The following is a 57,671-nucleotide window of genomic DNA, read 5'->3' on the forward strand; positions in this document are numbered from 1 at the left end:
TGCGCGTTGTTTTTAGTCGCGGGTGTGGTTATACATCAGATGCAGCATATCAAAGAAGATAACAACCTGGATATCGACCCGCAAAACATCTTATACATGGGTGGCCTGCGTAAAAAGCTCCCGGTAACTTTTTGGGTTGCTGTTGTGGCTGCTTTAGCGCTTATAGGTATACCATTTACCTCTGGCTTTTTATCAAAAGACGGTATATTGATACAGGCGGTAGATTGGTCGGATAATAAAAACGCGATCTTCAGGCTAATCCCCATCGGGGCCATACTTACCACCTTGCTTACCGGGTTTTACGTTACAAGATTAATAGCCAAAGTATTTTTCGGCGATTTCAGACTGGAACAATTTCATCCGCATATTAAATACCATTGCAGCGATAATGGCTGGCAGTACCGGTTACCGTTAGTAATGCTGGCTGTGGCTTCGCTGTTCCCATTGTTCTCTCTTAACCCGTTTATTTATGAGCATGCGTGGGTATTTACCGGCTTTAGTACTATTCATTTAGATAGGGTAAATATTTATCATACCATAGTACCCGCCGGCGTAAATATTTTAAGCCTCTACGTTATGTATTGGGCATGGGCTGTTTATACCGGACGCAAAATATTAGTGTTCCCGCAAACAGGCTTTTTGTTCCACCTGTCATACCGCGAGTGGTATATTGACAGGTTTTATAACCGGGTAATTGTTGGCGCGGTAATGCGCTTAAGTAAGGCGCTGTCGTGGGTCGACCGCAAAGTTATTGATGGCTTTATTAACGAATTATCAAACCTAACCGTAACGGTGGCAAAAATCGCTGCCTGGTTTGATTATTATATTATCGATGGAATATCGCGCCTGTTAACTTTTATTGTGCAAATAACCGGTAATTTTGTGCGCCGGTTCCAGGGCGGTAAAGTGCAATATTATTTGTTTAGCATGCTTGCCATTGTGCTTGCCCTTATTATTTATTTATCTGTTTAGATATGAGATTTGAGATATTAGATTTTAGAAATAGGTGTGTAATTGCTACAATGACGGGAGAATCTGACCACTCACAACTCACTACCCACAACTCACAACTCACAAAATGAATAGTTTAACCATACTCATATTTATACCGCTGCTGTTTGGGCTCGTCATTGCATTAATGCCATCAAGCCTGCGCGGTAGTTTTAAATACATTACACTGGCCGCTACGTTGGTGCAGTTATGTATGAGTGTGAGCCTGTATCTTAATTTTAAAAACGGAACAGATTTTGGCGGTATTGCTACGGAGAGCCAATTCCAGTTTGTACAAAAGATCCCCTGGATAAACCTTGACCTGGGCAGCATGGGCCGTATGCAGATGGATTATTTTGTGGGGATTGATGGCATATCTATCACACTGTTGTTAATGACATCGCTGGTATTGGTTATTGCAGCCCTTGCGTCATGGGAGATCAAGAGCAACCTTAAAGGCTTCTTTGTATTATTCCTGATATTGGATATGGCGGTATTAGGTGTATTCTGTTCGCTTGATTTCTTCCTGTTCTACATTTTCTACGAATTGATGTTGCTGCCTTTATACTTCCTGATAGGAATGTGGGGCGGTGTAAGGCGCGAGTACGCAGCTATAAAGTTCTTCCTATATACTTTAGCCGGCTCAGTATTTATGTTGCTGGTGATGATAGGCCTGTACCTGTCGGTAACCGACCCGGCAACCGGCAACCATACATTTAACATGGTACAAATGATGAATCCGGCTAACTACGGGCAGGGTTCTATATTTGCTGCCGCAAGTAATTATACAGTGTTCGGCATTCATGCACGCACGCTTGGCTTTATCATCTTATTTATCGCTTTCGCGATAAAAGTTCCGATTGTTCCATTGCACACCTGGCTACCCGATGCACACGTAGAGGCACCAACGCCGGTGTCAATTATATTAGCGGCTATCTTATTAAAAATAGGCGGGTATGGTATCATACGGATCTGCCTGGGGATATTTCCTGATATAGCGGCTTCCGGTGCGTTCTGGCTTGGGTTAATAGGCGTTATCTCTATACTTTATGGCGCGCTAAATGCGTTGGCCCAGCGCGATCTGAAGAGGGTTATAGCCTATTCATCCGTGTCGCAAATGGGTTTTGTGTTATTAGGCATCGCCTCACAAACTGCCGAAGGTTTAAGCGGCGCAATAATACAAATGGTTAGCCACGGATTTTTATCAACCATGTTGTTCTTCCTGGTGGGCGTAGTTTATAACCGCGTGCATGACAGGGATATCTATCACTTCCGCGGCTTGGGTACTTTAATGCCAAAATATACCGTGTTTATCATGATCGCATTCTTTGCATCGTTAGGTCTGCCGGGCTTTTCGGCATTTATTGCCGAGGCATTCTCATTGGCTGGCGCCTTTAAATCGCCAACGGCAAATGGCTTGCTGCCTTACTGGATGGCCGTATGCGGCGCGGTGGGCATACTGCTTAGCGCCTGCTATTTTTTATGGACATTGCAGCGTGTGTTTTTTGGTTCGGTAAATTTAAAAGGCGGCGAAGTTTGGAAAACAGCTTTAACTGATCTAAATACCCGCGAAATAATCACCCTATTGCCATTAGCGATATTGGTATTTGTATTGGGCATTATGCCATCGTTGGTATTTAGCAAGATCAATGATTCGGTATTGGCGCTGGTGCAGTTTTTACAGCTAACCAAATAACAATGCACGAGCTACTACCATATATCAATCAGCAACTCACCGGTATTTTAGGCGATATAAAATATTTTATCCCCGAAATCTACCTGTCGTTGTTATTTATAGTGGTGCTGGTAACCGACCTGCTGTTTGGGCGTACTTCTGAAAAACTATGCCGGATAGTGGCCTGCGCGGGTATTTTATTAGTAATTACAAAAGATGTTACGCAACTGCCTTTAATAGGCGATACGTTACAATTGTTATTCAGTGGCATGCTGCTGCAATCGCATACTTCTATAATATTCAGGCTGATTATTGATGCTTCGGCATTTTTGCTGTTGCTGTATTTTGCCTGGGACGAGCCGCTTAAATCGCACCGTAAAAAACTCTCCGATCTTTATGCTATAACCATAGCCGCAGTATTCGGCCTGCATTTAATGACGATGGCAGCCAACCTACTGTCGGTTTACCTGGCTATCGAGTTTGTATCTATCGCGTCCTACTTATTGGTTGCTTATCGGTCTGAAAATGCTTTTAGTACCGAAGCCGGATTAAAATATGTGCTATTTGGCGCGGCAGCATCGGCCATTATGCTGTATGGTATTTCGTTGTTATATGGTTTTACGGGTACATTAAACTTGTTTGATCCTAATTTCATTACGGGGCTAATCCATGTTAACGCGGCAGGCTCAACATTTGCGCTGGTATTAGTGCTGGTTGGTATTGGCTTTAAACTATCTTTTGTACCCATCCACTTTTGGGTGCCCGATGTTTACGAAGGCGCGCCAACTCCGGTCACCGCTTTTTTATCAACCATACCCAAAGTTGCCGCTTTTGTATTGCTGATAAATTTTTTAACACCTTTTATTATATCCCCGCAATGGAAAGCCTTTGATTTTGGTTTGTATTTATCGGTAATTGGCATTATTACCATGATAGCCGGCAACTTTGCCGCCGTGATGCAGAACAATGCTAAACGGATGCTGGCCTATTCGAGCATTGGGCATACCGGCTTTGCTTTAATGGCTATGATTACTTTTAACGGGCAAGGCATAAAGGCATTGGAGTATTACCTGGCCGTATATGTTATAGCTAACATTGGTGCGCTGATGCTGGTAACCTATTTCGAAACGATAACCGGATCGGCAGATGTTAATACTTATAAGGGCTTAGGGCTAAAATACCCTGCTGCTTCAATCAGTTTTGTGATTATATTAATATCATTAACCGGTTTACCGGTAACCGCGGGTTTTACAGGTAAGGTATTTGTGTTTTCGGCAGTTTATAGTGTTTATCAGGCCAATCATAATGTGTGGCTGCTGCTGTTAACTATAACCGGTGCTGTTACTACAATAGTATCGTTGTTTTATTACATCAAGATCCCGCTTAACCTGTTTGTGAAACGAACAGATTCTATTTCCGAGCCAATAGCACAACCTAATTATATATTGATCACCTCGATAATTATATCGATTGTGTTGGTATTGCTCGGAATTTTCCCCAATTGGCTTACGCAGTTTTTATAGAAACGGCTAAATCGTCAGTTTTTTTAATAAAAATTTAACATTTATTTCATTTATTTATGATATTAATCATAAATTCAGCCGTTTTTTAAAATTATTCGTTAATATTTCTATGAAGCGTTACTTTCCGTTTGCTCTAATCGTTTTTATTTTAGCATTAACATTTCTTTTCCCGTCGGTCGAATTTAAAAATACCGGCACCTCGCATTTTAATACGGGCGATATAGCCTGGATGTTAATGTCAACCGCGTTAGTTTTGATTATGACCCCCGGGCTGGCCTTTTTTTATGGCGGGATGGTCAATAAAAAAAATGTGATCTCTACCATGTTGCAAAGTGTTATCTGTATGGTCATCATCACAGTGATGTGGGGCATATTTGGTTTCAGCCTGGCCTTTGGCGATAGCTTTCACGGCATAATTGGAAACCCATCAACGTACTTTATGATGAAGGGCATGCTGGGCGATTCAAGCTGGAAACTGGCACCTACCATACCTTTATTGCTGTTTGCCATGTATCAGCTAAAGTTTGCCATTATAACTCCTGCGCTAATTACCGGTGCCTTTGCAGAACGGATCCGTTTTAACTCTTATATAATTTTCCTTTGCCTGTTTAGCATATTTATATTCTCGCCGTTGGCGCATGCCACCTGGCACCCGGACGGTTTGCTATTTAAACTGGGCGTGCTTGACTTTGCCGGCGGAACAGTTGTACATATGTCTGCAGGTTGGGCGGCATTGGCATCGGCTTTGTATTTAAAAAAGAGAAATGAACCAAGCCACGCGCCGGCACGTATTACTTATGTGTTAATTGGTACAGGGTTGCTATGGTTCGGTTGGTTTGGTTTTAACGCCGGATCGGCCATGGGCGCAAATCATTTAGCGGTTACCGCTTTGGCCACAAGCACCACTGCATCAGCGGCTGCAGGCTTAACCTGGATATTTTTTGATATGCTGCGTGGCCGTAAACCATCAGCAATGGGTACCTGTATTGGTGCAGTTGTTGGGCTGGTAGCTATAACACCTGCCGCAGGGTTTGTATCAATCCCACACTCGCTGGCTATAGGTATCATATCATCGGTTATTAGTAACCTGGTGGTAGAATGGCGCACGGGTACATCTATTGATGATACGTTAGATGTTTTCCCTTGTCACGGTGTTGGTGGTATGGTAGGTATGTTGCTTACCGGTGTATTTGCCAACAAAGCTGTTAACCCGGGTAATACTACCGGCAATGGCTTGTTTTTTGGCGAGTCGCACCTGTTCCTGATACAATTGTTTGCCCTGGTGCTGGTATCTATCTTCGCATTTTTCGGATCGTTATTATTGTTAAAGATCACCGATATGATCTCGCCATTACGTGTGTCGACAGAAGACGAAGTTATAGGATTGGATATCAGTCAACATGGCGAACGCTTATAATTTGAAACCTTAATCAAAACTATAAACCAAAGTTAGAAGGCCCCGATTAGTCGGGGCTTTTTTTGCAATCGCCTTAGTAACATTATGTTTAAACTTTGTTAATATTTAATACGTTTTAATGACAATTGATTTAACATAGTTCAGCATAAAATTATAACTTTGCGGCTCATCATCAATCATGAGCGATCAGATTAAACATGAATGCGGTGTGGCATTTATCCGTCTCCTAAAGCCACTGTCTTTTTATCAGAAAAAATACGGCACTGCGCTGTACGGCTTAAACAAGCTCTATCTTTTAATGGAAAAACAACACAACCGGGGCCAGGATGGCGCAGGCGTTGCGACTATTAAATTAGATGTTGCCCCCGGTAAGCGATACATAAGCAGGCATCGATCGATGGCGTCAAACGCTGTTGCTGATATATTTGAATATATCCAGAAGAAATTCGCAGATATCCAGAAGGAATCGCCCGAGAAAATGGCTGATACCGAATGGCTCAAAGAGCACGTAAGCTTTACCGGCGAAGTGTTATTGGGCCATTTGCGTTATGGTACACATGGCAAAAACAGTATTGAAAGCTGCCACCCCTTCCTTCGTCAAAATAACTGGATGACCCGTAACCTGGTTATTGCCGGTAACTTTAACATGACCAATGTTGATGAGTTATTACAACAGTTATATGACCTGGGCCAGCACCCTAAAGAAAAAGCCGACACCGTTACCGTTTTAGAGAAGATGGGCCACTTTATTGATACCGAAGTACAAGGCTTGTTTGATCAATATAAACGCGAGGGATTAGATGATAATGCCGAGATAAGCAAGCTGATAGCCAATGATATGGATGTGGCTAAGATCCTGCGTAAATCGGCCCGTAACTGGGATGGTGGTTATACCATTGCCGGTATGCTTGGCCACGGCGATGCATTTATAATGCGCGACCCGGTTGGAATCCGCCCGGCTTATTATTATTATAATGATGAGATAGTTGTGGCCGCGTCAGAGCGCCCTGCTATACAAACTGCCTTTAACATTCCTATTGACGAGATCAGGGAGATAAAACCGGGTCATGCACTTATTGTAAAGAAAAACGGCAAGGTAACCGAAGATATGTTTAGCGAACCTGTTGAAAAGAAAGCCTGCTCTTTCGAGCGGATCTATTTTTCGAGAGGGAGCGACGCGTCAATTTATCGCGAACGTAAACAATTGGGCAGATTGCTTTGCCCGCAGATTTTGGACGCGGTGAACAACGATGTTAAAAATACCGTATTCTCTTATATCCCTAACACTGCCGAAGTTGCCTTTTATGGCATGGTAGAAGGGATACATAAATACATTAAAAAATACCAGCGCGACAAGCTGCTTAACCGCGAGGATAAAATTAGTGAGGAAGAATTGACCGAAGTGCTATGTATGGCACCTCGTGTCGAGAAGATTGCTATTAAAGATGTTAAGCTGCGTACGTTTATTACCCAGGATGCCGACCGCAGCGAAATGGTGGCGCATGTGTATGATACTACTTATGGCCTGATAAAAAACGGAACCGATACGTTGGTTGTGCTGGATGATTCAATAGTTCGTGGTACTACTCTTAAACAAAGTATTCTAAAAATACTGGACCGTTTGGGCCCTAAAAAAATTGTGGTGGTATCATCAGCACCGCAAATACGTTACCCGGATTGCTATGGTATTGATATGTCACGGATGGGTGAGTTTGTTGCTTTTGAAGCTGCCATCAGTTTATTAAAAGAGCAGGGTAAAGAAAGCATTATTACCGATGTTTATAAAAAATGTAAGGATAGTGCATCATTGCCAAAAGAAGATGTGGTGAATTACGTAAAAGCTATTTACGAACCTTTTACCGATCAGGAAGTATCAGACCGCATTGCAAAGATCATCACCCCAACCGAAATTAAATGCGAGGTACAGGTGATATATCAAACATTGGATAACCTGCACAAAGCCTGCCCGGACCATACCGGCGATTGGTACTTCTCCGGCGATTACCCAACCCCAGGCGGCAACAAAGTAGTTAACCGCGCTTTTGTAAACTGGATGGAAGGTAAGAACCAACGGGCTTATATGTAGTCTGTAAGAAAATAAAGAATATCGAATAAAGAATGTTGAATATTGAAGTGTTTAGCTTAGATATTCGACATTTTTATTTTGAAGGGGAGGGTTTGCTTTTTTGTTGTTTAATATAAAGAGTAGTGCCGGTTAATGCCACTATAAAAACAATAATCTGTAATAATAATCCTATATGCTCAGCTCTATTCATCATTGCTTTGGTGGTACCCGGTAGATAATCTAATTTAAAAATGCCACGGTTATCTCCTTTAAAGCCAAAGGCATTCTGTAAAACATTTAAGGCGAAATGTATGCCCGTAGGCACAGCTATTCCACCATACTTTAATGCTGCTAATCCAAATACAAACGCCCAAACAAACGGGCCGGTAAATGACGCATAAACACTCCATCCGTTTAATACGTGATACGCGCCGAAAAAAACAGCTATAACAAACTGACTGGTCCAAACCCCATAGGCATTGTTTAGTTTGATCTGTGGGTATGACCGGAATCCTATTTCTTCCATTAACGCCAATGGAAGGATGGGGAGATATATAAAGGAAGTAGATAACGTAAAGAACAAGGGTTTATAGGTTAACATGAGCGGACTAAAGCTTAGCAGAACCACCATGATCAATACAAAGATTAGCAAGCCTATAAGTATTCCAAGTAAGAATCTGGATATCGTTTGTTTTTCCCACACCATACCTATGGATGAAAAGGTCTGCCGTTCTATTCGCATCGCTGTCCAAACAGATAAATAGCCCGCGCCTGTACCCAACAACCCGTATACAAGCATATTATAAGCAGGTGGAAAATATGAACGGATCAGCCCGCTTCCAATCAGCAATAAAATAAAAAGGGCAATAAATAATATGCTTTTAACCAAAGGGGCCATTTTATTATTTGCGTATTTTTGAACTGTGTTTACCATGTAACAAATGTAGTGGGTCCAAATCTAAAAGCTGTGCGACATTGACGAATGGCGTATAAATGGCATAAAGTGTCGGATACTAAAATGTAGTAATGAACCAGAAAAATGTTACGGAGATTGCCCGTTTAATAAAAGAAAACCGGCTTTTAAAAAACTATACGCAGCAAGAGCTGGCTGATATGACCGGCATTAGCCTGCGCTCTATCCAGCGGATAGAAAATGCCGAAGTATCGCCGCGTTTATACACTTTAAAAACTTTAGCCGGACGCCTTGATTTTGCATTAGAACCACAAGAGCAAATAAATACATTAGTTAAAGCGCCGATCAATCAACGTCAAAAAATTATACTATCTGTAGGAAGTGCGGTTTTGCTGTTTTTGTTAGCCATGGCCTATGTTTTTCAGTCGCCAACTTTTCCTGAAGATGCCTTTGAACTGTTTTTGTACATAGCCGCTTTTGTTGGGGTTTACACGGTGATGATGTTTAGGATCTGGAAATAATCAGGCTCCAACAACAAATAACTATGCCGACGGAGCGGAAAAAACAAAATGTGTAACCAGTTTATCCAGCAAAACTACCGAGGCAATAATTAAAGCTATACCGGCAACCTCATTTAAGCGGTGCACCAGTTTTTCTGAGATCTTATCGCGTAGTTTATTGGCGTAAAAAGCTTTGGTAGTATCTAATCCAAACTGTACTACCAATATGGTAATAAACATTATGGCAATTTTAAAAACCCGGTGGTGCACACCATTATGATAAATAGTACTTGCGGTACCAATAACAGTTATCCAATGAAACAGTATGGCCGGGTTAAAAATGCACATCAAAAACCCTTTCAAAAAATAGCCGGTGCGTTTAAGGCCGGTAGGGGCTACATTATCATAATTTACTTTGGCTTTTTTGAAGATATAGCGGATACCTACGATAAATAATATGATACTGCCAATAACACCTGCCCAGGTTTTGGTTTCGGCTGATACCTCGAACAATTGAGAACCAAACAGGATAGCACCCACAAAAACCACGTCGCTGCAAACTACGCCTGCGGCAAGGTAAACACCTGCTACAAAGCCACGTTCGATACTGGTTTTAATTAGGGCGAAAAACACCGGGCCTGTCAGAAATGTCAGCACTATCCCAATCCCTATTCCCGAAATAACAGCTTCTATCATTAATCTGTAACCTTTGGTCAGTTTAAAGTATGCGAAGATGCAACTTTTATCTCTTAAATAAAGAAACTTAATGTGTCGTGTTTATTAATTTAAGATAATAGAATTATAAAAAATGGTTATGTTAGTAGTTTAAAACCAATTTTACTACAACACATATAAAATGGAACAAAACAACACCAAAAGTTATGGGTCGGCATTGTACACGCTGGTTACTGTATTCTTCTTCTGGGGCTTTTTAGCAGCCTCGAACGGTATATTTATACCTTTTTGTAAAGCGCATTTTCACTTAACCCAGTTTGAGTCGCAATTAATCGACTTCACTTTTTATGGTGGTTATTTTATCGGTTCGCTTATTTTATATTTTGCTTCGCAGATAAGCAAGGTTGATATATTGAACAAGCTGGGTTATAAAAATGGTATTGTGTGGGGGTTGGTATTATCGGCCGCGGGCGCATTGGTTATGATACCAGCGGTAGGTTCTGGATCGTTTGCGTTTATTTTGAGCTCATTTTTTATAATAGCATTGGGTTTTTCTTTGCAGCAAACTGCTGCTAATCCGTTTGTTATCGCGCTGGGGTCGCCGGAGACGGGTGCCAACCGTTTAAATTTTGCCGGCGCTGTTAATAATATTGGCGGTATAACCGGGCCCATTGCTGTAAGCATAATTTTGTTCGGATCGGCAAAAGGTGCGGCTGCATCAAGCAGTGTTGATCTTTCAACTATTAACAATTTATATTACATATTGGCCGGGTTATTTTTAGCAGTTGCGTTATTCTTATATGTTTCAAAGCTGCCTGTTGTTACTACAGACGAAAAGGTAGAAGCCAGCAAAAAGCCAACCTTGCCATTAATAATTATGTTCCTGGCTTTTTGTTTAATACTGGTTGCCGACCAATTAGCTTTATTTATTAGCGGACATGGTATTTTTAATATACGTACACCCGGAACAACAAAGGCCGTTATTATTTATATATCATTGGCCATTATAGTATTGACCTTAATAGGCTCGCTATTTTCAGCTCAAAAAAGCAAAGAAGGCTGGGGCGCCATGCAATATCCGCAGTTAATTTTGGGTATGATAGCTATTTTTACTTACGTAGGTACCGAAGTAACTATCCAAAGTAACTTAGGTGCATTACTTAAACTACCTGATTTTGGTGGGTTTACAGAATCGCAAATGTCGCCGTATATATCGTTGTATTGGGGTAGTTTAATGATTGGCCGCTGGACTGGCGCCATTGGCGCGTTTAACTTATCTAAATCAACCAAGAATATACTTACGTTGGTTGTACCATTTGCCGCTTTTGGTATAGTATTACTGGTAAACAGGGCAACTGGCGTAGATGTTAGCCATCTATATATATACGCAGTTAGTATCGCGGTAATGATAGCCGCATTTTACATTGGCCAGCAAAAACCTGTGCGTACCTTAGTATCTTTAGGGGTGTTGGGTATGGTATTTATGCTTATCGGTTTGTTCTCAACCGGTACTCTCGCGCTGTTTGCATTCATCAGCGGTGGGTTATGCTGCTCAATTATGTGGCCTTCAATTTTCTCGTTAGCTATTACCGGCTTGGGTAAATATACCGGCCAGGGTTCCGCATTTTTAATTATGATGATCCTGGGTGGTGCAATCATTCCACCAGTACAGGGCTTAATGGCTGATACCATGGGAATCCACCAGTCATACATTGTTCCGGTTATTGGTTTTGCCTACATCGTTTTCTTCGCCTGGAAAGTACGCCAGGAGCTGATCAAACAAGGTATCAATATCGATCACGTATCCGTTGAAAAAAGCGGGGGACACTAATTCTTATAGTCATTAGTCACTGGTCATTAGTTATTGGTAAATTTATAATTTGCTATTACTAATGACCAATGACACAATGACCAATGACTATTCAAATGAAACCATCTTTCGATACCATATTCATGAAACTGGCTACCGACCTGGCCCTGCGTTCGCATTGCGTTAAGGCACATGTTGGGGCGGTTTTAGTGCGCGATACGCGTATTATATCCATTGGCTATAACGGTCCGCCTGCCGGCACGCATAACTGCGACGAGGAATGGCCCGACAGCGGTTGCCCGCGCGACTCGAAAGGCAGTTGCTCGCTTGCATTACATGCCGAAGAGAATGCCATTTTATACGCTGTTAAAAGCGGTGCTAAATTAGAGGGGGCGACACTTTATACCACATTATCACCCTGCATAGCCTGTGCCAGGCTGATATTTTCGGCAGGGATCAAACAGGTTTACTTTGATAAATCATATGCCAAATACAAAGGTATAGCAAGCGACGAGGGGGTTGATTTCCTGAATAAGTTTGGGGTGCCTACGGTGCAGTTGGTGGAAGATGCAGTTTAAACAATCAACGGCTTAACCAGGTCCAGCGCAAAATCCAACTGTTCTTCCGGTGTCAGGTCCGTATTATCCAATATTATCGCGTCTTCGGTACGCGTTAGCGGGCTTTCCTTACGGGTAGTATCGGCATAATCACGGTGTGCAAGGTTCTCAAACACTTCTTCAAGTGTCATATTAGGATTAGTTGGTAAAAGCTCTTTATAGCGTCGTTCTGCACGTATTTTAGGGTCGGCGGTCATGAATAGCTTTACCTGCGCGTTCGGGAAAACAACAGTGCCAATATCACGGCCGTCCATCACTATATTTTTTGATTTACCCATGCGTTGTTGCTGGCGCACCATTTCAACACGTACATCATGGATAGCGGCTACAGCGCTTACCTTATCGGCTACGTGCATCTGGCGGATCTCGTCAGAAACATCTTCGTCATTCAAAGTAATATGTGTCTGGTAATCGCGCGAGTGAAAATTAAGATGGATATTATCCAGGGCTTTAGCCACTTGTTTTGGGTCCTGCAGATCAACATTGTTGCGGATAAAATATAGCGCCACCGCGCGGTACATTGCCCCGCTATCGGCATAAATAAAATGAAGCTTCTTTGCCAGGGCCTTTGCTAAGGTGCTTTTTCCGCACGAAGAATAGCCATCAATAGCTACTACAATATTGCTGCTCATGTGCCGTAAAGTTATGAAAAAATGTGAGTGGTTGAATAAGTGAATAGTTGATTATGTTAGCATAGCTTGATAATAACCACTCACCTAATCCAACTTAATCAACCATTCACTACCTTTAAACCATGAATATCAATAAAGCCGAACTCCAAAAAGAAACTTTTTATAAAACATCGCGCAGCGGGGGTAAAGGAGGGCAAAACGTAAATAAGGTATCAAGTAAGGTAGAGCTATTGTTTTCTGTTGATAGCTCGGCATTGTTTACTGATGACGAAAAGCAACGGCTTAATGAAAAATTGCAGAACCGTTTAAATAAAGACGGCTACGTGCAGGTAATTTGCGACGAAGAACGTAGTCAATACCTAAATAAAGAAAAGGCTTTAGAAAGATTAATAGTTTTGCTAACGCGATCATTACAAGTACAAAAATCACGCAAAGCAACCAAAGTAAGCAAGACAGTAAAAGCCGCACGGTTAGACACAAAGAAGCTGCAATCAGCTAAAAAAGAAGGCCGGAAAAAGAATTTCGAGATCTAATTAAATTTATAAAAAGCCGTTACCGATCCCCACGAGTGCGTCATTACCATTTGCTTTACTTCCTTACTATCAAAGGTTGCGGCTGCATCAAAAGTCCAGCGGTTTGTAGTATAAGTAACACCTATTTGGCTACTTAACATTAACCGTTGCGGGTCGAGTGTAATTTCCTCGCTTGTTGGATCGTTATGCGATCTGAAAAGGCTGCCCTGCACGGTAGCATCATAACCAATAACATTAAGCATAGGCTTCAAGTAAAGGTAAAACTCGTGTTTAACCAGTGGCTTTACGCTGTTATCGGCAATAACACTGCTTTGGGTAGCTGCCGAATTAAACAGCCGGTTAAAAACACCCAGCCTAACCATAGCGCCAACGCCTAAACCGGTAAAGCCCGTACCTAAGTTTACGTATGATCTTAATGAAAAATCAACAGCGGTATCCCTTACAATAAATTTATTATACTCGGCCGAAAGGTTAAGTTCAACATCATTTTTTATTTGATATTGCCAGCCGGTTGGTGTATAAAATCCAAAGTTTTTATGTACCCAGGTTTGCGCGGCTTCGGCACCCGATGCCGGGCCAACCACACCCAACTGCGCGCCTAATTTAATATTGCTTTCGTTTTTAAACAGGTAGTTCATGGTCGAACCTATATACAGATAACCTGCAAATGGACGGTCAACAAACGCCGCCGATGGTACGTTACCGCCACGCGGGTTAAAGATTTTTTGCCCCAATTCAAACCCGATAATCTTGTTTTGAAGTTTTGCATTGCCCTTAACATCCAGCGCATGGTTGTAGAAAAAGAACAGACCGTCCGTATAATACCTGTCAGACCCCTGGCCAAGGTAGGAGTCGTTATCTGTTTGTATCCCAAACTCGCTTTTGTGGTTTTGCGCCATAGCGCACCTAACTGTTAAAATTAATAGCAGGGGGAGAATTAACTTCTTCATTAAAGCGAATTATTTATAAAGCATTGTTATTTCGAACGGAGAGAGAAATCTATACAAGCAAGCGGATTACTTTTTAGTGTATAGATTTCTCACTTTGTTCGAAACGACAACGTTATTTGTTTAATTTAAAATTGATTTAATATCTTCTTTAATAGAAAGGTCTAATGCATCGTCAACCTTTTCATTCAATAAGGCAAGATTAATAACCTCGCGCATTTCTGTTACATAATGAAATTTAAGTTCCTTTATGTAGCCTTCTTTTATTTCAAGGATATCTTTTTGGTTTGATTTGCAAAGAATGATCTCTTTAATGTTAGCACGCTTTGCAGCCAGGATCTTTTCTTTTATACCACCTACCGGCAATACACGGCCACGCAAGGTTATCTCGCCTGTCATTGCCAAATGGGGTTTAATTTTGCGCTGTGTAAATGCCGATGTTAAAGCGGTTAACATAGTAACCCCCGCAGACGGCCCGTCCTTAGGCGTTGCGCCGGCAGGTACGTGTACGTGGATATCCCATTGCTCAAACAGTTTCTGGTCGATATTAAAATATGACGCATGGGCACGCAAGTAAGCCAGCGCAATTGTTGCCGACTCCTTCATCACATCGCCCAAACTACCGGTTAAGGTTAAACGCCCTTTACCCGGGCTTAAGCTGGCTTCGATAAATAAGATGTCGCCACCTACCGATGTCCAGGCCAGGCCAGTTACCACACCGGCAACGTTATTGCCCTCATAAAGGTCTTTATCAAAAATTGGGGCGCCAAGTATGGTTTCAACATCTGCCTTGCTTACAACGGTGTTATAAGGCTCTTCCATGGCAATGTTTTTGGCCGTGCCACGCACAACCGAGCCGATCTTTTTCTCCAGCCCGCGTACGCCCGATTCGCGGGTGTAATCTTCGATTATTTTTTCAAGTACATCGTTTTTTAGGGTGATGTCCTTCAACTTCAAACCATGCGCCTCGCGTTGTTTAGGTACAAGGTGTTGTTTAGCTATCTCGATCTTCTCTTCTATGGTATAACCGTTTACTTCGATGATCTCCATCCGGTCCAACAAAGCCGGTTGTATGCTGCTTAATGAATTTGCTGTCGCGATAAACATTACGTTCGACAGATCGAAATCCATCTCGACATAATGGTCATAAAAACTGCTGTTTTGCTCAGGATCCAGTACCTCCAATAAAGCTGATGACGGATCACCACGGAAATCATTTCCAACCTTATCTATCTCATCCAAAATAAATACCGGGTTAGCGGCTCCTGCTTTTTTAACTGATTGGATGATCCGGCCCGGCATTGCGCCGATATAGGTTTTACGGTGCCCACGGATCTCAGCTTCATCACGGATCCCGCCTAAAGCCATCCGCACATATTTGCGGCCCAGCGCTTTTGCAATTGATTTACCCAACGATGTTTTACCAACTCCCGGAGGGCCAACCAGGCAAAGTATGGGCGCTTTCATATTATGCTTTAGCTTCAATACTGCTAAATATTCAATAATACGATGCTTTACCTTATCCAAACCAAAATGGTCCTTATCTAATACCTTTTGGGCACGTTTAAGGTCGAAGTTGTCTTTAGTAAACTCGTTCCACGGCAGGTCAAGCAATAGCTCTAAATAATTGATCTGCACCGAGTAATCGGCAGCTGCCGGATTAGTACGGGTTAGTTTTTCAACCTCTTTATCAAAATGCGTTTTAACCTCAACGCTCCATTTCTTTTTGGCAGAACGCTGGCGCAGGCTGTCAATTTCCAAATCAGGCGTGTTGCCGCCCAGTTCTTCCTGGATAGTTTTTATCTGCTGATTTAAGAAGTAATCGCGTTGTTGTTTGTCCAGATCTACACGTACACGGGTTTGGATCTGGTTTTTTAGCTCTAATAATTGCAGTTCGGTAGTCAGGTGCGCTAACACCATGTTGGCCATATCGCGGCGGTTGGTTACTTCAAGTAATTTTTGCTTGGCCGACATTTCGGCATTCATGTTTGATGATATAAAATTCATCAAAAACGAGGTGCTTTCTATATTCCGGATAGCAATACCAGCCTCGCTTGGGATATTTGGCGAAAGCTGGATAATGTTCATCGCCATATCCTTTATAGAGGATATCATGGCTTTAAACTCTTTATCTTCTTTTGATTTTTTTACTTCTTTAAAGGGCTCGATAGTAGCCTTGATGTATGGCTCGCTTTGTACTTCTTCTTTTAAATAAAAACGTTTTTTGCCCTGTAAAATAACAGTGGTGTTACCGTCAGGCATTTGCAGCATTTTAATGATGAGCGCTACCGTGCCAATTTTATTTAACTGGTTAAAACTGGGGTCCTCAATAGCGACATCCTTTTGCGATACTACACCTATCATACGGCTGCCTTTATTGGCATCGCGTATCAGTTTGATAGATTTATCGCGGCCTACGGTAATAGGTATAACCACACCGGGAAACAATACGGTGTTGCGCAACGGCAATATTGGCAAAAACTCAGGCACTTGCTCATTATTCATCTCCTCTTCATCTTCTGACGACATCAAAGGAAAAAATTCCGAATCTTCGTTTATCACTGGTAAAGTATTTTTAAAATCAAACGGGTCAAAACTCATCTATACCTCTTTTTTTTATATAAAAATAAACGTCATGTTGTCAGCCTTTAATATCAAATGGCTTGTTAAACAACACTTAAATAGCGGCTACTACTTATCTAATGCTATGTTTCAAGACTTATGCCAAGTTATAGCGATATGCATATAACTGTTGCCCGGGCTTGTTATCGGTTTGATTTATTGGCGGTTACAAATTTAAATGCTTTTTGTTAAATGTGGTTAAATTTATTGGTAAAGATGAAAAAAAGTCATACTCTTGCCCCGCCCCAATAATTTAAGCCAACATTTTTTAAATAAATATGTTATGGGGATATAATAATTTACAATTGCAGGAGTTATTTATATACTTTGTTTAACATATTCAGCTTTTAATGCGGTTACCGATCTTAGTATCTTTCCTGATTATATCGTCTGTTGAACATGCAGCATCACAAAATGCCTATATTAAATTAGGGCAGCAGGCTTATATTGAAGGAAACTTTAAAACTGCTATTACCCAGTTAGAAAAAGGCCGGCTTATTGATTCTACCAATGCCAACGCCTTGTGGATGCTGGGCTACTCTTATTACCACAGCGATAACTATGTTAAATCCATCACCGCTTTTACCAAAGAAATAGCTATTGAGCCTGCAGATGCCCACGCTTATTATTACAGGGCCAAGGCACAATTTAAGTTAGGCACCGAGAGCCAAAACCCGGCCGAAAAAGAAAAATATTTATTAGGCGCTATAATTGATTTTACCAAGGCTATTACTATAAATCCGGCCGAAGCCAAAATAACTTCATTCTATCAAAACCGCGGTCTTGCTTACAGAGACTACGGTTCATTCAGACTACAGGCGAATACTAGATTTTTTGATAAAGGCAGATGCATTAACGCCTGGAAAGCAGGCCTTGCCGATCTGCAAAAGGTTTATGATGCTGACCGGTCAAGAGATGATATTTCTGCACTGATAGATGCTTTGAAAGCAAAATTAGATGCAGTAAGCGGTCGCCATTAATTCAAACTTCCTTTTACTACGTATTGATTAGCACTCAGCAAGCGCACTTTCTGGTATTTCTGGATGATGTATATCGAATCGGGAAAGTAGCTTAATTTTTCCTTAGTTTGATATAATACGTTCTTAGTGGCGTTGCTTATCAATATCCACTTTACTTTCCCGCCTTCTTTTTTTATGATTATCTCGCGCGTTTTAAGGTCGGGGTACTTAGCGCGGTAAATCTCAATATTATTGCCTTTCTCAATAATATAGCTATTCCTCCAGGCCGGTTTGTTAATATCCGATTGGCTAAATAAGCTCAATTCCAATCCCCAGTTGGTAATATGCACATCTTTGGTTTCTGTAATGCCGTTATGTTTCACCGTTTTATGGGTGATATGGTTCAGCTTTCTCAGCCGCGCGGTATCCGCAGTAAAAAATCCCTTAATATCAAAGTAGTTTAAATCGGTTTCGGTTTGGGTATTGTCGGATTGGCAGGATGGCAGGAGGGATATAAATAGTAACGCAAAAACTATAATCATTCGCCAATTAAGCTCCCCTTTTGAGAGGGGAACATTGCCTGATCTTTGTTTCTTTGTTCCTTTACACCAATACATTCCCGCTCATTTCTTGAGGAATTGCAACGCCTAAAATGTGCAGTACCGTTGGGGCAATATCGCCCAGCTTGCCATCTTTTACAGTCTTTACATCCTTGTCAATAATAATGCAAGGGACTAAATTAGTGGTGTGTGCAGTGTTTGGTGTACCATCATCATTTATCATGTAGTCGGCATTGCCGTGGTCGGCAAGGATGATGAACGAGTAACCGTTAGCAATACCTGTTTCAACAACAGCCTGGCAGCAGGCATCTGCTGTTTCAGCAGCTTTAACTACCGCGCTAAAAACACCTGTATGGCCTACCATATCTGTATTGGCAAAGTTTAGCACTATAAAATCGGGCCAGCCGCTTTGCAGCTCAGGAATGATAGCATCGCGGATCCCGGCGGCGCTCATCTCAGGTTGTAGATCATAAGTAGCCACTTTTGGCGATGGCACCATCAGGCGCTTCTCGTTTATAAACTCTTTTTCGCGGCCGCCCGAGAAGAAGAACGTTACGTGCGGATATTTCTCGGTCTCCGCTATGCGGATCTGGTTCTTGCCGGCATTCTGCAAGATCTCGCCTATGGTTTGGGTCAGATCTTCTTTAGTGAAAACTACCTTAACATCCCTAAACGTTTCGTCGTAGGTAGTCATGGTAACGTAGTAAAGGTTAAGGGGGTGCAGGTTGTATTCAGGAAATGCTTTTTGAGTTAACGCGACAGTGATCTCGCGGCCACGGTCGGTACGGAAGTTAAAGCAGATCACCACATCGCCTTCTTTTATAACCGCAACAGGTTCGCCGTCAACCGTATTTACAATTGGCGGCATAAACTCGTCGGTAACGTCTTTTAAATACTGCTCTTTTATAGATTGTAATATGTCAGTAGTCGCTTCGCCAACGCCGTTTACCATTACATCATAAGCCTGTTTAACGCGCTCCCAGCGGTTATCGCGGTCCATAGCATAGTAACGGCCAATGGCTGATGCCAGTTTAACCGGTGTATTTACGATATGATCCTGTAATTCGGTAACAAAGCCTAAGCCCGATTTTGGATCGGTATCACGTCCGTCAAGAAATGCGTGAACAAATACACTATTCAATCCCGATGAAACTGCCGCGTCACACAATCCTTTTAAATGTTTGATATGCGAGTGCACCCCACCATCAGACACCAACCCGATGAAGTGTACATCTTTGTTATTTGTTTTAGCATAATCAAAGGCCGATTTTAAAACCGGGTTAGTTATCAGCTCGTTATCGTCAACCGCTTTGTTAATGCGGCCCAGCTCCTGGTAAACGGTACGGCCGGCGCCCAAATTCATGTGCCCAACTTCACTGTTCCCCATCTGCCCGTCTGGCAAACCAACAGCCATGCCTGACGCTTCCAGCTTCGAGTTTGGATAATTAGCGATAAGCGAATCAAAAAACGGTGTTTTTGCTGCCAATATAGCGTTCGACTGATCGTTACGGCCGTAACCCCAGCCATCTAATATAATTAATGCTACTTTCTTTTTATTTTCCACAACGCAAATATAAGGCAACGATGTTTATTTTGGCATTTGTGTTCATATATTCTTTTATATAGCTTTAGCCAACCAATTACATCGCCGTGAAAAAAATCTTGTCAGCCCTGCTAATCTTATGCGCTTTTTTATCTCAGGCCCAAACTAAAAAGCCCGACCGTTTACAAATTGCCAGCATCGGCGACCTAAAAGTAGCAGGCGGGACAATAACCGACTGCAAAATTGGCTACCGCATGTTCGGTAAGCTAAGTGCTGATAAAACCAACGCGGTGATATTTTTAACCTGGTTTGGCGGTACCTCGCGGGATATTGTGAACCCATCTAACTTTGCCGCTGTTGATACCACGCGCTATTGCTTAATAATTATTGATGCTTTGGCAGACGGTGTTTCATCATCGCCCTCAAACAGCCCTAAACAGCATGGCCGCAACTTCCCGGCTATTACCGCTATTGATATGATAGAAAGCCAGCACGTGCTACTTACCAAAAAATTAGGCATCAATCATGTTAAAGCGGTTATGGGGATCTCCATGGGTGGCATCCAAACCTTTCAATGGGCCGTAACTTATCCTGATTTTATGGATATCCTGATCCCCATTGTAGGCACCCCGCAGTTTACCAGCTATGATTTAATGCGCGGCGAGATCTACCGCAAAATATTAGACAGCGATCCCGAATATAACCACGGTAATTATACGGTTAACCCCAAGGTAACCCTCATTAATATGTTTTGGGAGATACTGCTCACAACCCCTGCCGAAAAGGTAAGGGCGCACCCGCATGATACCTTCGGCAATTGGTTAAGCGGGGTACAGGCCCAGCAACACAGCGACTGGAACGATACCTGGTATCAATCAGAAGCGCTGGCGGGCTTTGATATTACCAAGCCTTATGGCTCTTTCGAACAAACTGCCGCCCGCGTTAAAGCAAAAATGCTGATCATCAACGTAGCGCAGGATCATATCGTTAACCCTAAACCGGCTATCGACTTTGCCAAAATAGCTAATGCCAAATTGGTTGTAATAGACAGCGATGCGGGGCACCTGGCAGGTAATTTAGGTAATGGCGAAGCCAGGAAAGCGGTGATTGAGATATTGAAATAGGTTGGTTGTTTAGAACGCGCTGTTTACTCACCTCCATAGGAGTCCTTCGGACCGGTCTGCGCTTCGCTGGACCACCCTCTCTTCGCCTACGGCGGAAAGAGGGTAAGAGAAAGGAAAATAAATAACCCTCTTTCCCGCTCGCGGAAGAGAGGGTGAGCGAGCGAAGCGATGCTCGGGTGAGTAAACGGCGCGCCTTTATTAACGCTAACGCTCCATTAGTTTAGTCTGCAAAAAAAAATCACCCTCCACTGTAGCGATATCGCCCGTCCCATCGTTTTATCAACAGTAACAACATTATATCTATATTTTATGAAACAATTTACATTAATGGCAGCTGTGGGTTTGATGATTTTAACCGCGGCAAGCTGCAAAAAAGACAATTATTATGACGATGTGCCACAACCAATCTCGGTTGTTGGTTTTTACGGCGCGTCGCCTGATGCACCCAAATTAAGCATGTATTTAAACGCTAATCAAATTCCTGCTGACTCGCTTGCTTATAAAGGCAGGATAGACTATGTGAACGCTTATCCGGGCAACAGGGAGATCAATGCTTATCGTAACGGAACCAAAGTATTTACCAAAGCAATTACATTGGACGAAGGTAAATTCTATTCGGCATTTTTAACGGGTAATTATAGCACAGCCGAGCTTGTGGTGTTACAGGACAGCTTAATTAATCCGGCTCAGGGCAAAGCAACTATACGTTTTGTAAATATGAGCGTTGGCGCACCTGCGCTTGACCTGGTTACAAGTAACGGTACGTCGGTAATTAGCAATCGTACCTATAAAACCAACAGCGCTTTTACCCCTGTTGATGGTGATACACAATATAGTTTTGTAATACGCGCACATGGGTCAACCGTTGATAAGGTAATAATGGCGCCGGTAACGCTTTATGCCGGGCATAACTATACCATTTGGGCACGGGGTATTTATACAGCTACTGACGCTGCCGCGCTTGATGCCGGTATTGCAAGGAACTATTAAGCTGTTAACATTACTTTTGCTAAAATTATACGGTTAAGTTAACAACCGCGTAAAAAGTCATACTATAAAACCATTGCTCTTTAACCGGGGCAATGGTTAATAATTTAATACAGGTGCTAAAAAAACAGCCGGGCTTAAAACAACTTATTGAAGGGTGTGCAAAAAGGGATAACAAGAGCGAGGAGCTTTTGTATAAAACCTTTTATGGCTACCTGTCGGGCGTTGTTTTTAGGTACGTGCAGGAAAAGAATAGCTTAAACGAACTGGTAAACGATGCCTTTATACGGATTTTTAAAAAGATAGACACGTTTGCTTTTAACGGGCCGCCCGAGGAGCTGCAAAAGGCATTTAAGGGCTGGATAGGGCGCATAGCTGCTAATGCCGCTATAGATAGTATAAGAACGAAGAAGAAGCTGTTATATGTAGATGATATAGCAGATGAAACAATAATGAACATAGCTGTTAAAGCACCCGACAATTTATCGTACCAGGATATAATTGAATTAATAAACGGGCTGCCGCCTATACAGCAGTTGATATTTAATATGCACCAGGTTGAAGGGTTTTCGCACGATGAAATAGCGCAGAAATTTAATATCCCTACCAGTACCAGCAGGGTGTATTTAACAAGAGCAAGGGTAAAGTTGGTAGAGCTTTATCAAAAAAGTATGATGACGTATAATGGAGAATGAAGATAAATTTTTTAGCGCGATAGAAGATACGCTGCACTCGTACGAGGACGCGTATCCTGCCGGGGCATGGGAGGACTTCCGGGAAAAGCGTAAGCGCAGAAAAGCGTTGGTGCTGTTTTTCAGGCTGGGGAGCGCCGCGGTTGTTTTATTGTTTTTATCATACGCCACCATCCAGCTTTTTAAAAAAGATACCGTACCTGCCCAGGTAGCTCAAACCAAAAATATATCGCGCGAGCAAAAAAATGACACCCTGCAACCAACACGCGGTGTAAATAATAATGATGCATTGGTTACATCAAATAAAGCCGTTAGTCAAAATAAAAACAACGAAAACAAACAACAGATAGGTGCTGATAAACAAGATGTTGCCACTACCCGCCAGGGTATAATAACCCCTGCTAAAGAATCGGCTAAAGCCGGAATTGTACAAAAAGCAACAGTAGCAGAAAAGGATAACGCGATTATTGCAAATGTTATAGTACCTGATAAAACTGCTGCCGTTAACAGCAATATTAATGCAGCAATTGCGGGCGACACGGTAAAAGCAGTTAATGGTATAACCACTACAAATGTTATTGCCAAAACCGAGGTGAAGAAATATACAGGTTCAACCAAATCTGTTTATGATAGTATTTTCAATAGTAAGACAAATAAAGTAGCCACGGTGGCTGACAGGAAAAACCAAAAGAATTTATCCTATGGTGTAGTAGTTTCGCCGGCATTGGGCAACCAGAAATTTAATTTCGGTACCGGTGTTGAAGTGGCATATAAGATCAATAAAAACTTTTTTGTAAGTAGCGGTATAGCTTATTCATCGTTAAACGCCACAGGCGGCGGCGCACTCTTAACTGCTGCCCCGCCGGGCGCTGCATCAAGTGGAAGGGATGTTAGCCTGCAGGTATCGGGCTTTGAAGTGCCTATAGGTTTGCAGTATCGTACTGATAATGGCTTTTACGTAAGCGCGGGTATAGTGGCCATGGGGGTTACCAACAATAAGTTGGAGTATAATTATATTGCGCAAACAACAGCGGCGGTTTCTACGCTTGATGCCGCCGGCGTGGCCCAGAATTCGTTGAAAATTGTAAACGAACCCAAGACCGAACAAAGCAAAGAAAAGATCCAGAACTACCTGGGCTTTTATATGATGTCGATAGGTAAAAAGAAAAAAATAGGGAACAACCAGCTTACATTCGGACCGTTTGTACGCGTACCGTTTGGGGCGGTGTCCTCACAAAAAATAAGTCTGTTCCAGGGTGGTATTACTTTGGGATTTGATTTTTAGAATATATATATGACAAACCCAACGTTTCGTCATTTTTGTCCGAAGAGTAAATTGACGAACAAAAGCTTTGAGTTTTAATCTTAGAAAGAATTGAAAAATAAAGGGGTGCGGCTGTAGTGAATTAGCAGAAAAGGGGTTTTCAATTTCACTCAGCCGCATAAACCCCTCTCTGTGCGAGAGAAATCGCACACCGGTATAACCTTTTTGTCCTGTTAGGATAATGTCATTAATTTAAGAAAGGTAACCAATAAAAATGTCATTTCGACCGAGGTACGAGGGAGAAATCTATACAAGACAGGTTCGGTGACATATCCATGTATAGATCTCTCACTATCGTTCGAGATGACAAACTCCTTATTATTGTGACATTGCTCTAACAATACATATTTGCATATCGCTCAGGATTTCGCTGCCCGGCTTCTATGACTTCAAACGAGTAGCCTTGTAGTTTGCCACTGTAATTGCATATTTGCTTAATCACAAACTATCACATCCAAAAAATGTTATTACTTTTGACACTTCTAAAATATAACTGATTTGGACATAGAACTTGTACAGCCATTTATTGACAATGCGCTTAAAGAGGATGTTGGCGACGGCGACCATACATCATTAGCCACCATACCCGCAGGCACCACCGGTAAAGCAAAACTTTTAGTAAAGGATACTGGTATTATAGCCGGTGTTGAACTGGCCGAATATATCTTCCACCGGGTAGACAAGGACCTTAAACTAAATGTTTTTATAAAAGACGGTAGCGAGGTAAAACCAAAAGACATAGTTTTTGAAGTTGAGGGTAACGCCATCAGCATATTAACTGCCGAACGATTGGTGCTGAACTGCATGCAGCGCATGTCGGGCATCGCTACCAGTACAGACCATATTGTCGATTTGCTAAAAGGTACCAATACCCAGGTTTTAGATACCCGGAAAACCACACCGGGTATGCGTTACCTTGAAAAATGGGCCGTACGCATAGGTGGTGGTGTTAACCACAGGTTTGGTTTGTATGATATGATGTTAATCAAGGATAACCATGTCGATTACTCGGGCGGTATTGCCAGGGCTATCGAGAATGCGCATCACTATATCTCAACCCTGGGAAAAAAACTGGCTATCGAAATTGAAGTACGCAACCAGGAAGAACTGGATGAAGTTTTACAAGCAGGCGGCGTAGACCGGATACTACTGGATAACTTTAATTTTGCCGATTTAAAACAAGCTGTTAATATTATTGAAGGCAGATATATCACCGAAGCATCTGGCGGTATAACGGTTGATAACGTGCGCGAGTATGCAAATTGCGGGGTCGACTATGTTTCTATCGGCGCGTTAACCCATTCTGTTACCTGCCTTGATCTTAGCTTAAAAGCAGTAAAATAATCCAAACGGTAACAATTTCATAAAGAAATTGCCAATTGCATTTAAATATGATTAAACTTGTTAGTACAACAATCAAATTTTAATATTGCGTTGATATGATTACCCCTTATTCTATTTCAGCGCTAATACTTGCTTATTTGTGTGGTTCTATCCCTACCGCGGTTTGGATAGGACAGGCGTTTTACGGGGTTGATGTAAGAGAGTATGGCAGCGGTAATGCAGGTGCAACCAATACCTTTAGGGTGCTGGGCAAAAAAGCCGGTATACCCGTAATGCTGCTGGATATTCTGAAAGGTTTTACAGCTACTAATCTTGCTTTCTTTATCGGTGTTACTACTACCGGTGGGGTAAACTCTATCCCATATACCAATTACGAGCTTGCCCTGGGTATTGCTGCGGTAATGGGCCACCTGTTCCCGGTATTTGCCGGATTTAGAGGCGGCAAAGGCATTGCAACCTTATTTGGGATGGTGCTGGCTATTCATTTGCACGCGGCGCTGCTTTGTGTTATGGTGTTTATTCTTGTTTTGCTCATCTTCAGGTACGTATCCCTGGGTTCAATTATGGCCGGGTTTACTTATTTAATTGGCGTTACCTTTGTCTTCCCAAGCAACCGCTCGGTTGTAATATATGGTATGTGCATGTGTTTGCTGATATTGGTAACCCATCAAAAAAATATCGAACGTTTATTAAAAGGGACGGAAAATAAAGTAAACTTATTCAAGAAAAAATTGGCCCAATCATAGCAAGCCTCAAACAAATAGGTAACAAGTCTGTTACTATATTGAATCTAAAAATTATACCCCACATGAAAATATTAAAGTCCCTCTTAGTATTATCGGTAGTTACATTATTATATACCTGTGCTACTGTACCCTTAACCGGCCGTAAACAATTAAGCCTGGTTGGCGACTCGGAAATTAACCAGGCAGCCGCCACAAGTTATTCGCAGTTACTGTCTGATCCTAAAACCAAAGTCATAGCTACCGGTACCGATGCACAACGCGTTAAACGTATCGGCGCTAAATTATCCGCAGCTATTGAAAGCTATTTACAGCAAAACGGTTACGGCGATCAATATAAATTTAACTGGGAATTTAACCTGATACAAAGCAATGAAATTAATGCCTGGTGCATGCCTGGCGGTAAAGTAGCAGTATACAGTGGCATATTGCCCGTAACATTGACCGATGCAGGCTTGGCAACCGTTATGGGCCATGAAATAGGGCATGCTGTTGCCCGGCACTCGGCCGAGCGGATGTCGCAACAATTGGCAGCGCAGGCGGGCGGGGGCTTGGTGGGTGCTGCTGCAGGCGGCCAATCGGCTACAAATCAGGCTATCATCAATCAATTATACGGCATCGGCGGGCAATTAACGTTATTAAAATATTCGCGTAACCAGGAATCGGAAGCTGATAAATTAGGTTTAACTTTTATGGCGATGGCCGGGTATGACCCTAATGAAGCGGTTGCTTTCTGGAAACGCATGGCAGCCCAAAATAAAGGAGGCGCACAACCCGAGTTTTTGAGTACTCACCCGGCAGATGCTACCCGCATAGCCGCTATACAAAATGAAATACCTAATGCTATGAAGTATTATCATAAGCAATAATTTTGGCGAAACGCACCTTTTTAAAAGCTGAATGGAACGACCTTGTAATGATAAATTACGAGGTCGTTCCTGGTATACTTAAACCGTATTTGCCCGCCGGCACCGAGCTTGACCTCTGGGAAGGACGAGCAATGGTAAGCATGGTGGGTTTTATGTTTAACAATACCCGGGTTTTAGGCGTAAAATGGCCCTTTCATATTAATTTTGAAGAGGTTAACCTGCGGTTTTACGTGCGTTATTTTGATGGCGATAAATGGAAGCGGGGCGCAGTTTTTATAAGCGGGATCGTACCTAAGTATATTATCGCCACGGTGGCTAATGTGCTTTATAAAGAGCATTACCGCAGGCTGCCAATGCGGCATTCTGTAACGCCAGCTGCCGATAGGCATACTAATTTTTTATACGAGTGGAAACTCAACGGAAAGTGGAATAAATTAGGCGCCACTGTAAGTAATGACCTGGCACCCATCCTTCCGGGCAGCCCCGAAGAATTTATTTTTGAGCATTACTGGGGATATAACCCATGGACCGACACGGTAACTATGGAGTACCAGGTGGAGCATATAAGCTGGGAAGTTGGCAAGGTTAATGAGTTTATTTTTGAAGCAGATATTGCCACGCTTTATGGCGACCAGTTTGTGCCTTACTTAACAGCAAAGCCGGTGTCGGTTTTCTTTGCTAAGGGATCGGAAATTGCAGTGCGAATGGGGGATAAGATAACTATTACCTTGTAGCTGCTGCTGTTTCAGTGAAACTGTTTCATGAAACAAAAACGAGTAAATTTACAATTTGCTTATTATCAATTATTTATATGTTTTTTATGTATAAAAAACATGACGTAAAAGTTGTTTCATTTTGTTTCACTTATTTTTTATAAGCTATTTATTTTCAATAAGTTAAGTAAAAATACTGTTTCACCTGTTTCATTTGTTTCGCATTTTTGTGAAACAAAACTACCCCAGCGATTGCCCCAAAACTTCTAAAATGGCCTTGGCTTTAAGCAGGCACTCCTCATACTCTTTTTCGGCATCGGAATGGTAAGTTATGGCACCGCCGGTATGGAAGGACAGGTATTGATCAACCGAATTATACAGCAGTGTTCTAATCACCACGTTAAAATCAAAGTCATTATCAGGACTGAAATAGCCAATAGCGCCCGAGTATACGCCACGCTTGCTGCGCTCGTATTGCTCCATTAACCGCATCGAATTGATCTTGGGTGCGCCGGTCATACTACCCATAGGGAAAGTGTTGCGGATAGCCGCTATTGCGGATAAGCCGTCCTGCAGCTCGCACACCACAGTAGAGATCATTTGATGCACCTGGTTAAAGGTGTAAATGCCAAACAGCTCCTCGGTTTTAACCGTACCGGGCTTGGCCGAGTGCGTCAGGTCGTTCCGTACCAGGTCGACGATCATTACATTCTCCTGTAGTTCCTTGGTGCTGTTATGCAGTTGTTCTTTGATAGCTTCGTCCTCCTGCTGGGTAGCGCCGCGTTTGGCCGTACCTTTAATGGGTTGCGATACCAGCTTATCACCTCGCTTGGCCAAAAAGCGCTCAGGCGAGGCGCAGAGGATGTAATTATCCTGCCATTTATAAAAAGTACCAAATGGCGTAGGCGATACCCGGTTAAGCTGTAAAAAAGTGGCAACCGGGTCAATGGCCGCATCATCAGCATAAAACTCCTGGCAAAAGTTGGTTACGTAGATATCGCCACGGGCGATATGGGCCTTGATCTTATCTACCGCAAGTATATAATCGGCCTTACTAAACCGCGATTGGAGGTTGATGGGATCAGGATTATAATTCGACAAAACTTGGTGGCTTATAGTATTAAAGATAAGCTGTGGGTTATCGCAAATAATCTCAACCTTGCCCTTATTGATAAATATTAAATGCTCAGGCTCAAAGAAATATAGATCAGGAAAATGCAGGTGATCGGGGTTTGCAGATGACAGGTCCTCTACCTCATTTTTCAAGTCATAACTAAAAAAACCTGTTAACCAGCCCGGGTGAGTTTCGCGAAATCGTTCAAGGTCGGCAAACGCTGTGCCGGTGTTAGTGGTTATACTGTCTTTTACCCCGGCAGCAATCAGGGTGTCAAATTTAGAGTAAGGATCGTTAAAGCTGTTGGAGTCCAGGTAACAACAGGCATCAAAACTGGCTGCCCACTGCAGCGCTTTTTGCTTAAATAAATGCAGATCGGTTACCTGGATAATCACGTTGTAAAGTTAACCAACTAATGGTGAATATTTGGGTATTATACCTATATATTTGAACTGGTATATACCCCTATGTGGGTATTAAATAATAAAAATAATGTGTTAGTTTTGTAACTGATAACCAATTAAATAGATATGAAAAAATTAGCTCTACTTGCATTTTGTTTAGGCGTCAGTATAATAACTTTTGCACAAAGCAAAATAACCCCTGCCAAACCAGGCGTAACCTATGGCAAAACTATAACTGCCGACAACGCGATAAACACCTTGGCATTAAGCTCGGCTTTAACAAAAGATTCAGTTTTTACAGGTAAGGTAACCGGCAAGGTTATTGAAGTTTGTACCAAAAAAGGTTGCTTCATGAAACTGGCACAAGCTGACGGTAAGACGGTTATGGTGCAGTTTAAAGACTACGCCTACTTTATGCCTCAGGACATTGTAGGCAAAGATGTAGTTGTTGAAGGAAAAGCCAAAGTAAATGAAACGTCAGTGGAGCACCTTAAGCATTTTGCTAAAGACGCCGGTAAAACCTATGCGGAAATTGCCATGATAAAAGAGCCTAAAAAGGACGTTGCTATTATGGCCGACGGTGTATTGGTAGTGAAATAGTTTTGAAGATATTATAAAGGAAAAGCCCCGGTAGTTAACTATCGGGGCTTTTTATGCTTAATGTAATACTAAGGTTTGTTTTCTGTCCGGGCCTACTGATAACCATTTGATAGGTACGCCTAATTCTTTCTCCAGGTAATCAATATATGCTTGAAGTTTGGCAGGGATCTCTGATAATTCGGTTATACCGGTTAAATCCTCCTTCCAGCCATCAATTTCCTGTAATACAGGCACAGCATCAACCGAGCAGATATCGTAAGGCATATAGTCTATTTTCTCGCCTAAGTAGTTGTAGTGGGTGCAGGCATAGATCTTATCAAACCCGCTTAATACATCGGCCTTGGTCATCACCATTTGGGTAACGCCATTAAGCATGATAGCATATTTCAATGCAGGAAGATCTATCCAGCCAGTACGGCGGGGACGGCCTGTGGTAGCGCCAAACTCGTGGCCTACTTTGCGCAATTCTTCGCCAACTTCGTTATCTAACTCAGTAGGGAACGGACCGCCGCCAACACGGGTGCAATAAGCCTTAAATATGCCTATCACATCGCCAATGGTATTTGGTGCAATACCTAAACCTGTGCAGGCACCGGCAGTAGTTGTGTTTGACGAAGTTACAAAAGGGTATGAACCAAAGTCGATATCCAGCATAGTGCCTTGTGCGCCTTCAGCTAATATTTTTTTACCTTTTTTAAGGTAATCATTAACAAAATGCTCAGAGTCAACTAACGGGAATTTCTTTATCAGGTCTATAGCTTCAAAGAAAGCGGCTTCGCGTTCGCTAAAATCAGCAACTTCGCCATATAAAGCCTGCAGCATTGATGTATGCTTATCAACCAGTTTTTTATAGCGCTCTTTAAAGTCGGGCAGGGTGATATCGCCAATGCGCAAACCATTACGACCGGTTTTGTCCATATAAGTTGGGCCAATACCTTTTAAGGTCGAACCAATTTTGCCGTCGCCCATTTTCTTCTCAGAAGCAGCGTCCAACAATTGGTGGGTAGGTAATATCAGGTGCGCTTTTTTAGCTATTAATAAATTCTTTTTCGCTAAAAGGTCATGCCCGGCATCTTTTAATTTATCAATTTCTCTTTTTAGGGTGATAGGGTCAATAACTACACCATTACCTATAAGGTTAAGTGTGTTATCAAAAAATATACCCGAAGGGATGGTGTTTAATACAAACTTTTTACCGTCAAACTCCAACGTGTGGCCGGCATTCGGGCCTCCCTGGAAACGGGCTATCAGGTCATAACCTGCGCTTAGTACATCAACAATTTTACCTTTACCTTCGTCGCCCCACTGGAGGCCCAATAATACGTCAACAGCCATTATGAAATTAAAATATTTAACAAGGGGGTAAAGTTATACTTTTCTATCGCAAAAGCCGGCCTTAAGTTTTTCACAATTGCCGTAAAGATTCAACGAATGGTGTTTTATTTCAAATTTTAGCAGGTCGCCCATCATGCTTTGGATCTGTTGGATCCGCGGGTCGCAAAACTCAACTACCTTACCGCAATCCAAACAAATAATGTGGTCGTGCTGCTTGTAGCCGTATGATTTTTCGAACTGGGCCATGTTTTTACCAAACTGATGCTTGGTAACCAAATCGCACGATACCAATAGCTCCAGCGTATTATAAACAGTGGCACGGCTAACGCGATATTTTTTATTTTTCATGTGGATATATAATGATTCCACATCAAAATGGTCGGTTCTTGAATAGATCTCTTCGAGTATAGCAAAACGTTCAGGAGTTTTCCTTAGGCTTTTATTTTCAAGGTAAGCCTCAAAAATCTTTTTTACCATTGCTATAGTTTCCTGTTGGGACATAGTTTTTTATTGATATTCAAAGGTATCAACTTTTGTTTAAAGTTGATTGAGTTTATTAGGTTGATTAAGTTATAAACAACTAATCACTAATCAACCATTCACTAATTAACTGCTTTTAAGACGCTTTCTCAACCGCCGCATCAAAACGGGTTACGTCGGTAACACCGTTAACCGTTTTTAGACGTTTTATAAGGTTATCCAGGTGTTGGGTATCGTTAACATAAACCATTATCGATCCCTCGAAAATGCCGTTATCGCTATCAACCGTTATAGAGCGCATATTCACTTTAAAATCATGCGATATTACCGTAGTTAACTTGTTTATCAGGCCTACATCGTCAATACCAACAATGCGTAACCCGGTTAAAAATGCAAGCTCCTGCTGGTTAGTCCAGCGGGCTTTCACAATGCGGTAGCCGTAATTCGCCATTAATTTGGCAGCATTGGGGCAATTGGTGCGGTGTATTTTTATGCCGTCGCTAACAGTAACAAATCCAAATACGTCATCGCCCGGGATAGGATTACAGCAATTGGCAAGCTTATAGTCGATTTTCTGCATATCCTCACCGATTAACAACATATCGCTGTCTTTGGCCTTAATATTTCGCAATAAACCCTGTAGCTGCTCGCTATCTATTTTATCCTGGGGCTTGTTCTCGATAACTTTTTCTGATAACTGGTACTCCTTCAGGTCCTTCATGTCAATAATACCCTTGGCGATATTAAAGAACAGGTCCTGTGTTGATGCCAGTTTAAAGTAGTAGCTCAGCTTATGTATGTTCTCGGAGTTATAGGTGATCTTTAACGATTTTAGCTTACGCTCCAATATTTCCTTGCCATCCTCGGCAACCTTGCGTTTTTCTTCTTTTAAAGCCGATTTTATTTTGGCTTTGGCCTTCGCTGTCACCACAAAGCTCAGCCAATCCTCTTTAGGTACTTGCTTGCTTGAGGTAATAACCTCTACCTGGTCGCCGTTTTGCAGCTTGTAGCTAAGCGGAACCAGCTTGTGGTTAACCTTAGCGCCAATACAGCTTGCACCAACATCGGTATGTATCTCAAAGGCAAAATCAAGTGCGGTGGCATTTAACGGTAGTTGTATTAAAGCGCCTTTTGGTGTAAATATGAAAATCTCGTCAGAGAACAGGTTCATCTTGAAATCATCCAGGAACTCCAGTGCGTTCGAGTCGGGGTTTTTCAACATATCCCGTACTTTTTGTACCCAAAGGTCCAGCCCGCTATCGGTTGATGCTTCTTTATATTTCCAGTGCGCCGCAAAACCTTTTTCGGCAATTTCATTCATCCGCTTGGTGCGGATCTGTACTTCAACCCATTGCCCGCGCGGCCCCATTACCGTGGTGTGTAATGATTCGTAACCATTTGCCTTTGGTGATGAGATCCAATCGCGCAACCTATCAGGGTTAGGGCGATAAAGATCAGTAACTATAGAGTATGCTTTCCAGCAATCTGCCTTTTCATTCTCGGGCGTACTATCCAAAATAACCCTAATCGCAAACAAGTCATAAACCTCTTCAAACGGGATAGACTTTTTCTTCATCTTGTTCCAGATGGAGTGGATAGATTTTGGCCGGCCAAACAGGTCGGCATCCAGATCCTGACTATTTAAAACTTTTTTTACCGGCTCAATAAAATCGCGTATAAATTTCTCGCGCTCGGTCTTTTTCTCGTTAAGTTTATTTTTGATGAATTGGTAAGTTTCGCGCTCCATATATTTCATGGACAGGTCTTCCAGTTCTGATTTTATAGCATATAATCCCAGGCGGTGCGCAAGCGGTGCGTATAGGTAAACAGTTTCTGATGATAGTTTAAGCTGCTTATCGCGCGGCATAAACTCCATGGTACGCATGTTATGCAAGCGGTCGGCCAGTTTTATCAATATCACCCTAACATCATCAGCCAGGGTAAGCAGCATTTTTCTAAAATTTTCGGCCTGTAAGGAGCTGTTTGTATCAAACACGCCCGAGATCTTGGTAAGGCCATCAATAATTTTAGCCACTTTTTTACCAAACTCCTGCTCAATATCATCAAGTGTTACATCGGTATCTTCAACAACATCATGCAGTAACGCGCAAACAATAGAAGTTGTACCCAACCCAATTTCTTCGGCGGCTATTTGTGCAACGGCAATAGGATGGTATATATAAGGCTCGCCTGATTTGCGGCGCATGTCTTTATGGCTCTCTAAAGCCATATCAAAGGCCTTGCGTATCATGCGTTTATCGCCTTTTTGCAGGGTTGATTTACTTGCACGCAATAAAGCCCGGTACCTTTTTAATATCTCCGTCTTCTCAACTTCCAGATCGATCACTAATTCTTTCATACTTAGGCATAATCAGCATAATATCATAAACTCGCAATAAATATTAAAATTGCAGGTTATTATAAAATACCAAAAAAAATTGCATTAATTTTGCATTAGGTAAATTTATGAAATTATTTGGGCTTTTGATAGTGTTTTGCTGCTTAATGGGTACGTTAAAGGCCCAGGAACAACGCCCTGCTTTACCTGTACTGAGCAAAAATGACACTATTAAAACTTATGTTACCCTTTTAGATGGAGAAATGGTGCCATGGATAGTTACTCCGGAAGTGATCATTCGCGACTCGCGCATATTTAAAACCGAAGCCGACAGAAGAGCCTTTAATTTATTAAGATACAACGTACGTAAGGTTATACCATACGCGCATTTTGCAGGCGACAGGTATCGCCAGTTACAGCGCGATCTTGCATTAACCGGCGATAAAGGCAAACAAAAAGAGCTAATTTATGCCTGCAATACTCAAATAAAAGAGATGTTTAAGAAGCAAATAATGAACCTGACAATTACTCAGGGCGAGATCTTGATTAAGCTGATAAACCGCGAAACTGAAATAACCACTTATGACGTTGTTAAAGAGTTAAAAGGCGGATTCAGCGCATTCTCATTCCAGCTGGCCGCCAGGATATTTGGCCATAACCTTAAAGAAACCTACGATAGGAACGAACAGCGCGATATTGAAGGCATACTTCAGGAAGCTGGTTACGACTCATACAAAAACTAATAATGAGTAGTAATACTATTTACCAGTTTAATGTCCAAAATATCTCGGGCGAAGAAATTAGCTTATCAGATTATAAAAATAAAGTACTTTTAGTGGTGAACACCGCTTCGCAATGTGGTTTTACGCCGCAGCTTAAAGATCTGGTGGCTTTAAAAAGCGAGTTTGCCGGGCAGGATTTCGAAATATTAAGTTTCCCATCAAATGATTTTGGCGGGCAGGAACCTTTAGAGGGTGATGCAATCACTGCTTTTTGTGAAAGCTACGGCGCTAATTTTCCCATTTTTGAGAAAATAAGGGTTCGGGGCCCGTATGCCGATCCGTTATATAAATTCTTTGCCAATAAAAAACAAAACGGTAAGTTAAGTTCGGTACCACGATGGAACTTCCATAAATTCCTGGTGAACAGAGCGGGCGAGGTAACAGATTTTTATTACCCGTTTACAAACCCTACTGTATCAAAAATTAAAAAGAAGATCAACAAGCTGCTGGCAGCCGATCATTAATATATAGTTATGCTTAAACTTGACATATTAGTTTTATCCGTACATCCTGACGATGCAGAATTAGGCTGCGGCGGTACCATATTAAAACACATTGCCTTGGGCAAAAAAGTAGGTATTGTTGACTTGACACAAGGCGAGCTGGGTACCCGCGGTTCGGCTGAGATCCGTGCGAAAGAGGCTGAAGCAGCAGGAAAAATATTAGGGTTGGCCGCAAGAGAAAACTTGGCTATACCCGATGGCTTTTTTGAAAATACAAAGCAATACCAGCTAAAGGTTATTGAAGCTATCCGGAAATATCAGCCCGAAATTATTATTACCAACGCTTATCACGACAGGCACCCCGACCATGGGCGCGCGTGTGATTTGGTTACCGATTCGGCGTTTTTATCGGGATTAAGAAAAATAGAAACCTATGTGGATGGTAAATTACAAGAACCGTGGCGCGCCGAATTACTGTTGCATTTTATACAGGATGTATACATTAAGCCGGATATAGTAGTAGATATTACCGACTACTGGGATAAAAAAATAGAAAGTGTTAATGCCTATGGCTCGCAGTTTTATAACCCCGAGTGGGAAGAAGAGCCGCAAACCTATATCTCATCGCCCGATTTTATTGCAGTTGTTGAAGCACGCGCCCGCGAATTTGGAAAGACCATCCACGTAAAATTTGCCGAAGGTTTTACCTCGCGCAGGATTTTAGGGGTAGATAACCTGTTTAACTTAAGATAAAAGTTAAGCCGCTACATACTCAAAACGATTATTTTCATCATTTCTTTGGCGCTTAAGTTTGTTTTCTTTGGCAAGTTTTAACAAAATGCCCGACAGCTCTGAGGTTTTAAACTCCGAATGGAATTTCGATTTGCAATACTCGGCTATGCCTGATATGGAATGCGGTATTTTAAAAAAATCAGTAGTAAGCAGTTGATTTAAGATTTTAGTGGCACCGGGCTTTTTACGCCGGGCAGATGAATTGTATTTTTCGTTACTAACAGGTGTTTTTGGCTTAATTGCTTTTTTAGCAAGAAACTCATACCCGTCAGCGTCACCTCTTTCAAACTCAATCATCGCATCCAGTAGCTTGTCAACTACCTTTACTTGTACGGCTTCTGATTGGAAAGCATTAACAACCTCTGAGATTTCTATAAGTTGTTTTTTTAATTTTTCAATGGGTTTGCTCATGATATAATACAGGCTACGGTAAATATTAAATATTTCTACAAAAAATTAACAGGGGTAAACAGAGGATATTATAATCTGTTAATAGAAATAATTCTATATATAAATGATAACGCAAACATACGATTATAGTATATTTCAACTATAAAAAAGTGGAAATTAAGGTTTTAAAATGATAGGTTGTAGCAATATTATTACATTATTAAAGCGTTCTGGCTATTTTTTGAAGGATATGTAACCCTTCGTCGATATTATTTTTCTCAATAATAAGCGCAGGCCTAAAACGTATAGTGCTGTTACCGCAGCCTAAAAACATTACATTATTTGCTATACCCTGTTGTATAAATTTATCGCGGGTAGTTTTATCAGGGAAATCAAACGCGGTAAGCAATCCCTTACCGCGTACATTAGTTATTATAGGTGTAGTTGTCGCAATCTGCGATAATTGATCTTGCAGGTATTGGCCGTTTTCGGCTGCTTTAGCGCATAAATTATCTTCCTCAATTATCTCCAATATTTTTGACGCTCTAACCATATCAACCAAACTGCCACCCCAGGTTGAATTAATGCGTGATGATGTGTTGAATACATTATGTTCTATCTCGTCAACGCGTTTGCTTGCCAATATACCGCATACCTGCATTTTTTTACCAAATGCTATGATATCCGGGCGGGCATTTGGGCCAAAATGCTCGTGGCACCAAAATTTACCACTTAAGGCTACACCTGTTTGTACTTCGTCGTAAATTAATAAAGCATCGTTTTCATCAGCCAATAAGCGCAGTTGTTCCATAAATTCTTTACGTGCGTGGTTATCGCCACCCTCTGCCTGTACCGGTTCAACTATTATGGCGCAAATGTCATCCTTATGGTCTGTAAACGCTTGTTTTATTTGAGTGATGGATAGTTCTTCCCTTTTTAGCAGATCAGCATTGGCAGCCTCTGTCTGCGGGAATTTTATAGCCGGGAAGGAAACCCGCGGCCAATCAAACTTAGCATACCATTTAGTTTTAACAGGTAAGGTATTGGTTAAGCTTAATGTGTAACCAGAGCGGCCGTGGAAAGCATTTTCGAAATGTAATACCTTAAACCCTTTTTCGGTTTTGTGGCCTTTGGCAAAGTTTTTTTGCACTTTCCAGTCCATAGCGGTTTTAAGCGCATTTTCAATAGCCAGTGTGCCACCCGAAATAAAGAAAGCGTGGGGCAAATAATCCGGGATCCCAACCCTTGCAAATGTTTCTAAAAACTGGGCGTATTGTGTGGTGTAAATGTCAGAATTTGATGGATTTGTTAACGCGGCCAGCATCAGGTTTTTTTTAAAGGCCTCATCATTCAACATCTTCGGGTGGTTATAACCTAACGGCACCGACGCGAAGCAGGTGAAAAAATCAAGTAGCGTGCGTTTGTTTTTTGAATCATAGATGTGTACGCCGTTACTTTTCTCCATATCAAAAGTAAGGTCGAAGCCATCAGCCAACACATGCTTTTTTAATGATTCAATTACATTTTCCGGAGCAACAGACAGGTTATACATAGAAATATACTTTTAACAAATTTACTGAAAAACCCTCTTTAATGCTAATTTAAGCGGTTTTTGAACCCCAATAGTAAAAAGCAAGTTTAAATTGTTTAAACCCGGTTTTTGTACTATTACTTGATTGGGTATACTTATATAAATTTGTCTTTCATCCCCAGCAGGCCCCAGATTCCGCCGCTATGTATAGCCAAAATCCGGCTTCCGGGCGCAAACTGATCTTTTTTGGCCAGGTCATAAATAGCATACAGCATTTTGCCGGTATAGATGGGATCTATTAGTACCCCGGTATCGGCCACAAATTTTTTAATAAATGCTACCAGCTCATCATTAAGTTTACCATAACCACCAAAATGATAATCGGTATGTAATTGATAATTTGCCGGGGCCGTTAGTAGTTTATCAATCTCATCAGCAATAAAGCTACCATTCTTGAATACAGGGATAACATTTAGCGTGGTTGGTAACTGATGTTGCGTAAGGCCGTTAATAATCCCTGCAGCCATAGTGCCCGTGCCCGCAGCGCAAAAAATATGATCGTAAGATGCCGTCAGTTCATTAACCAATTCGCTGCAACCCTTTGCGGCTTCGGGCGAGGCACCGCCTTCATTTATAAAAAAGGCTTCGTCATCACCGGCAAAGTATTTATTAAATAAAGCCTGCTTATCGCGATAGCTTTCCCTGTCGGTAAAAAGCAAATTCATGCTGTGCAGGCGGCACATAAACAGGGTGTCGTTATTTACTTCTTCGCCACGTACAATACCGGTAGCTTTAAAGCCAAATTTGGCCGCGGCGGCAGCTGTTGCCAGTAAATGATTTGAGTAAGCACCACCGAAGGTTACCAGGTGGGTTTTGTTTTGAGCCTGTGCCTCTTTAAGCAGGTACTTAAGCTTGCGCCACTTATTACCTGATATAATTGGATGTATCAGGTCATCGCGTTTTATATAAACTAATAAGTCCCGTTCGGCAAATAACTTATCGTTAATTTGCTGAACGGGACTAAATATCTCGAGGTCGATATGCATTAAGCTTATTAGAAGCCTAAGCCGATACCTGCATTGAATGATTTGTATTCGGCTAAACTTCCTGATGCATAGATAGTTAATATAGCCAGATTTAACTGAAACCCTAAATCAGCACGCATACCACTTACACTGGCCGATTTACCACTGATGTTGATAGGGTCAGCATATGAAGTGTAAATAGGTTGTTTGGCAGCATTTACGCCGGTAACAAAAGGAAAGTTTCCTTTTAATCCTACATCTGTACTGCTGGTTAAATAGCCGACAGACACAAACGGTGTAAAAAATAATAATTTTTTAGAGAGGATAACTTGGGTATTAAATCCACTAAAGTGACCTTCAATTGTCTGATTGCTAAAGTTAGAATTACCGGTTATGCCTCCATTAGATGCATCTGGTTGTACATTTAAGGTTTTCTCATAAGTTAGTCGTGTATAACCTACTGCTAAGGCCAAATCAAAAGGCAGTGCGTTTTTACCCAAATCTTGAGCAAAATTGTGTTTTAAACCAAAACCAAACATACCTACCTTACCAACATCATCAGTAATTTTGGTCGTAGGGATAAAGCGAATGCTAAAATCAGTGTGTTTAACTAAACCAACAGTTAGTTGTACCTGCGGGGCAGGCACATATTTAGTTACACCTGCAGGTAGTTTAGTGTTATAGGTATTGGCTGAGTTGTTTGGATCTGTAAAAGTTATACCTGTTTCCAATTTATCATCGCCTCCAAACGTTTGTGCAATAGGAGAACCCTGTGGTTTAATATTAGCTAAGTTCAAAGAGTTAATGTTAAAGGTCCTGTCTGCTTGAGGAACTATGCTGGCGCTGGCAGTTACTCTAATAGTAAAATGAAGCAAATCTTGAGTTTTTGCTGTGTTGGTCCAACCGCCGTTTAAGCTATTGCCAAAGCCTTTAAATAACGGGGTTGCGTAGGCACCCATTAATTTATTTACGTCTGATGGGTTACCTTTAAATAAATCAGATAAGCCATCATTGGACTGTGCATTTGCCTTGAAGGCAGCAGACGTTAAAATTACAAGAGTAATTAGTGAGTAGAGTTTTTTCATATTGTTTAAATTAAGGTTTTCGACCATAAAAGTAATACATATTTCGTAATAATCAATATTGTAAGCAGTTAGGTATATTATTATTAATATTTAATTGATCAAAAAACAATTATTTTTGCCCGAATGATAAAAGAGCCCGAAATATTTGAGCAGGATGAACAGGATCTATATGAGCATTTACGTGTAATTGTTGATAAAGGGCAATCCCTTTTACGTATTGATAAGTTCTTGATGTACAGGGTCGAAAATGCATCGCGTAACCGGATCCAGAATGCCATCGATGCCGGCAATGTGCTGGTTAATGATAAAGTAATAAAGGCCAGCTACCGCGTTAAACCGTTTGATGTAATATCGGTTGTATTGCCGCATCCGCCGCGCGATACCGAAGTATACCCCGAAAACCTACCGATAAATATTGTTTATGAAGACGATGATGTGCTGGTGGTAAATAAAGAGGCCGGCATGGTGGTACATCCCGGCTATAATAATTATACTGGTACGCTGGTTAACGCGTTGGTTTACCATTTTCAGCAATTGCCTACGCTTCCCGGTAACGACGGCAGGCCAGGCTTGGTGCATCGTATTGATAAGGATACCTCGGGCTTACTGTTAATAAGCAAAAACGAGCGGTCAATGACTTACCTGGCCCGCCAGTTTTTTGATCACTCTATAACCCGTAAATATATTGCCCTGGTTTGGGGCGACCTGGAGCAGGACGGGACAGTAACAGGCTACATTGGCCGCAGCGTGAACGACAGGCGGGTAATGTCAATTTATGACGATGAAGAAAAAGGTAAATGGTCTGTAACGCATTACAGAGTGTTAGAGCGGATGGGTTATGTTACGCTGATAGAGTGCCAGCTGGAAACAGGCCGTACGCACCAGATCCGTGCGCATATGAAGCATATTGGCCACCCTTTATTTAGCGACGCGACTTATGGCGGCGATAAGATCTTAAAAGGCGCCGTTTATAGTAAATACAAACAGTTTGTAGAGAATTGTTTTGAGTTGATGCCGCGCCAGGCGCTGCATGCCCAAACGCTGGGTTTTACGCATCCATCAACAAAAAAATATATTCATTTTGAAGCAGCTCTGCCACAGGATTTTGATAATGTATTACAAAAATGGCGCAAATATATTGGTGCTAATGCCACACAAAATGGTGAAATTAGCGATTAATTAACCATGGCATTGCTTTACATAAATTTTAACGGAGAAATAGTACCGGCAGACACTAAACTGTTACCTGTTACCAATCGTGCTTTTAAATATGGCGATGGTTTGTTTGAGAGTATGCGCATGCTAAAGGGCCAGCTTCAGTTTGCCGATATGCATGCCGACCGCTTGCAACGTGGCATGAAAGCGTTAAAGATCGACAGCTACTCGCAAATGGACGATTATTTTTTAAAGGAAAAGGCCGAGCAATTGTCCGTTCGCAATAAATCAAAGCATGGCCGGTTAAGGTTAACGGTTTACCGCGACTCGAGCGGATTTTATGCACCGTCGCAAAACAAGTCGGGTTATTGTTTAGAGTTTACACCTGCCGATGAGCCTCGGTATTTTTTAAATGAGAAAGGTTTAATCGTAGATATTTTTACTGATCTGCCTAAACCATCCAATTACCTGTCCAACATCAAAACCTGTAACTCGCTTATTTATGTGATGGCTGGGTTGTATAAGGCACAAAATAATCTGGACGAGGTTTTCCTGCTAAACCAAAACGGATTTTTATGTGAGGCAAGCAGCTCCAACGTCTTTGTATGGTATCAAAACCATTTGTATACGCCGGCGCTAAGCGAGGGTTGTGTAGAAGGGGTGATGCGCCAGGTTATTATCAACATCGCCAAAAAAAGTAATATACCTGTAACGGAAGCCCAGATAAACCCCGAAATACTATACGAAGCTGACGAAGTGTTTTTAACTAATGCCAGCAAAGGCATCCAATGTGTTATGGGGTATGGTATTAAACGTTACTTCAATAAGGTGAGTAAGGTTTTTATGGATGAGTTAAATAAGCTATAATAGCTGTTTATATTCTACCGCGATGTTGTCTTGTGTCAAATAGCCTAAGCACAATGATATTGTCTTTTTTAATTCGGTAGAAGACCTTTAAGCGCCGGAGAATTACAAGGCCTCTGATATTTTTATCGCTTCGTTCCAGGCTGCCAATTTCAGGGAAGCTTTGAATTAAAGTTGCAAATTCAATGATCAAATCCTTAAAATGAATAGCTGTTTTAGTGCCGAATTCATTTTCAATATAATTTAAAATATCTTCAAAATCATCTTCAGCCCTTTTGGTAAAAGTTACTTCAAAGGCCATTCTTTATATTTTGACTTTATCGAAGATAGAGAAACTAAATTAGCTTCATCATCACTCTCGTCATAAGCAAGTAAAACAGCCTGTTTTTGTTCTTTAGTTAAAGACTGCCAAAGAGAACCTTCAGTTGATACAGATCGATTTAAAGCATCATAAAATTGAGCAAGTATTTCCTGGTCGTTAATCTGATCAATTAATTCGCGGAACTCTGATTTTAACGTTTCAATTTTCATACCTAAAGTTATTGAAAATTTCTATTTATCTACAACTTCACACCCCTCAAAAACTCAGCAATATCCATCCGTTTTTTACCTTCCAATTGTACATCAGTTACGCTGATAAAACCATCCTGTGCGGCAAATTTTAAGTAAGTTTTATTATCGGTTAAAAAGGCGCCCGGTTGTATGCCCGGTTCTGTTTCCTGGAACTCGGCCCGGTATATTTTAAATGTTTTGGCATTTAAGTCGGTAAAAGCTGCAGGAGTAGGGCTTAGTCCGCGGATGAAGTTATATACCCAGGTTACCGGCATGTTCCAGTTTATTTTGCAATCGTCTTTGTAAATTTTGGGTGCGATTTTTATTTCAGCACCTTCAGTTAATAACGATGACTGCGGATGCTCATTATAGCGTCCGCTTTCAACTGCTTTAACGGTTTTTACCACCAGGCCGGCACCTTTGTTCATTAATCTGTCATGCAGCTCGCCGGCGGTTTCATGGCCTGTAAGTGTTACTTTCTCGGTGAATAAAACATTACCGGTATCAATTTCATGTTTCAGGAAAAACGTGGTTACGCCGCTTTCTTTTTCGCCGTTTATCAGCACCCAGTTTAACGGCGCCGCACCGCGGTAATTTGGCAGTAATGAGGCATGTAAATTTATGGTGCCTTTATCGGGCATGTTCCAAACCTCTTCGGGCAGCATCCTAAAGGCTACTACCACCTGCAGGTCGGCATCTAACGATCTTAGTTCGGCTAAAAAATCGGGGTCCTTTAAATTTGTGGGTTGTAAAATACGTAAGCCATTGGCAACAGCATACTGCTTAACAGCCGACTCGGTAACCTTCTGCCCACGGCCGGCAGGTTTATCGGGTGCGGTAATTACACCTACAACGTCGGCACCCGATTGTATTAACTCATCTAACGATGCCACGGCAAACTGTGGCGTACCCATAAACACGATTTTCATCCCTGTGATTTATATTAATAATGATGAAGCTATCACGAGCAACTATTATTTTCGCTACAGCTCACGGTAGTTTCATCGTGAAAATATAATGATTTTATCTGGTTATCTATACTTGTAATAAGTAAAAACCATAAAAATTGTTTAAATCATAATGCGTTGCTAAAGTTAATTATTGATATAATAAATATTTGCGTCGCATGGTCTTGTATTTGCTTAAACCCGATGCCCAGCTTTGGCGTATTTCGGCTTCTGTTTTACCGGTTTCAATTTGTTTCCTAAGCTCTTCTGTACCGGCCAGTTTTGTAAAATAGGCATTAAAAAAATGCGCCTTGTCGGGGAAAACCTTATATAAGCCAATTAACCATGATAAGTTTATCTGGCCGCTTTTTTTCAGAGCGGCGGTATTGTAATTTTTCAAATCAATACCATAACAAACCTGGTTTTTTTGCGGTGGGTCTTCGCTCATTCCGGCTATGCTAACCGGCGTGAAAGAGAAACTGTACTTCCCCTTTAACAGCGGATGCCCAACCTGTACAAACGGAAGCATAGTACCCCGCCCTAAACTAAAAGTTGTACCCTCAAACAAGCAAGTGCTTGGGTACAGCAAAATAGATTGATTGGTATTTAAATTTGGTGAAGGACTAACTGGCAACACATAAGTTGCTGCATGGGTATAATTAGCCAGCTTGATAATTTTTAGCTTGCACTGCACATGGTTTTTTAACCAACCCTCGCTATCTATCATTTGGGCATATTCGGCAATTGTCATCCCGTGCGAGATAGGTATGGGGTGCATCCCAACAAACGATTTATAAGCGCTGTCTAATATTGGTCCATCAATAATAGTACCGTTGGGGTTGGGCCGGTCTAATATCAGCAGTTCAATATTATTTTCGGCACAGGCTTCCATTACATAATGCAGGGTTGATATATAGGTGTAAAACCTGGTGCCTACATCCTGAATATCAAATATCATCAGGTCGATGCCTTTTAATTCATCAACCGTAGGTTTATAATGTTTACTACCATAAAGCGATATTACAGGGACGCCGGTTTTTGTATCAAGCTCATTACCTACGGTTGCGCCATTGCTGGCATTGCCCCTAAAGCCATGCTCGGGGCCATAGATTTTTTTAATTTTTACGCCAAGTTTTAATAAACTATCGGGGCTTGCGGTTTTGTTTTTACCTATTATAGAAGTTTGGTTAACTACCATTCCCACGTTTTTACCTTTCAGGTAGTTTACGTATAGGTTGGTTTGGTCGGCGCCGGTAATTATGGGTTTATCAATTTTATAGCTTACTGTTTTGCCTGGCTGCGAACAGGCAACAGCAATAAATGGTAATAACGCTATTAGCGGATACAGTAAAAGATATTTTATTTGCTTCATTTAGATTGGTGTCTTTAAATTAAAAGCGCCTTTTTACGCGGTAAAACTGCATATTTGCTAAGTTACTAAAATCATTACAGCATTGAATTTCGCATCATTTATAGCGGGCCGTATTTCATTTAGATCTAAACGTACATTTTCAAAGTTGATTGTACGCATAGCGATAGTTGGCATTATGCTGGGGCTTGGCGTTATGATATTGTCGATGGCTATTATCCGCGGGTTTAAAAACGAGATCAAGGAAAAAGTCCGCGGGTTTGATGGGGATATCAAAGTCGTGAAATACGACCTTAATAGCTCATACGAAAACTCTCCTTTTATAAAGGCTGATACATTTGAAAGCCTGGCCAAAAAAAGCGGAGCTATCAGGCATATCATGCCCTTTGCTACCAAGCCCGGTATTATTAAAGCACATAACGAAATTGAAGGCGTAGTGCTTAAAGGTGTTGACAGCGCCTATCAATGGGATTTTTTAAAGGCCAATCTTGCTGCGGGTACGGTAATTGATTTTTCTGATACCACACGAGCCAAAACACAATTAATGATATCGCAAACTATAGCCAACCGGCTAAAGCTTAAAGTTGGTGATGCTTTAATAATGTACTTTGTGCAGGAACCATTGCGCCGCAGGTCGTTTAGGGTTGTAGGTATTTTTGACACCAGTATTGAAGAGATCGATAAAACTTATGTTATTGGCGATATCTCACTGATAAAACGGTTAAATAATTGGGAGCCCGACGAGATTGGCGGCTATGAATTACGGGTTGCAGATTTTGATCAGCTTGATCATGCTACCAATGTGGTTAATGACGCGTTGCCACCACGACTTAGATTGACTACCGTATTTGAAAATTTCCCCTTAATATTTGAGTGGTTACCCTTGTTAGATGTAAATGCCCGGGTAATGCTTGTTTTGATGCTGGCTGTTGCTGTCATTAACATGATATCGGCCTTGCTAATAATGATATTGGAGCGCACCGCAATGATAGGCATACTAAAAGCCATGGGCGCCAAAAACTGGACGATACAAAAAGTGTTTTTGTACAATGCTTCTTACCTGATTGGTTTAGGGTTACTGCTTGGAAATATATTCGGATTGGGATTAAGCCTGATCCAGTATAAAACACATTTTTTTAAACTGGATGCCGAGTCATATTACATGACGTTTGTACCTATACAACTTAAGCTGGCCGATGTGGTATTGTTAAATATTGGAACTATGATTATCTGTTTGCTGGTATTGATTATTCCGTCTATGCTGGTATCCAGGATCTCGCCGGTAAAAGCCATCCAGTATAAATAACAAGCCGGTAATTATAAATAAATACCGGCCATTAACCGGGTTATGGTTAGTTTATTTTTTTTAAGGTATAAATACATCTTAATGTATCCGTTGTCCCACCACTGCTTATTTTTAAGAGGGTGCCATCATAAATATAAGTGTAGAAGCCCGATAAATGCGTTTTTTTAGCCGAATATTTAACCGGGTAGGTAACATCATCAAACGACATGTTTACAAAATCTTCGCTAAAGCTTCCATAACTGCCCGCATGTGCCGTAGTGGTATCGCCTGTTACAGCAAAACCAGTATTGGTTGATAGCACCAGCTTTAACACGGCCCTGGTAGTATCATATTTATAAGTCATACGGTTTTTATGGATACGGGCAAATTCGCCGGTAAATGTACCTAACGGGTATCCCAGATTATTAGGATCGAAAGCCGGGTCTCTATAACTCTTAACACAACCGGTTATAACAACCAGCAGCAAGGTTAATAAATAAATGACTTTACTTTTCATGTTAAGTTTAGAGTTGTGCACAACTCAATTGTTCTATTTTATATTTTTTGCCTCATTCCAAAACACATCCATTTCGGCCAGGCTCATGTTTTGTAATTGGTTACCGCTTTCGGCGGCTTTACTTTCAAGGTATTGAAACCGTTTTATAAACTTGTGGTTAGTTTTCTCTAACGCATCCTCGGGGTTTATATTAATAAACCTTGCATAATTTATCAAGGAGAACAACAGGTCGCCAAACTCGCCCTCTGCCTTTTCATGATCTATATTTGCTTCGTCCTCGGCATTAAACTCGTTTTTAAACTCTTGCAGTTCCTCTTCAACTTTTGCCCACACCTGGCTTTTTTCTTCCCAGTCAAACCCCACACCGCGGGCTTTTTCCTGGATGCGCGATGCTTTTACCAACGCCGGTAATGAGGCGGGTACGCCACCTAAAACAGATTTATTGCCTTCTTTTAGCTTTATCTGCTCCCAGTTGCGCTTAACATCGTTCTCGTCATTAACCTCAACATCGCTGTAAATATGCGGATGGCGGTTAATTAACTTATCGCATATACTGTTAAGTACGTCGGTAATATTAAAATGGTTGCCTTCGGACGCTATCCTGGCATAAAAAACCAGGTGCAGCATAATATCACCCAATTCCTTCTTTATTTCGGTCATATCGGCGCTTAATATCGAGTCGGATAATTCATAAACTTCTTCAATAGTTAAGTGCCTTAAACTTTCAAGCGTTTGCTTTTTATCCCAGGGGCAATTTAAACGCAGATCGTCCATGATGGTTAATAAACGTTCGAAAGCTGAAGCGGGGTTATGGGCGGAAACAGGCGGAGTTAAGGGCATAGTTTTTTTTCGTAAAAATAAGGTTCAGCACCCATATTACCCCGACTATTACTGCCGATTTTTAGAAAACTTAGCAAAAACCTAACATAAAATTAATTATGTACTGTTAACTTAGCATCTACATCCAATACCAAACCATATGATCAGGAAAATTTACGCTTCGCTGCTTGCCATAATATTATTTAATGCGCCGGGTTATGCCCAAAGTTTAAACAACGGAGCGGATGCTTCATTAACGCAGCCACAGCCATTTTTATTTACTGTGAGTACGCTTAATCCTTCTGGACGCAGCTGGAGCTTAAACTACTCGGGCGGATATGGTGAGCGGACTGTTACCCCGTTAGGCTATAATGGTGTCGACCAAAACTTCGCTGTTAAAGGCTATTTAGGTTCAAAAATTACCATGCTGGTTTCGGCGGGTATTGGTTTTGGTAAAGATGGCCAGGTGAGCAGTTTACAGCAAGCAGAGTTTTTGCGCGATTTTATAGGCGGAAATTTGCCAACAGATTTACGGATAGGCGCCAGCCTGGGCTTTAGGCGCGAGTTTGACAATAGCAAAGTAGCCCTGACACGCATTACAGCGGCGTATGATAAACTTAACTGGAAACTGGGTGCCAATGTCAGGTTTGAAAAAGCATTTGTAACCGGCAGGGATGGTATAGATGTTATCAGCAGCATAGGTGTGCACCGCAAGATCAGCAACCAATTTTTTGGCGGTATAGAAGCTGTAGGGCAGGACCTTGAAGGTTTTTGGGAGACCGATGAAGCCGAAGGCGGAGCGAGATTATTGATAGGCCCATCATTAAATTATGCGCCGGTTAGCTCGCGTTTATCATTCACTTTATGTGGCGGGCCAATAATTTACGCTACCCGCAGTTCATCAACCACCGTAGCATTTCCGGTGCGCGAGCTGCCGGCTACAAACGGTTTTACCATGAAGTTTAACGTGGGATTTAAATTTTAACGGCCCGCAACATTTCGCGCTTACCTGCCGCGCCGGGTATTTTTTGTATTTGTAAGCCCAGGCCTTTTAACATGCGTTTCAGGTTGCCGGTAATAGCATAAGTAACAAATATACCACCGGTTTTTAAAAAGCTAACGGTATGGCCAATAGCCTCCTCGTTCCACATTTCGGGTTGATGGGCAGCCGCGAATGCATCAAAATAGATAACGTCAAATCGTTCATCAGACGTGAAATTCATAAGTTCGCACCCGGCTATTTGCAGTTTGCAGTAAGGGTTTAATACTGTGGCTTTCATTAAAGCCGATTGATAATTATTTAGTAACGACGCCCACGTTTCCGCAGTTGTATATTTGTCATATCCCGTACTTCCCATTAATTCATCAGTTAACGGATAGGCCTCGATGCCGGTATAGTTGAGTTCGATTTTGTTAACGGTACAAAAATCAGCGGTCAATAAAAAGTTAAGGCCGGTACCGAAGCCTACTTCTAATACAGCTACTTGTTTTGCAGGGCTGTTATCCAGGAAATATTGCAGCCCCGCGTTTAAAAACACATGCCGGCTCTCCTGCAACGCGCCATTTATTGAATGGTAATTCTCGCCAACCTGCGGATTGTAAATGGTGTTAGAGCCGTCGGCGGTTTTTACAAGCTCAAGCATAATTAATGAGATAAGCCAAAGTCAGTAATAGCTTCACTCAGGTCATAAACCGGGGTCGAGCTTATCCTGCCTGCTATAATACTTGTAGCCGCTGCCGACCGGTAGCCTGCCGCGCAATGCACCACAATAGGGCGCCCGGTCGGGATCTCATGTAACCGGTTACGTAATTCGGGCAGGGGGATGGTTAATGCGTTTTCAAAGATCTTCCCTTCGCTAATTTCGCTCCGGTTGCGCACATCAATTATTGTATAGCTATTTGGCGATGTTTTAAAAGCATCAAGGTCAATAACCGCCGAAGTGTGATTAGCATTTAAAGGCGTTAACAAGGCAGCTTTAATGTTTTGCTCGTAACCTATTTTGGCGGCTTTTTTTATAACGATAGCCAGCGCCCCATCGGTAGCAGCTATTAAATAAAATTGCTCATGGGGCTCAATAATTGATCCTAACCAGGTTTCAAATTTGCCGCCATCCTGCAGGTTAATAGCGCCTTTTAAGTGGCCGGCTATAAACTCTTCTTTGGTGCGTGTGTCAATAACAATAATGCCTTTTTCTAAATCGACATTGCCTTTCGTAACCCTGGCAACACTTTGTTTAAATGCCGGCGCGCCGTTTTTATTCAGGTCTACATCAAAGCCAAAATAATGCGGTACAAAGGGTTGATCAGTAGTTATTATTTTAACAAATTCATCCTCGCGGGTAATTTGCAGGGCATAGTTGTCGCGCAGCTCGCGGCCTATGGTACTGTCAAGGTCGGGGCTCATGTTTTTACCGCAAAGCGATCCGGGGCCATGTGCCGGGTAAACCGTAACATGGTGCGGCAGCTGCATCAACTTGTCGCGAAGCGAATGAAACATTTGCCTGGCCAGCTCTTCTTTTTTGGCGGTAATGTTACCCGCATTTTCGCGCAGATCGGGCCTGCCTACATCTCCAACAAATAAAGTATCACCGGTAAAAAGCGCCTGGTCGTTGCCATCCTCATCCTGCAATAAAATACAAATAGAATCAGGCGAATGGCCGGGGGTGTTGATAGCTTTGAGTTTGATGTCGGCTAAATGAATAATATCGCCATCGTCAAAACTTTCGTGTGGATAAGCGGCTCCAACCAGTTTACTGCAATATATAATCGCACCGGTAGTTTCATGGATCTCTAAATGCGAACTTACAAAATCGGCATGCGGGTGCGTTTCAATTACACCTACTATATCGGCCTCGTGCAGTTGCGCAAAATCATAATAACTCTGCGGGTCGCGGCTTGGGTCAATCACTATCATCTTTGCATCGCGTATTATGGCGTATGATGCGTGGGCCAAACCTGTATCGTAAAATTGATGAATGATCATTAAGGGCAAAGATAGTTATTAGTATGGAGTGAAAAAGCAGGGAGCTTAGTAAAGACCGAAAGATGACAGTGATAGTTTAACGTACTTAATTGCACACATTATAGCGATGGAAAGTACATTTACTGTATCAGCTGTGTCAGGTACGGGTGAAACAGCTGATACAGCTGATACACCTGATACACTGCATAATTATCGCCGGCAAATAACTTAAATAACAAAGCCTACCCTAAATTACTAAGGCAGGCTTTGTTGGATAATTAATCAAGGTTATTACCAAACCCTAATTCTATCCTCAGGTTTTTTATACAATTTATCGCCGGGTTGAACATTAAACGCTTTGTACCAGGCATCAATATTAGTTAATGCTGCGAAAGAACGGTAACGCTCTGGCGAATGCGGATCTACCAGCACCAACTGCGCAGCAGTTTCTGGTCGTGATGAGCTTCTCCATACCTGGGCAAAGCCAAGGAAGAAACGCTGATCTGGCGTAAAGCCATCGATCTTAACAGTTGATTTTCCTTGTTTAGTTTTCTTAAAGGCTTCGTAAGCAACGTTTACCCCGCCAAGGTCGGCAAGGTTTTCGCCTAAAGTTAAACGGCCGTTTACATGCAACGAATCGTTTACTGTGTAGGCGTTAAACTGCTCAACTACTCTATCGGCACGGGCTTTAAATTTATCAGCATCGGCTTTGGTCCACCAATCATGCAATGAACCGTCAAAATCCGACTGGCGGCCCTGGTCATCAAAACCATGTGTCATTTCGTGGCCTATTACGGCGCCAATACCGCCGTAATTTACAGCGTCATCAGCATCAAAATCAAAGAATGGGTAACGTAAAATGCCTGCCGGGAAAGTGATCTCGTTTTTAGTAGAGCTGTAGTTAGCATTTACCGTTGGCGGGGTCATATTAAAGCGGGTTTTGTCCACCGGCTTGCCTAACTGGCTCATGTTAAAATTATATTTCCATTGGCCAATGCGGCGCAGGTTACCTATGTAATCGTTGCGCTCTATAACCAGGCCGTTGTAGGTTTCCCATTTATCAGCATAACCAATTTTAACGCTGAAAGCGGCCAATTTTTTAAGCGCGTGCGCTTTGGTTTCGTCACTCATCCAGTCAAGGCGTTTAATACGGTCGCCCAAAACGCCTTTCAGGTTATTTACCAGGTTTATCATATAGGTTTTAGCCTGTGGTTTAAAGTATTTGGCAACATATAGCTGGCCCAATAATTCGCCCAAGCCCTGATCAATGGTCGATCCCATGCGCTCATAGCGTGGTGTTTGTACTTTTTGACCGCTTAACACGCTGTTAAAATCAAATGATGCTCTGACGAACGGCGAGCTTAATGAATTGGCCGATCCTTTTAAAATTCCCCAAATTAAATAAGTTTTTAAGTCATCTACATTAGTTGTTCCAACAACATCGTCTTCGGCTTTGAAGAAGTTAGGGTTGTCAATAATTACACTGTCTTGTCCCGGAGCTTTCAACTGTGGCAACATGGTTATCCAGTTAAAGTGTGGGGTGAGGTGTTTAAAATCAACCACCAACATTTTATTATAACGCTTATTTGCGTCGCGCATTTCAACACGGCTTAATTGTGCTTTAGCCAGTTTGGCCTCGATGGCAAAAATTGCATTAGCATTTTTTACTCCGTCTTTGGTATCTGTACCGGTTAACGAGAACAAATTAACAATGTACTGCTTGTAAGCATTCTGAATTTTTACAGTACGCGCATCATCCTTTAAATAATAATCGCGATCGGGCAGGGTAGTACCGCCTTGCGAGAAATATACGGCATTAACATTTGGGTGCTTTGAATCGGCGCTTACACCAAAACCAAAAAACGGCGAACCTATAGCATGACTACGCTCATAAGTTGCTTCGGCAACTACATCATCAGTATTGCGGATCTTTGCAATACGTTCAAGGTCCGCTTTGATCGGGTCATAACCGCGGTTTTCTATAGTAACGGTATCCATGCCACTGGCATACATATCGCCAACGCGCTGTGTTACGCTGCCCTTTAATCCGGGGTTTTTACTGGCATCCTTAAGGATGCTAACCACATGGTCGGTATTTTCCTGGCTAATAATGCTGAAAGATCCCCAACGGGTTGCTTTGGCCGGGATAGGGTTGTTTTTTATCCAGTTGCCGTTGGCATATTCAAAAAAATCGTCGCCCGGTTTAACAGACAAATCCATGTTTGCAGGGTCGATAAATTTACGCGGCGGTTTTGGCTTTGGTTTGTCAATAACAAAAGCGCTGGCGGCAAGGCATACACCCCCCGCCATAATTAAATGAGCGAATTTTATTTTCATGAGAATAATTGAGTTCAGTTAGTGCAATGATAAATAAAATTAAGTAATTGTTAAATGTGCGAAAATCACTTATTGATTTTTGTGGATAATTAACGCTGCGGTGCGCATTAATCTGCAAACTTTTAATCCAAAACGCTATTTTTGCATCCTTATGAGTATTGCTAAAACATATTTGCCTAAAGAAGCCGAAGAGAGATGGTATAAGTACTGGTTAGATAATAACTTTTTCAGATCGGTACCCGACGAACGCGAACCCTACACTATTGTAATACCGCCCCCTAACGTTACCGGGGTATTGCACATGGGCCATATGCTTAACAATACTATCCAGGATGTGCTGATCCGCCGTGCGCGTATGCAAGGCAAAAATGCCTGCTGGGTGCCGGGTACAGATCATGCCAGTATAGCTACCGAAGCTAAGGTTGTAGCCATGCTTAAAGAACGCGGCATCAGCAAAAAAGACCTTACCCGCCCCGAGTTTTTAGATTACGCCTGGGAGTGGAAAGAAAAATATGGCGGCATTATTTTAGAGCAGCTTAAAAAATTGGGCGCCTCATGCGATTGGGAGCGTACCAAGTTTACCATGGACGATAATTTATCAGAAGCGGTAATTGATACGTTTATCCACCTGTATAAAAAAGGGTTGATCTATCGTGGTATCCGCATGGTAAACTGGGACCCGCAAGGTAAAACCGCGGTGAGCGATGAGGAAGTAATCCGTAAAGAAGTAAATCAGAAACTATATTATATAAATTATAACGTAGTACCCGACGAATTGTCGATGTTAAGCGAGAGCAGGGCTACTCACCATTCTCCGCTTAGTTCGCGATTCCTTACCATTGCTACTACCAGACCTGAAACAATCATGGCCGATGCGGCAATTTGTATCAACCCTAACGACGAGCGATACCTTCACCTGCATGGCCGCAAAGTATTTATCCCGCTAATAAACCGCGAGATACCGGTGATACTGGATGAGTATGTAGAAATGGATTTTGGTACCGGCTGTTTAAAGGTTACCCCCGCGCATGATCTGAATGATTACGAGCTGGGTATTAAACATAACCTGCCGGTTATTGATATTTTAAATGATGACGGCACGCTAAACGCCAAAGCCGAAATTTTAGTAGGCGAGGACCGCTTTGCCGCGCGTAAAAAGATCGCATTGATGCTGGAAGAAGCCGGCGCATTGGATAAAGTGGAAGAATATAAATCGCAGGTGGGTTTTAGCGAGCGTACCAACGCAGTTATTGAGCCCAAGCTATCTATGCAATGGTTTTGCAAGATGGACGAAATGGCTAAGCCTGCGCTGGATTATGTATTGAACGGCGAGATCAAACTGATCCCCGAAAAATTCATCAATACCTATCGCCACTGGATGGAGAACGTGAAGGATTGGTGCATCAGTCGCCAATTATGGTGGGGGCAGCAAATACCGGCTTACTATTTACCAAACGGTCAATATGTAATTGCAAAAACTATTGAGGAGGCATTGGAACAAGGGCGGGCACTAACTCAAAACCCACAACTCACTACGCAAGACTTGACTCAGGAAGAAGATGTAGTTGATACCTGGTTCTCATCATGGTTATGGCCAATATCTGTATTTGATGGATTTAAAGATCCGGATAATGCCGATATCAACTACTATTATCCAACAAACGATTTGGTTACAGCACCCGAGATCTTGTTTTTCTGGGTGGCGAGGATGATCATGGCCGGGCACGAGTTTAGGGGCCAGGTGCCGTTTAAAAATGTTTATTTAACAGGGATTGTTCGCGATAAGCAGGGGCGCAAAATGTCAAAATCATTAGGCAACTCGCCCGACCCGTTGGACCTGATAAAAAAGTATGGTGCCGATGGTGTAAGGGTAGGCATGCTGTTAAGCTCGCCGGCCGGTAACGATTTGATGTTTGATGAAAGCTATTGCTTACAGGGCCGTAATTTTTATAACAAGGTTTGGAACGCTTTCCTGCTGGTAAAAGGCTGGGAGGTTAATGATAGCTTGCCCAATCCTAACAGCGTTGCAATTAACTGGTTTGATAGCAGGTTTAACCAGGCATTAATAGAGATAGCCGACGATTTCTCTCAATATCGTTTATCAGAGGCTTTAATGGCTACCTATAAACTGGTATGGGATGATTTCTGCTCGTGGTACCTTGAAATGATAAAACCCGTTTACCTGCAGCCTATTGACAGGGAAACTTATACCAAAACCATTGCTTTCTTCGAAAATATATTGAAGATACTGCATCCGTTTATGCCTTTTATTACTGAAGAACTATGGCATGATGAGCTTTTTGGACAGCGTGATATGCTTGATAGCTGCATCGTTGCCCAATTACCAACTAATGGGGAAATTAATTCCCATATATTAACGGATGTGGAAAGTGTAAAACAAATTATAACCCAGATTAGAAATATCCGCAGCAGTAAAGGCATGTCGCCTAAAGAGGTTTTGCCGCTTTCTGTTAAAGCAAATTCCGGCATCGATTATTTGTTGTATAAAGCAATATTAACCAAACTGGCAAACCTTAGCGGGTTGAATTTGGTAGTTGATAAAGTAGCAGGAGCAAACAGTTTTTTAGTATTAACGGATGAGTTTTACGTGCCTTTGAACGAGAATATCGATGTTGGGGTCGAAACGGAAAGACTGCAAAAAGAGAAAGACTATTTAATAGGATTTCTAAAGTCGGTTAACGCCAAGCTTACCAATGAACGCTTTATGAGCAACGCCAAACCTGAAATAATTGAGGCCGAGCAAAAAAAGAGAACAGACGCGGAAGCAAAACTAAAGATCATAGAAGAGGGGATATCGGGATTGGCAAACTAATTGCATAGTGTGAGTGTGCTATCTTTGAGATTATAAATTAACAGGTTAGGTAACAATAATCAGCAATTTATAATCCCATTCGTTAGCTCATCGCTAAACAATTGGTTATGAACAAAAACGTAAACGTTTTTAATTTCTCTATTCGCAGGGTACTATGTGATGATCTGTCAATTCTTGATAATGCACGTTTACGTTTATTATATTATGGCTTAGCGCTTTCTTTCTGCACTTTGTTTGTATTGTTTGCAGATATACTTTATCAGCAGCACTCCATACTAAGTTATACAACCGGGGCATTATTTTTAACATCGGCTATACTGTTTAAATGGCTTACTTACAGGCCCCGGTGGATCCTGATGTCACACATTATTCTGGTCGTGGGCACCCTGGTAAATCTTATTGATGCTTACATAGCCATACAGGATGTAGACATAGTTACCATAGAGGTTGTAATAACGATATTGCTTTTTAGCTTTTATATGCTGGGGCAAAAAATTGGATTAATTTATTCGTTGATAAATATTGTACCGGTAGTACTACTGGCGGTATTAAAGTATAATAACAATTACATCATTAATTTAAGGCCTGAGAAGGTAGACGACACAACCAGGATCATAAGCACATTTGCCTGTTTTATATTAATTGCTTTTATCCACAGCCATTTTTATAATGCCTTTATTAAAAGCATAAAAGACTTAAAAGAAACCAGCGCTAAACAAAGCGGCCTTACTGCCGAATTTGAATACGCGATGGAGAAGGCTCAAAAATCGTCCGAAGCGAAATCAGAGTTCCTGTCAACCATGTCGCACGAGATCAGGACCCCGCTTAATGCTGTAATAGGTATGAGTAATTTGCTGATAGCCGGTAACCCAAGGCCTGATCAGCGCGAAAACCTGGAAGTGTTAAAATTTTCGGCAGGTAACTTGTTATCTATTGTTAATGACGTATTAGATTTTAACAAGATCGAAGCGGGCAAACTGGTGTTCGAAAACACCAAGTTTAACATTGTTGAGCTAATGCAAAATATTTGCGGAGGCCTGATGATGACGGCGCAAACTAAAGGGTTGTTGTTTAAATTGGATGTGGATAGCTTATTAAGCAGGAAGCTATTGTTTGGCGACCCTACCCGGATGACACAGATTATATTTAACCTGGTAAGCAACGCAATTAAATTTACCGCGCAGGGCAACATAGCTGTTAAAGCCACTTGTATTGAAGACAGGCATAACCGCGTAACCATAAACTTCTCCGTTAAAGATACCGGGATAGGTATAGAGCAAAACCGCCTGAATATGATTTTTGAACCTTTTATACAAGAGTCTATCAGTACTACCCGCCAGTATGGTGGCACAGGCCTGGGCCTGGCCATTGTTAAACGTTTGCTGGAATTACAAGGGCTAAAAATAAAAGTAAGCAGCACGCCGGGCGTTGGGTCAGAGTTCTCGTTTAATATGGAATTCCCGGTATCAACAGAAGTTTTTGAGCCGGCCAATATCGATCAGCCACAGCATGTGATAGAAAATAGCGAAACCTTAAGTGCTATACGTATGCTTATTGCCGAAGATAACCCGGTGAATGTTATGCTGATGAAGAAGCTGCTGTCTAAATGGAACATTGTACCATCTATCGCCGAAAACGGTGAGCGCGCGGTAGAACTGGTGCAGTATGGCAACTTCGATATCATCCTGATGGACCTGCAAATGCCTGTAATGAATGGGTTTGATGCCGCAAAAGAGATCCGGAAAATGCCCAATCCGCAAAAATCAGGGATCCCTATCATCGCTTTAACTGCTTCTGCGCTGTTTGATATCAGGGAGCGTGTGCAGGAATCGGGTATGAATGATTACGTGTCTAAACCATTTAAACCTAACGAGTTGTTCGAGAAGATCCAGAACCTGGTAGGCAAATCATCAACAGCACCCAAAATTAACTTTT

The 57,671-nt window shown here is 41.9% G+C and carries 53 protein-coding genes (3 of these 53 cut by a window edge); 28 read left to right on the forward strand and 25 right to left on the reverse strand.

What is annotated here, in order from left to right; genetic code table 11:
* From ABIB50_RS11275 to ABIB50_RS11295, 5 genes are all read left to right on the forward strand, one after another.
* A protein-coding gene (locus ABIB50_RS11275) for an NADH-quinone oxidoreductase subunit L (RefSeq protein ID WP_429379818.1) crosses the window boundary here: on the forward strand, positions 1 to 972 show its final stretch. Its footprint begins 1,086 nt before the window's first position; 972 of the gene's 2,058 nt are visible here — the last part of the coding sequence; the start codon falls outside the window, past its left edge; its stop codon occupies positions 970 to 972.
* 106 nt (positions 973 to 1,078) lie between these two features.
* On the forward strand, positions 1,079 to 2,686 hold the full coding sequence (locus tag ABIB50_RS11280) for a complex I subunit 4 family protein (RefSeq protein ID WP_429379819.1): 1,608 nt from the start codon (positions 1,079 to 1,081) through the stop codon (positions 2,684 to 2,686).
* A 2-nt stretch (positions 2,687 to 2,688) separates the two neighbouring features.
* The gene (locus tag ABIB50_RS11285; RefSeq protein WP_429379820.1) at positions 2,689 to 4,188 is read left to right on the forward strand and encodes an NADH-quinone oxidoreductase subunit N; all 1,500 of its coding nucleotides are present in this window, start codon (positions 2,689 to 2,691) and stop codon (positions 4,186 to 4,188) included.
* 109 nt (positions 4,189 to 4,297) lie between these two features.
* Positions 4,298 to 5,605, forward strand: coding sequence for an ammonium transporter (locus ABIB50_RS11290; protein ID WP_429379821.1), 1,308 nt, complete (start codon positions 4,298 to 4,300; stop codon positions 5,603 to 5,605).
* A gap of 178 nt (positions 5,606 to 5,783) precedes the next feature.
* On the forward strand, positions 5,784 to 7,691 hold the full coding sequence (locus ABIB50_RS11295; RefSeq protein WP_429379822.1) for an amidophosphoribosyltransferase: 1,908 nt from the start codon (positions 5,784 to 5,786) through the stop codon (positions 7,689 to 7,691).
* A 73-nt stretch (positions 7,692 to 7,764) separates the two neighbouring features.
* On the opposite strand, the gene ABIB50_RS11300 is transcribed toward ABIB50_RS11295, so the two are convergent.
* A complete protein-coding gene (locus ABIB50_RS11300; RefSeq protein WP_429379823.1) occupies positions 7,765 to 8,604 on the reverse strand; it encodes a CPBP family intramembrane glutamic endopeptidase in 840 nt (279 codons plus the stop codon).
* A 92-nt stretch (positions 8,605 to 8,696) separates the two neighbouring features.
* Here ABIB50_RS11300 and ABIB50_RS11305 point away from each other — a divergent pair, with 92 nt between their 5' ends.
* Positions 8,697 to 9,104, forward strand: coding sequence for a helix-turn-helix domain-containing protein (locus tag ABIB50_RS11305; protein WP_429379824.1), 408 nt, complete (start codon positions 8,697 to 8,699; stop codon positions 9,102 to 9,104).
* Between the two features lie 21 nt (positions 9,105 to 9,125).
* Here ABIB50_RS11305 and ABIB50_RS11310 read toward each other — a convergent pair whose 3' ends face one another.
* Complete coding sequence (locus ABIB50_RS11310; RefSeq protein ID WP_429379825.1) at positions 9,126 to 9,779, reverse strand: LysE family translocator; 654 nt, start codon at positions 9,777 to 9,779, stop codon at positions 9,126 to 9,128.
* Positions 9,780 to 9,939: 160 nt separating this feature from the next.
* Between ABIB50_RS11310 and ABIB50_RS11315 the strand changes: the two genes are divergently transcribed.
* On the forward strand, positions 9,940 to 11,589 hold the full coding sequence (locus tag ABIB50_RS11315; protein WP_429379826.1) for an MFS transporter: 1,650 nt from the start codon (positions 9,940 to 9,942) through the stop codon (positions 11,587 to 11,589).
* Between the two features lie 95 nt (positions 11,590 to 11,684).
* Positions 11,685 to 12,146, forward strand: a complete 462-nt coding sequence (locus ABIB50_RS11320; RefSeq protein WP_429379827.1) for a deoxycytidylate deaminase — start codon at positions 11,685 to 11,687, stop codon at positions 12,144 to 12,146.
* Here ABIB50_RS11320 and cmk read toward each other — a convergent pair.
* On the reverse strand, positions 12,143 to 12,817 hold the full coding sequence (gene cmk / locus ABIB50_RS11325; RefSeq protein ID WP_429379828.1) for a (d)CMP kinase: 675 nt from the start codon (positions 12,815 to 12,817) through the stop codon (positions 12,143 to 12,145). The genes ABIB50_RS11320 and cmk overlap by 4 nt on opposite strands.
* Positions 12,818 to 12,939: 122 nt before the next feature.
* Between cmk and arfB the strand changes: the two genes are divergently transcribed.
* A complete protein-coding gene (arfB, locus tag ABIB50_RS11330) occupies positions 12,940 to 13,350 on the forward strand; it encodes an alternative ribosome rescue aminoacyl-tRNA hydrolase ArfB (protein ID WP_429379829.1) in 411 nt (136 codons plus the stop codon).
* Here arfB and ABIB50_RS11335 read toward each other — a convergent pair.
* Together ABIB50_RS11335 and lon are read right to left on the reverse strand one after the other, a co-directional pair.
* Entirely contained in the window at positions 13,347 to 14,300 is a 954-nt protein-coding gene (locus ABIB50_RS11335) for a lipid A deacylase LpxR family protein (RefSeq protein ID WP_429379830.1), read from the reverse strand. The genes arfB and ABIB50_RS11335 overlap by 4 nt on opposite strands.
* A gap of 120 nt (positions 14,301 to 14,420) precedes the next feature.
* Positions 14,421 to 16,898, reverse strand: a complete 2,478-nt coding sequence (lon, locus tag ABIB50_RS11340; RefSeq protein ID WP_429379831.1) for an endopeptidase La — start codon at positions 16,896 to 16,898, stop codon at positions 14,421 to 14,423.
* 371 nt (positions 16,899 to 17,269) lie between these two features.
* On the opposite strand from lon, the gene ABIB50_RS11345 reads away from it, so the two are divergent.
* A complete protein-coding gene (locus tag ABIB50_RS11345; protein ID WP_429379832.1) occupies positions 17,270 to 17,899 on the forward strand; it encodes a tetratricopeptide repeat protein in 630 nt (209 codons plus the stop codon).
* Here ABIB50_RS11345 and ABIB50_RS11350 read toward each other — a convergent pair.
* The gene (locus ABIB50_RS11350) at positions 17,896 to 18,420 is read right to left on the reverse strand and encodes a hypothetical protein (protein ID WP_429379833.1); all 525 of its coding nucleotides are present in this window, start codon (positions 18,418 to 18,420) and stop codon (positions 17,896 to 17,898) included. The two genes, ABIB50_RS11345 and ABIB50_RS11350, sit on opposite strands and share 4 nt — an antisense overlap.
* Positions 18,421 to 18,481: 61 nt before the next feature.
* Positions 18,482 to 20,002, reverse strand: coding sequence for a 2,3-bisphosphoglycerate-independent phosphoglycerate mutase (gpmI, locus tag ABIB50_RS11355; protein ID WP_429379834.1), 1,521 nt, complete (start codon positions 20,000 to 20,002; stop codon positions 18,482 to 18,484).
* An 86-nt stretch (positions 20,003 to 20,088) separates the two neighbouring features.
* Between gpmI and ABIB50_RS11360 the strand changes: the two genes are divergently transcribed.
* From ABIB50_RS11360 to ABIB50_RS11395, 8 genes are all read left to right on the forward strand, one after another.
* Positions 20,089 to 21,105, forward strand: a complete 1,017-nt coding sequence (locus ABIB50_RS11360; protein ID WP_429379835.1) for an alpha/beta fold hydrolase — start codon at positions 20,089 to 20,091, stop codon at positions 21,103 to 21,105.
* A gap of 309 nt (positions 21,106 to 21,414) precedes the next feature.
* Positions 21,415 to 22,095, forward strand: coding sequence for a DUF4397 domain-containing protein (locus ABIB50_RS11365; protein WP_429379836.1), 681 nt, complete (start codon positions 21,415 to 21,417; stop codon positions 22,093 to 22,095).
* Between the two features lie 92 nt (positions 22,096 to 22,187).
* Positions 22,188 to 22,787, forward strand: a complete 600-nt coding sequence (locus tag ABIB50_RS11370; RefSeq protein ID WP_429379837.1) for an RNA polymerase sigma factor — start codon at positions 22,188 to 22,190, stop codon at positions 22,785 to 22,787.
* Positions 22,777 to 24,069, forward strand: coding sequence for a hypothetical protein (locus ABIB50_RS11375; RefSeq protein WP_429379838.1), 1,293 nt, complete (start codon positions 22,777 to 22,779; stop codon positions 24,067 to 24,069). Before ABIB50_RS11370 ends, ABIB50_RS11375 begins: the two co-directional genes overlap by 11 nt.
* A gap of 537 nt (positions 24,070 to 24,606) precedes the next feature.
* Positions 24,607 to 25,452 carry a carboxylating nicotinate-nucleotide diphosphorylase gene (gene nadC, locus ABIB50_RS11380; RefSeq protein WP_429379839.1) on the forward strand — a complete coding sequence of 282 codons (846 nt, stop codon included), beginning with the start codon at positions 24,607 to 24,609 and terminating at the stop codon, positions 25,450 to 25,452.
* A 95-nt stretch (positions 25,453 to 25,547) separates the two neighbouring features.
* Positions 25,548 to 26,198: a glycerol-3-phosphate 1-O-acyltransferase PlsY gene (plsY, locus tag ABIB50_RS11385; RefSeq protein WP_429379840.1), complete on the forward strand. Its 651-nt coding sequence runs from the start codon at positions 25,548 to 25,550 to the stop codon at positions 26,196 to 26,198.
* A gap of 62 nt (positions 26,199 to 26,260) precedes the next feature.
* Positions 26,261 to 27,064: a M48 family metallopeptidase gene (locus ABIB50_RS11390; protein WP_429379841.1), complete on the forward strand. Its 804-nt coding sequence runs from the start codon at positions 26,261 to 26,263 to the stop codon at positions 27,062 to 27,064.
* A gap of 2 nt (positions 27,065 to 27,066) precedes the next feature.
* Positions 27,067 to 27,798 carry a YqjF family protein gene (locus ABIB50_RS11395; RefSeq protein ID WP_429379842.1) on the forward strand — a complete coding sequence of 244 codons (732 nt, stop codon included), beginning with the start codon at positions 27,067 to 27,069 and terminating at the stop codon, positions 27,796 to 27,798.
* A 219-nt stretch (positions 27,799 to 28,017) separates the two neighbouring features.
* Here ABIB50_RS11395 and ABIB50_RS11400 read toward each other — a convergent pair whose 3' ends face one another.
* Complete coding sequence (locus tag ABIB50_RS11400; protein WP_429379843.1) at positions 28,018 to 29,286, reverse strand: anthranilate synthase component I family protein; 1,269 nt, start codon at positions 29,284 to 29,286, stop codon at positions 28,018 to 28,020.
* 135 nt (positions 29,287 to 29,421) lie between these two features.
* On the opposite strand from ABIB50_RS11400, the gene ABIB50_RS11405 reads away from it, so the two are divergent.
* Complete coding sequence (locus ABIB50_RS11405) at positions 29,422 to 29,895, forward strand: DUF4920 domain-containing protein (RefSeq protein WP_429379844.1); 474 nt, start codon at positions 29,422 to 29,424, stop codon at positions 29,893 to 29,895.
* 57 nt (positions 29,896 to 29,952) lie between these two features.
* Here the strand turns inward: ABIB50_RS11405 and ABIB50_RS11410 are convergent, their stop codons facing one another.
* The 3 genes from ABIB50_RS11410 to ABIB50_RS11420 form a co-directional block, all read right to left on the reverse strand.
* Positions 29,953 to 31,230 carry an adenylosuccinate synthase gene (locus ABIB50_RS11410; protein WP_429379845.1) on the reverse strand — a complete coding sequence of 426 codons (1,278 nt, stop codon included), beginning with the start codon at positions 31,228 to 31,230 and terminating at the stop codon, positions 29,953 to 29,955.
* A gap of 33 nt (positions 31,231 to 31,263) precedes the next feature.
* Positions 31,264 to 31,731, reverse strand: coding sequence for a Fur family transcriptional regulator (locus ABIB50_RS11415; RefSeq protein ID WP_429379846.1), 468 nt, complete (start codon positions 31,729 to 31,731; stop codon positions 31,264 to 31,266).
* A gap of 115 nt (positions 31,732 to 31,846) precedes the next feature.
* Complete coding sequence (locus ABIB50_RS11420) at positions 31,847 to 34,069, reverse strand: RelA/SpoT family protein (protein ID WP_429379847.1); 2,223 nt, start codon at positions 34,067 to 34,069, stop codon at positions 31,847 to 31,849.
* A 107-nt stretch (positions 34,070 to 34,176) separates the two neighbouring features.
* Here ABIB50_RS11420 and ABIB50_RS11425 point away from each other — a divergent pair, with 107 nt between their 5' ends.
* Genes ABIB50_RS11425 through bshB1 form a run of 3 tightly spaced genes read left to right on the forward strand, consistent with a single transcriptional unit; the run spans position 34,177 to position 36,026 of the window.
* Positions 34,177 to 34,791 carry a DUF4294 domain-containing protein gene (locus ABIB50_RS11425; protein WP_429379848.1) on the forward strand — a complete coding sequence of 205 codons (615 nt, stop codon included), beginning with the start codon at positions 34,177 to 34,179 and terminating at the stop codon, positions 34,789 to 34,791.
* 2 nt (positions 34,792 to 34,793) lie between these two features.
* The gene (locus ABIB50_RS11430; protein WP_429379849.1) at positions 34,794 to 35,294 is read left to right on the forward strand and encodes a glutathione peroxidase; all 501 of its coding nucleotides are present in this window, start codon (positions 34,794 to 34,796) and stop codon (positions 35,292 to 35,294) included.
* A gap of 9 nt (positions 35,295 to 35,303) precedes the next feature.
* A complete protein-coding gene (gene bshB1, locus ABIB50_RS11435) occupies positions 35,304 to 36,026 on the forward strand; it encodes a bacillithiol biosynthesis deacetylase BshB1 (RefSeq protein ID WP_429379850.1) in 723 nt (240 codons plus the stop codon).
* Between the two features lie 3 nt (positions 36,027 to 36,029).
* Here the strand turns inward: bshB1 and ABIB50_RS11440 are convergent, their stop codons facing one another.
* The 4 genes from ABIB50_RS11440 to ABIB50_RS11455 form a co-directional block, all read right to left on the reverse strand.
* Positions 36,030 to 36,476 (reverse strand): hypothetical protein, encoded by a 447-nt coding sequence (locus ABIB50_RS11440; protein WP_429379851.1) that lies wholly within the window; start codon positions 36,474 to 36,476, stop codon positions 36,030 to 36,032.
* Between the two features lie 199 nt (positions 36,477 to 36,675).
* Positions 36,676 to 38,007: an L-lysine 6-transaminase gene (lat, locus tag ABIB50_RS11445; RefSeq protein ID WP_429379852.1), complete on the reverse strand. Its 1,332-nt coding sequence runs from the start codon at positions 38,005 to 38,007 to the stop codon at positions 36,676 to 36,678.
* 134 nt (positions 38,008 to 38,141) lie between these two features.
* Positions 38,142 to 39,032: a 1-aminocyclopropane-1-carboxylate deaminase/D-cysteine desulfhydrase gene (locus ABIB50_RS11450; protein WP_429379853.1), complete on the reverse strand. Its 891-nt coding sequence runs from the start codon at positions 39,030 to 39,032 to the stop codon at positions 38,142 to 38,144.
* Between the two features lie 8 nt (positions 39,033 to 39,040).
* Positions 39,041 to 40,096, reverse strand: a complete 1,056-nt coding sequence (locus ABIB50_RS11455) for a DUF6588 family protein (protein WP_429379854.1) — start codon at positions 40,094 to 40,096, stop codon at positions 39,041 to 39,043.
* A 123-nt stretch (positions 40,097 to 40,219) separates the two neighbouring features.
* On the opposite strand from ABIB50_RS11455, the gene ABIB50_RS11460 reads away from it, so the two are divergent.
* On the forward strand, positions 40,220 to 41,275 hold the full coding sequence (locus ABIB50_RS11460; RefSeq protein ID WP_429379855.1) for an RluA family pseudouridine synthase: 1,056 nt from the start codon (positions 40,220 to 40,222) through the stop codon (positions 41,273 to 41,275).
* A 6-nt stretch (positions 41,276 to 41,281) separates the two neighbouring features.
* Complete coding sequence (locus tag ABIB50_RS11465; RefSeq protein ID WP_429379856.1) at positions 41,282 to 42,118, forward strand: aminotransferase class IV; 837 nt, start codon at positions 41,282 to 41,284, stop codon at positions 42,116 to 42,118.
* A 7-nt stretch (positions 42,119 to 42,125) separates the two neighbouring features.
* Here the strand turns inward: ABIB50_RS11465 and ABIB50_RS11470 are convergent, their stop codons facing one another.
* The 4 genes from ABIB50_RS11470 to ABIB50_RS11485 all read right to left on the reverse strand — a co-directional run bounded on the left by ABIB50_RS11470 (position 42,126) and on the right by ABIB50_RS11485 (position 44,986).
* The gene (locus ABIB50_RS11470) at positions 42,126 to 42,416 is read right to left on the reverse strand and encodes a type II toxin-antitoxin system RelE/ParE family toxin (RefSeq protein ID WP_429379857.1); all 291 of its coding nucleotides are present in this window, start codon (positions 42,414 to 42,416) and stop codon (positions 42,126 to 42,128) included.
* Positions 42,401 to 42,646: a hypothetical protein gene (locus ABIB50_RS11475; RefSeq protein ID WP_429379858.1), complete on the reverse strand. Its 246-nt coding sequence runs from the start codon at positions 42,644 to 42,646 to the stop codon at positions 42,401 to 42,403. The genes ABIB50_RS11470 and ABIB50_RS11475 overlap by 16 nt, the downstream gene beginning before the upstream one ends.
* A gap of 29 nt (positions 42,647 to 42,675) precedes the next feature.
* Positions 42,676 to 43,596 (reverse strand): methionyl-tRNA formyltransferase, encoded by a 921-nt coding sequence (gene fmt / locus ABIB50_RS11480; RefSeq protein WP_429379859.1) that lies wholly within the window; start codon positions 43,594 to 43,596, stop codon positions 42,676 to 42,678.
* Between the two features lie 169 nt (positions 43,597 to 43,765).
* Entirely contained in the window at positions 43,766 to 44,986 is a 1,221-nt protein-coding gene (locus ABIB50_RS11485; protein WP_429379860.1) for an exo-beta-N-acetylmuramidase NamZ family protein, read from the reverse strand.
* An 82-nt stretch (positions 44,987 to 45,068) separates the two neighbouring features.
* On the opposite strand from ABIB50_RS11485, the gene ABIB50_RS11490 reads away from it, so the two are divergent.
* Complete coding sequence (locus ABIB50_RS11490; RefSeq protein WP_429379861.1) at positions 45,069 to 46,289, forward strand: ABC transporter permease; 1,221 nt, start codon at positions 45,069 to 45,071, stop codon at positions 46,287 to 46,289.
* A 46-nt stretch (positions 46,290 to 46,335) separates the two neighbouring features.
* Here the strand turns inward: ABIB50_RS11490 and ABIB50_RS11495 are convergent, their stop codons facing one another.
* Positions 46,336 to 46,785 (reverse strand): hypothetical protein, encoded by a 450-nt coding sequence (locus tag ABIB50_RS11495; RefSeq protein ID WP_429379862.1) that lies wholly within the window; start codon positions 46,783 to 46,785, stop codon positions 46,336 to 46,338.
* Between the two features lie 33 nt (positions 46,786 to 46,818).
* Positions 46,819 to 47,625 (reverse strand): nucleoside triphosphate pyrophosphohydrolase, encoded by an 807-nt coding sequence (gene mazG / locus ABIB50_RS11500; RefSeq protein ID WP_429379863.1) that lies wholly within the window; start codon positions 47,623 to 47,625, stop codon positions 46,819 to 46,821.
* Between the two features lie 139 nt (positions 47,626 to 47,764).
* Here mazG and ABIB50_RS11505 point away from each other — a divergent pair, with 139 nt between their 5' ends.
* Entirely contained in the window at positions 47,765 to 48,589 is an 825-nt protein-coding gene (locus ABIB50_RS11505; RefSeq protein ID WP_429379864.1) for a hypothetical protein, read from the forward strand.
* Here ABIB50_RS11505 and mnmD read toward each other — a convergent pair.
* From mnmD to ABIB50_RS11520, 3 genes are all read right to left on the reverse strand, one after another.
* On the reverse strand, positions 48,579 to 49,247 hold the full coding sequence (gene mnmD / locus ABIB50_RS11510; protein ID WP_429379865.1) for a tRNA (5-methylaminomethyl-2-thiouridine)(34)-methyltransferase MnmD: 669 nt from the start codon (positions 49,245 to 49,247) through the stop codon (positions 48,579 to 48,581). The genes ABIB50_RS11505 and mnmD overlap by 11 nt on opposite strands.
* A 2-nt stretch (positions 49,248 to 49,249) precedes the next feature.
* Positions 49,250 to 50,587 carry an MBL fold metallo-hydrolase gene (locus ABIB50_RS11515; protein WP_429379866.1) on the reverse strand — a complete coding sequence of 446 codons (1,338 nt, stop codon included), beginning with the start codon at positions 50,585 to 50,587 and terminating at the stop codon, positions 49,250 to 49,252.
* 270 nt (positions 50,588 to 50,857) lie between these two features.
* A complete protein-coding gene (locus ABIB50_RS11520; protein ID WP_429379867.1) occupies positions 50,858 to 52,903 on the reverse strand; it encodes a M13 family metallopeptidase in 2,046 nt (681 codons plus the stop codon).
* 151 nt (positions 52,904 to 53,054) lie between these two features.
* Here ABIB50_RS11520 and ABIB50_RS11525 point away from each other — a divergent pair, with 151 nt between their 5' ends.
* Complete coding sequence (locus tag ABIB50_RS11525) at positions 53,055 to 55,736, forward strand: valine--tRNA ligase (protein ID WP_429379868.1); 2,682 nt, start codon at positions 53,055 to 53,057, stop codon at positions 55,734 to 55,736.
* Positions 55,737 to 55,843: 107 nt separating this feature from the next.
* Positions 55,844 to 57,671, forward strand: the 5' portion of a protein-coding gene (locus ABIB50_RS11530) for an ATP-binding protein (RefSeq protein ID WP_429379869.1). It continues 26 nt past the right edge of the window; the window shows 1,828 of its 1,854 coding nt (coding positions 1-1,828); the start codon lies at positions 55,844 to 55,846; its stop codon lies off the right edge, out of view.
* Positions 57,663 to 57,671 carry the final stretch of a type I restriction enzyme HsdR N-terminal domain-containing protein gene (locus tag ABIB50_RS11535; protein WP_429379870.1) on the reverse strand. It continues 444 nt past the right edge of the window, so the window shows 9 of its 453 coding nt (coding positions 445-453); the start codon falls outside the window, past its right edge; its stop codon occupies positions 57,663 to 57,665. The two genes, ABIB50_RS11530 and ABIB50_RS11535, sit on opposite strands and share 35 nt — an antisense overlap.

It is taken from the genome of Mucilaginibacter sp. UYCu711, from assembly GCF_050433825.1.
Taxonomy (GTDB): domain Bacteria; phylum Bacteroidota; class Bacteroidia; order Sphingobacteriales; family Sphingobacteriaceae; genus Mucilaginibacter.

Excerpts from the sequence above, each read along its gene's own strand:
- ABIB50_RS11495 (WP_429379862.1), bottom strand. The coding sequence starts at position 46,785 with ATGAAAAGTAAAGTCATTTATTTATTAACCTTGCTGCTGGTTGTTATA.
- ABIB50_RS11415 (WP_429379846.1), bottom strand. The coding sequence starts at position 31,731 with ATGTCCCAACAGGAAACTATAGCAATGGTAAAAAAGATTTTTGAGGCT.
- ABIB50_RS11455 (WP_429379854.1), bottom strand. The coding sequence starts at position 40,096 with ATGAAAAAACTCTACTCACTAATTACTCTTGTAATTTTAACGTCTGCT.
- ABIB50_RS11310 (WP_429379825.1), bottom strand. The coding sequence starts at position 9,779 with ATGATAGAAGCTGTTATTTCGGGAATAGGGATTGGGATAGTGCTGACA.
- ABIB50_RS11350 (WP_429379833.1), bottom strand. The coding sequence starts at position 18,420 with ATGATTATAGTTTTTGCGTTACTATTTATATCCCTCCTGCCATCCTGC.
- ABIB50_RS11525 (WP_429379868.1), top strand. The coding sequence starts at position 53,055 with ATGAGTATTGCTAAAACATATTTGCCTAAAGAAGCCGAAGAGAGATGG.
- ABIB50_RS11390 (WP_429379841.1), top strand. The coding sequence starts at position 26,261 with ATGAAAATATTAAAGTCCCTCTTAGTATTATCGGTAGTTACATTATTA.
- ABIB50_RS11520 (WP_429379867.1), bottom strand. The coding sequence starts at position 52,903 with ATGAAAATAAAATTCGCTCATTTAATTATGGCGGGGGGTGTATGCCTT.
- ABIB50_RS11290 (WP_429379821.1), top strand. The coding sequence starts at position 4,298 with ATGAAGCGTTACTTTCCGTTTGCTCTAATCGTTTTTATTTTAGCATTA.
- ABIB50_RS11485 (WP_429379860.1), bottom strand. The coding sequence starts at position 44,986 with ATGAAGCAAATAAAATATCTTTTACTGTATCCGCTAATAGCGTTATTA.
- plsY (WP_429379840.1), top strand. The coding sequence starts at position 25,548 with ATGATTACCCCTTATTCTATTTCAGCGCTAATACTTGCTTATTTGTGT.
- ABIB50_RS11335 (WP_429379830.1), bottom strand. The coding sequence starts at position 14,300 with ATGAAGAAGTTAATTCTCCCCCTGCTATTAATTTTAACAGTTAGGTGC.
- ABIB50_RS11410 (WP_429379845.1), bottom strand. The coding sequence starts at position 31,230 with ATGGCTGTTGACGTATTATTGGGCCTCCAGTGGGGCGACGAAGGTAAA.
- ABIB50_RS11450 (WP_429379853.1), bottom strand. The coding sequence starts at position 39,032 with ATGCATATCGACCTCGAGATATTTAGTCCCGTTCAGCAAATTAACGAT.
- lon (WP_429379831.1), bottom strand. The coding sequence starts at position 16,898 with ATGAGTTTTGACCCGTTTGATTTTAAAAATACTTTACCAGTGATAAAC.
- ABIB50_RS11440 (WP_429379851.1), bottom strand. The coding sequence starts at position 36,476 with ATGAGCAAACCCATTGAAAAATTAAAAAAACAACTTATAGAAATCTCA.
- mnmD (WP_429379865.1), bottom strand. The coding sequence starts at position 49,247 with ATGCTTGAGCTTGTAAAAACCGCCGACGGCTCTAACACCATTTACAAT.
- ABIB50_RS11365 (WP_429379836.1), top strand. The coding sequence starts at position 21,415 with ATGAAACAATTTACATTAATGGCAGCTGTGGGTTTGATGATTTTAACC.
- cmk (WP_429379828.1), bottom strand. The coding sequence starts at position 12,817 with ATGAGCAGCAATATTGTAGTAGCTATTGATGGCTATTCTTCGTGCGGA.
- ABIB50_RS11470 (WP_429379857.1), bottom strand. The coding sequence starts at position 42,416 with ATGGCCTTTGAAGTAACTTTTACCAAAAGGGCTGAAGATGATTTTGAA.
- ABIB50_RS11305 (WP_429379824.1), top strand. The coding sequence starts at position 8,697 with ATGAACCAGAAAAATGTTACGGAGATTGCCCGTTTAATAAAAGAAAAC.
- arfB (WP_429379829.1), top strand. The coding sequence starts at position 12,940 with ATGAATATCAATAAAGCCGAACTCCAAAAAGAAACTTTTTATAAAACA.
- ABIB50_RS11420 (WP_429379847.1), bottom strand. The coding sequence starts at position 34,069 with ATGAAAGAATTAGTGATCGATCTGGAAGTTGAGAAGACGGAGATATTA.
- ABIB50_RS11370 (WP_429379837.1), top strand. The coding sequence starts at position 22,188 with ATGGTTAATAATTTAATACAGGTGCTAAAAAAACAGCCGGGCTTAAAA.
- ABIB50_RS11475 (WP_429379858.1), bottom strand. The coding sequence starts at position 42,646 with ATGAAAATTGAAACGTTAAAATCAGAGTTCCGCGAATTAATTGATCAG.
- ABIB50_RS11430 (WP_429379849.1), top strand. The coding sequence starts at position 34,794 with ATGAGTAGTAATACTATTTACCAGTTTAATGTCCAAAATATCTCGGGC.
- ABIB50_RS11320 (WP_429379827.1), top strand. The coding sequence starts at position 11,685 with ATGAAACCATCTTTCGATACCATATTCATGAAACTGGCTACCGACCTG.
- lat (WP_429379852.1), bottom strand. The coding sequence starts at position 38,007 with ATGTATAACCTGTCTGTTGCTCCGGAAAATGTAATTGAATCATTAAAA.
- bshB1 (WP_429379850.1), top strand. The coding sequence starts at position 35,304 with ATGCTTAAACTTGACATATTAGTTTTATCCGTACATCCTGACGATGCA.
- ABIB50_RS11375 (WP_429379838.1), top strand. The coding sequence starts at position 22,777 with ATGGAGAATGAAGATAAATTTTTTAGCGCGATAGAAGATACGCTGCAC.
- ABIB50_RS11465 (WP_429379856.1), top strand. The coding sequence starts at position 41,282 with ATGGCATTGCTTTACATAAATTTTAACGGAGAAATAGTACCGGCAGAC.
- ABIB50_RS11425 (WP_429379848.1), top strand. The coding sequence starts at position 34,177 with ATGAAATTATTTGGGCTTTTGATAGTGTTTTGCTGCTTAATGGGTACG.
- ABIB50_RS11405 (WP_429379844.1), top strand. The coding sequence starts at position 29,422 with ATGAAAAAATTAGCTCTACTTGCATTTTGTTTAGGCGTCAGTATAATA.
- mazG (WP_429379863.1), bottom strand. The coding sequence starts at position 47,625 with ATGCCCTTAACTCCGCCTGTTTCCGCCCATAACCCCGCTTCAGCTTTC.
- ABIB50_RS11315 (WP_429379826.1), top strand. The coding sequence starts at position 9,940 with ATGGAACAAAACAACACCAAAAGTTATGGGTCGGCATTGTACACGCTG.
- ABIB50_RS11345 (WP_429379832.1), top strand. The coding sequence starts at position 17,270 with ATGCGGTTACCGATCTTAGTATCTTTCCTGATTATATCGTCTGTTGAA.
- ABIB50_RS11460 (WP_429379855.1), top strand. The coding sequence starts at position 40,220 with ATGATAAAAGAGCCCGAAATATTTGAGCAGGATGAACAGGATCTATAT.
- ABIB50_RS11515 (WP_429379866.1), bottom strand. The coding sequence starts at position 50,587 with ATGATCATTCATCAATTTTACGATACAGGTTTGGCCCACGCATCATAC.
- ABIB50_RS11300 (WP_429379823.1), bottom strand. The coding sequence starts at position 8,604 with ATGGTAAACACAGTTCAAAAATACGCAAATAATAAAATGGCCCCTTTG.
- ABIB50_RS11295 (WP_429379822.1), top strand. The coding sequence starts at position 5,784 with ATGAGCGATCAGATTAAACATGAATGCGGTGTGGCATTTATCCGTCTC.
- ABIB50_RS11280 (WP_429379819.1), top strand. The coding sequence starts at position 1,079 with ATGAATAGTTTAACCATACTCATATTTATACCGCTGCTGTTTGGGCTC.
- fmt (WP_429379859.1), bottom strand. The coding sequence starts at position 43,596 with ATGAAAATCGTGTTTATGGGTACGCCACAGTTTGCCGTGGCATCGTTA.
- ABIB50_RS11285 (WP_429379820.1), top strand. The coding sequence starts at position 2,689 with ATGCACGAGCTACTACCATATATCAATCAGCAACTCACCGGTATTTTA.
- ABIB50_RS11505 (WP_429379864.1), top strand. The coding sequence starts at position 47,765 with ATGATCAGGAAAATTTACGCTTCGCTGCTTGCCATAATATTATTTAAT.